Source organism: Streptomyces sp. NPDC008121, from assembly GCF_042957155.1.
In the GTDB taxonomy this organism is placed as follows: Bacteria; Actinomycetota; Actinomycetes; order Streptomycetales; family Streptomycetaceae; genus Streptomyces.
The window spans coordinates 427,870-483,424 of the sequence record NZ_JBIBHT010000001.1 but is presented as its reverse complement, the minus strand read 5'-3'; the positions used below and the strand labels follow the sequence as shown (position 1 = coordinate 483,424).

At 72.8% G+C, this 55,555-nt stretch carries 54 protein-coding genes and 1 pseudogene (2 of these 55 running past the window's edge); 38 read left to right on the top strand and 17 right to left on the bottom strand.

Annotation, left to right across the window (positions count from 1 at the left end; genetic code table 11):
- A protein-coding gene (locus tag ACFZBD_RS02200; RefSeq protein ID WP_391133860.1) for a molybdopterin-dependent oxidoreductase crosses the window boundary here: on the top strand, positions 1-23 show its final stretch. It extends 1,576 nt beyond the left edge of the window; 23 of the gene's 1,599 nt are visible here — the last part of the coding sequence; its start codon lies off the left edge, out of view; its stop codon occupies positions 21-23.
- 137 nt (positions 24-160) lie between these two features.
- Here ACFZBD_RS02200 and ACFZBD_RS02195 read toward each other — a convergent pair whose 3' ends face one another.
- Positions 161-898: a dienelactone hydrolase family protein gene (locus ACFZBD_RS02195; protein ID WP_391133857.1), complete on the bottom strand. Its 738-nt coding sequence runs from the start codon at positions 896-898 to the stop codon at positions 161-163.
- Between the two features lie 403 nt (positions 899-1,301).
- On the opposite strand from ACFZBD_RS02195, the gene nadE reads away from it, so the two are divergent.
- The 3 genes from nadE to ACFZBD_RS02180 all read left to right on the top strand — a co-directional run bounded on the left by nadE (position 1,302) and on the right by ACFZBD_RS02180 (position 3,186).
- A complete protein-coding gene (gene nadE, locus ACFZBD_RS02190; RefSeq protein WP_391133854.1) occupies positions 1,302-2,132 on the top strand; it encodes an ammonia-dependent NAD(+) synthetase in 831 nt (276 codons plus the stop codon).
- A 153-nt stretch (positions 2,133-2,285) separates the two neighbouring features.
- Positions 2,286-2,669: a VOC family protein gene (locus tag ACFZBD_RS02185; protein ID WP_391133836.1), complete on the top strand. Its 384-nt coding sequence runs from the start codon at positions 2,286-2,288 to the stop codon at positions 2,667-2,669.
- A 112-nt stretch (positions 2,670-2,781) separates the two neighbouring features.
- Complete coding sequence (locus ACFZBD_RS02180) at positions 2,782-3,186, top strand: nuclear transport factor 2 family protein (protein WP_391133833.1); 405 nt, start codon at positions 2,782-2,784, stop codon at positions 3,184-3,186.
- 79 nt (positions 3,187-3,265) lie between these two features.
- Here ACFZBD_RS02180 and ACFZBD_RS02175 read toward each other — a convergent pair whose 3' ends face one another.
- The gene (locus tag ACFZBD_RS02175) at positions 3,266-4,234 is read right to left on the bottom strand and encodes a TIGR03557 family F420-dependent LLM class oxidoreductase (RefSeq protein ID WP_391133830.1); all 969 of its coding nucleotides are present in this window, start codon (positions 4,232-4,234) and stop codon (positions 3,266-3,268) included.
- Positions 4,235-4,338: 104 nt separating this feature from the next.
- Between ACFZBD_RS02175 and ACFZBD_RS02170 the strand changes: the two genes are divergently transcribed.
- Positions 4,339-4,584 (top strand): DUF6381 family protein, encoded by a 246-nt coding sequence (locus tag ACFZBD_RS02170; protein ID WP_391133827.1) that lies wholly within the window; start codon positions 4,339-4,341, stop codon positions 4,582-4,584.
- 64 nt (positions 4,585-4,648) lie between these two features.
- Here ACFZBD_RS02170 and ACFZBD_RS02165 read toward each other — a convergent pair whose 3' ends face one another.
- The gene (locus ACFZBD_RS02165; RefSeq protein WP_391133824.1) at positions 4,649-5,548 is read right to left on the bottom strand and encodes an NAD(P)-binding domain-containing protein; all 900 of its coding nucleotides are present in this window, start codon (positions 5,546-5,548) and stop codon (positions 4,649-4,651) included.
- Positions 5,549-5,603: 55 nt separating this feature from the next.
- On the opposite strand from ACFZBD_RS02165, the gene ACFZBD_RS02160 reads away from it, so the two are divergent.
- The 5 genes from ACFZBD_RS02160 (at position 5,604) to ACFZBD_RS02140 (ending at position 9,983) form a co-directional block, all read left to right on the top strand.
- Positions 5,604-5,966, top strand: a complete 363-nt coding sequence (locus tag ACFZBD_RS02160; protein WP_391135887.1) for a winged helix-turn-helix transcriptional regulator — start codon at positions 5,604-5,606, stop codon at positions 5,964-5,966.
- Between the two features lie 265 nt (positions 5,967-6,231).
- Complete coding sequence (locus ACFZBD_RS02155) at positions 6,232-7,482, top strand: cytochrome P450 (RefSeq protein WP_391133821.1); 1,251 nt, start codon at positions 6,232-6,234, stop codon at positions 7,480-7,482.
- Between the two features lie 178 nt (positions 7,483-7,660).
- Positions 7,661-8,350: an ABC transporter permease subunit gene (locus tag ACFZBD_RS02150; protein ID WP_391133817.1), complete on the top strand. Its 690-nt coding sequence runs from the start codon at positions 7,661-7,663 to the stop codon at positions 8,348-8,350.
- Complete coding sequence (locus ACFZBD_RS02145) at positions 8,347-9,024, top strand: ABC transporter permease subunit (protein ID WP_391133814.1); 678 nt, start codon at positions 8,347-8,349, stop codon at positions 9,022-9,024. The genes ACFZBD_RS02150 and ACFZBD_RS02145 overlap by 4 nt, the downstream gene beginning before the upstream one ends.
- Positions 9,021-9,983, top strand: a complete 963-nt coding sequence (locus tag ACFZBD_RS02140; protein ID WP_391133811.1) for a glycine betaine ABC transporter substrate-binding protein — start codon at positions 9,021-9,023, stop codon at positions 9,981-9,983. Before ACFZBD_RS02145 ends, ACFZBD_RS02140 begins: the two co-directional genes overlap by 4 nt.
- A gap of 185 nt (positions 9,984-10,168) precedes the next feature.
- On the opposite strand, the gene ACFZBD_RS02135 is transcribed toward ACFZBD_RS02140, so the two are convergent.
- A complete protein-coding gene (locus tag ACFZBD_RS02135; RefSeq protein ID WP_391133808.1) occupies positions 10,169-11,332 on the bottom strand; it encodes a betaine/proline/choline family ABC transporter ATP-binding protein in 1,164 nt (387 codons plus the stop codon).
- A gap of 219 nt (positions 11,333-11,551) precedes the next feature.
- Between ACFZBD_RS02135 and ACFZBD_RS02130 the strand changes: the two genes are divergently transcribed.
- The 4 genes from ACFZBD_RS02130 to ACFZBD_RS02115 all read left to right on the top strand — a co-directional run bounded on the left by ACFZBD_RS02130 (position 11,552) and on the right by ACFZBD_RS02115 (position 15,853).
- Positions 11,552-12,658: a cellulase family glycosylhydrolase gene (locus ACFZBD_RS02130; RefSeq protein WP_391133805.1), complete on the top strand. Its 1,107-nt coding sequence runs from the start codon at positions 11,552-11,554 to the stop codon at positions 12,656-12,658.
- A 165-nt stretch (positions 12,659-12,823) separates the two neighbouring features.
- Entirely contained in the window at positions 12,824-14,122 is a 1,299-nt protein-coding gene (locus ACFZBD_RS02125) for an alpha/beta fold hydrolase (RefSeq protein ID WP_391133802.1), read from the top strand.
- A gap of 108 nt (positions 14,123-14,230) precedes the next feature.
- On the top strand, positions 14,231-14,983 hold the full coding sequence (locus ACFZBD_RS02120) for a PIG-L family deacetylase (RefSeq protein ID WP_391133799.1): 753 nt from the start codon (positions 14,231-14,233) through the stop codon (positions 14,981-14,983).
- A gap of 33 nt (positions 14,984-15,016) precedes the next feature.
- Positions 15,017-15,853, top strand: coding sequence for an enoyl-CoA hydratase-related protein (locus ACFZBD_RS02115; RefSeq protein WP_391133796.1), 837 nt, complete (start codon positions 15,017-15,019; stop codon positions 15,851-15,853).
- A gap of 92 nt (positions 15,854-15,945) precedes the next feature.
- Here ACFZBD_RS02115 and ACFZBD_RS02110 read toward each other — a convergent pair whose 3' ends face one another.
- From ACFZBD_RS02110 to ACFZBD_RS02100, 3 genes are all read right to left on the bottom strand, one after another.
- On the bottom strand, positions 15,946-16,725 hold the full coding sequence (locus ACFZBD_RS02110; protein ID WP_391133793.1) for a VOC family protein: 780 nt from the start codon (positions 16,723-16,725) through the stop codon (positions 15,946-15,948).
- Positions 16,726-16,907: 182 nt separating this feature from the next.
- Entirely contained in the window at positions 16,908-17,807 is a 900-nt protein-coding gene (locus tag ACFZBD_RS02105) for an SDR family oxidoreductase (RefSeq protein ID WP_391133790.1), read from the bottom strand.
- A gap of 213 nt (positions 17,808-18,020) precedes the next feature.
- A complete protein-coding gene (locus ACFZBD_RS02100) occupies positions 18,021-18,983 on the bottom strand; it encodes an FAD-dependent oxidoreductase (RefSeq protein WP_391133787.1) in 963 nt (320 codons plus the stop codon).
- A gap of 64 nt (positions 18,984-19,047) precedes the next feature.
- Between ACFZBD_RS02100 and ACFZBD_RS02095 the strand changes: the two genes are divergently transcribed.
- The 11 genes from ACFZBD_RS02095 to ACFZBD_RS02045 all read left to right on the top strand — a co-directional run bounded on the left by ACFZBD_RS02095 (position 19,048) and on the right by ACFZBD_RS02045 (position 30,565).
- Positions 19,048-19,635 (top strand): cupin domain-containing protein, encoded by a 588-nt coding sequence (locus tag ACFZBD_RS02095; RefSeq protein WP_391133784.1) that lies wholly within the window; start codon positions 19,048-19,050, stop codon positions 19,633-19,635.
- A gap of 221 nt (positions 19,636-19,856) precedes the next feature.
- Positions 19,857-20,825, top strand: a complete 969-nt coding sequence (locus ACFZBD_RS02090) for a zinc-binding dehydrogenase (protein ID WP_391133781.1) — start codon at positions 19,857-19,859, stop codon at positions 20,823-20,825.
- The gene (locus ACFZBD_RS02085) at positions 20,822-22,003 is read left to right on the top strand and encodes an acyl-CoA dehydrogenase family protein (RefSeq protein ID WP_391133778.1); all 1,182 of its coding nucleotides are present in this window, start codon (positions 20,822-20,824) and stop codon (positions 22,001-22,003) included. Before ACFZBD_RS02090 ends, ACFZBD_RS02085 begins: the two co-directional genes overlap by 4 nt.
- Positions 22,000-23,076, top strand: a complete 1,077-nt coding sequence (locus ACFZBD_RS02080) for an acyl-CoA dehydrogenase family protein (protein ID WP_391133775.1) — start codon at positions 22,000-22,002, stop codon at positions 23,074-23,076. The genes ACFZBD_RS02085 and ACFZBD_RS02080 overlap by 4 nt, the downstream gene beginning before the upstream one ends.
- A 111-nt stretch (positions 23,077-23,187) precedes the next feature.
- A complete protein-coding gene (locus ACFZBD_RS02075) occupies positions 23,188-24,795 on the top strand; it encodes an ABC transporter substrate-binding protein (RefSeq protein ID WP_391133772.1) in 1,608 nt (535 codons plus the stop codon).
- A 23-nt stretch (positions 24,796-24,818) separates the two neighbouring features.
- Complete coding sequence (locus ACFZBD_RS02070) at positions 24,819-25,784, top strand: ABC transporter permease subunit (RefSeq protein WP_391135884.1); 966 nt, start codon at positions 24,819-24,821, stop codon at positions 25,782-25,784.
- Positions 25,777-26,613 (top strand): ABC transporter permease subunit, encoded by an 837-nt coding sequence (locus tag ACFZBD_RS02065; RefSeq protein ID WP_391133769.1) that lies wholly within the window; start codon positions 25,777-25,779, stop codon positions 26,611-26,613. The genes ACFZBD_RS02070 and ACFZBD_RS02065 overlap by 8 nt, the downstream gene beginning before the upstream one ends.
- A 197-nt stretch (positions 26,614-26,810) precedes the next feature.
- Positions 26,811-27,713, top strand: a complete 903-nt coding sequence (locus tag ACFZBD_RS02060; protein ID WP_391135881.1) for an oligopeptide/dipeptide ABC transporter ATP-binding protein — start codon at positions 26,811-26,813, stop codon at positions 27,711-27,713.
- Positions 27,714-27,865: 152 nt separating this feature from the next.
- The gene (locus ACFZBD_RS02055; RefSeq protein ID WP_391133766.1) at positions 27,866-28,531 is read left to right on the top strand and encodes an ATP-binding cassette domain-containing protein; all 666 of its coding nucleotides are present in this window, start codon (positions 27,866-27,868) and stop codon (positions 28,529-28,531) included.
- 121 nt (positions 28,532-28,652) lie between these two features.
- Positions 28,653-28,847, top strand: a complete 195-nt coding sequence (locus ACFZBD_RS02050) for a hypothetical protein (protein ID WP_391133763.1) — start codon at positions 28,653-28,655, stop codon at positions 28,845-28,847.
- Between the two features lie 134 nt (positions 28,848-28,981).
- Positions 28,982-30,565 carry a hypothetical protein gene (locus ACFZBD_RS02045; RefSeq protein WP_391133760.1) on the top strand — a complete coding sequence of 528 codons (1,584 nt, stop codon included), beginning with the start codon at positions 28,982-28,984 and terminating at the stop codon, positions 30,563-30,565.
- A gap of 87 nt (positions 30,566-30,652) precedes the next feature.
- Here the strand turns inward: ACFZBD_RS02045 and ACFZBD_RS02040 are convergent, their stop codons facing one another.
- On the bottom strand, positions 30,653-31,453 hold the full coding sequence (locus ACFZBD_RS02040; RefSeq protein WP_391133757.1) for a VOC family protein: 801 nt from the start codon (positions 31,451-31,453) through the stop codon (positions 30,653-30,655).
- Positions 31,454-31,721: 268 nt separating this feature from the next.
- On the opposite strand from ACFZBD_RS02040, the gene ACFZBD_RS02035 reads away from it, so the two are divergent.
- Positions 31,722-32,801, top strand: a complete 1,080-nt coding sequence (locus ACFZBD_RS02035; protein ID WP_391133754.1) for a dihydrodipicolinate reductase — start codon at positions 31,722-31,724, stop codon at positions 32,799-32,801.
- The gene (locus ACFZBD_RS02030) at positions 32,798-33,277 is read left to right on the top strand and encodes a carboxymuconolactone decarboxylase family protein (protein ID WP_391133751.1); all 480 of its coding nucleotides are present in this window, start codon (positions 32,798-32,800) and stop codon (positions 33,275-33,277) included. Before ACFZBD_RS02035 ends, ACFZBD_RS02030 begins: the two co-directional genes overlap by 4 nt.
- A gap of 21 nt (positions 33,278-33,298) precedes the next feature.
- On the opposite strand, the pseudogene ACFZBD_RS02025 reads toward ACFZBD_RS02030, so the two are convergent.
- A pseudogene (locus tag ACFZBD_RS02025) lies at positions 33,299-34,816 on the bottom strand (GMC oxidoreductase).
- Between the two features lie 254 nt (positions 34,817-35,070).
- Between ACFZBD_RS02025 and ACFZBD_RS02020 the strand changes: the two are divergent.
- Positions 35,071-35,772 carry a hypothetical protein gene (locus ACFZBD_RS02020; protein WP_391133748.1) on the top strand — a complete coding sequence of 234 codons (702 nt, stop codon included), beginning with the start codon at positions 35,071-35,073 and terminating at the stop codon, positions 35,770-35,772.
- On the opposite strand, the gene ACFZBD_RS02015 is transcribed toward ACFZBD_RS02020, so the two are convergent.
- The 3 genes from ACFZBD_RS02015 to ACFZBD_RS02005 form a co-directional block, all read right to left on the bottom strand.
- Entirely contained in the window at positions 35,729-36,658 is a 930-nt protein-coding gene (locus ACFZBD_RS02015; RefSeq protein WP_391133745.1) for an oxygenase MpaB family protein, read from the bottom strand. The two genes, ACFZBD_RS02020 and ACFZBD_RS02015, sit on opposite strands and share 44 nt — an antisense overlap.
- 63 nt (positions 36,659-36,721) lie before the next feature.
- Complete coding sequence (locus tag ACFZBD_RS02010) at positions 36,722-37,597, bottom strand: VOC family protein (RefSeq protein ID WP_391133742.1); 876 nt, start codon at positions 37,595-37,597, stop codon at positions 36,722-36,724.
- A gap of 136 nt (positions 37,598-37,733) precedes the next feature.
- Positions 37,734-38,171, bottom strand: a complete 438-nt coding sequence (locus ACFZBD_RS02005) for a nitroreductase/quinone reductase family protein (protein ID WP_391133739.1) — start codon at positions 38,169-38,171, stop codon at positions 37,734-37,736.
- Between the two features lie 287 nt (positions 38,172-38,458).
- Here ACFZBD_RS02005 and ACFZBD_RS02000 point away from each other — a divergent pair, with 287 nt between their 5' ends.
- Positions 38,459-39,634, top strand: a complete 1,176-nt coding sequence (locus ACFZBD_RS02000) for an aromatic acid exporter family protein (RefSeq protein WP_391135878.1) — start codon at positions 38,459-38,461, stop codon at positions 39,632-39,634.
- Between the two features lie 15 nt (positions 39,635-39,649).
- Here the strand turns inward: ACFZBD_RS02000 and ACFZBD_RS01995 are convergent, their stop codons facing one another.
- Entirely contained in the window at positions 39,650-39,841 is a 192-nt protein-coding gene (locus ACFZBD_RS01995) for a hypothetical protein (protein WP_365715707.1), read from the bottom strand.
- A gap of 217 nt (positions 39,842-40,058) precedes the next feature.
- Here ACFZBD_RS01995 and ACFZBD_RS01990 point away from each other — a divergent pair, with 217 nt between their 5' ends.
- From ACFZBD_RS01990 to ACFZBD_RS01980, 3 genes are all read left to right on the top strand, one after another.
- Positions 40,059-40,337: a hypothetical protein gene (locus ACFZBD_RS01990; RefSeq protein WP_391133736.1), complete on the top strand. Its 279-nt coding sequence runs from the start codon at positions 40,059-40,061 to the stop codon at positions 40,335-40,337.
- 98 nt (positions 40,338-40,435) lie between these two features.
- The gene (locus tag ACFZBD_RS01985; protein ID WP_391133734.1) at positions 40,436-40,888 is read left to right on the top strand and encodes an SRPBCC family protein; all 453 of its coding nucleotides are present in this window, start codon (positions 40,436-40,438) and stop codon (positions 40,886-40,888) included.
- A 422-nt stretch (positions 40,889-41,310) separates the two neighbouring features.
- Positions 41,311-43,092 (top strand): S8 family serine peptidase, encoded by a 1,782-nt coding sequence (locus tag ACFZBD_RS01980; protein ID WP_391135875.1) that lies wholly within the window; start codon positions 41,311-41,313, stop codon positions 43,090-43,092.
- A 122-nt stretch (positions 43,093-43,214) separates the two neighbouring features.
- Here ACFZBD_RS01980 and ACFZBD_RS01975 read toward each other — a convergent pair whose 3' ends face one another.
- The 4 genes from ACFZBD_RS01975 to ACFZBD_RS01960 form a co-directional block, all read right to left on the bottom strand.
- The gene (locus tag ACFZBD_RS01975) at positions 43,215-44,792 is read right to left on the bottom strand and encodes a GMC family oxidoreductase N-terminal domain-containing protein (protein WP_391133731.1); all 1,578 of its coding nucleotides are present in this window, start codon (positions 44,790-44,792) and stop codon (positions 43,215-43,217) included.
- Positions 44,789-46,342 carry an amino acid permease gene (locus ACFZBD_RS01970; RefSeq protein WP_391133728.1) on the bottom strand — a complete coding sequence of 518 codons (1,554 nt, stop codon included), beginning with the start codon at positions 46,340-46,342 and terminating at the stop codon, positions 44,789-44,791. The genes ACFZBD_RS01975 and ACFZBD_RS01970 overlap by 4 nt, the downstream gene beginning before the upstream one ends.
- Positions 46,343-46,508: 166 nt before the next feature.
- Positions 46,509-47,981 (bottom strand): aldehyde dehydrogenase family protein, encoded by a 1,473-nt coding sequence (locus ACFZBD_RS01965; RefSeq protein WP_391133725.1) that lies wholly within the window; start codon positions 47,979-47,981, stop codon positions 46,509-46,511.
- Between the two features lie 169 nt (positions 47,982-48,150).
- The gene (locus ACFZBD_RS01960; RefSeq protein WP_391133721.1) at positions 48,151-48,897 is read right to left on the bottom strand and encodes a sortase domain-bontaining protein; all 747 of its coding nucleotides are present in this window, start codon (positions 48,895-48,897) and stop codon (positions 48,151-48,153) included.
- A gap of 274 nt (positions 48,898-49,171) precedes the next feature.
- On the opposite strand from ACFZBD_RS01960, the gene ACFZBD_RS01955 reads away from it, so the two are divergent.
- The 6 genes from ACFZBD_RS01955 to ACFZBD_RS01930 all read left to right on the top strand — a co-directional run.
- Positions 49,172-50,617, top strand: coding sequence for a glyceraldehyde-3-phosphate dehydrogenase (locus tag ACFZBD_RS01955; RefSeq protein ID WP_391133718.1), 1,446 nt, complete (start codon positions 49,172-49,174; stop codon positions 50,615-50,617).
- Between the two features lie 320 nt (positions 50,618-50,937).
- Positions 50,938-51,846 (top strand): methyltransferase domain-containing protein, encoded by a 909-nt coding sequence (locus ACFZBD_RS01950; RefSeq protein ID WP_391133715.1) that lies wholly within the window; start codon positions 50,938-50,940, stop codon positions 51,844-51,846.
- 310 nt (positions 51,847-52,156) lie between these two features.
- On the top strand, positions 52,157-52,795 hold the full coding sequence (locus ACFZBD_RS01945; protein WP_391133712.1) for an FxLYD domain-containing protein: 639 nt from the start codon (positions 52,157-52,159) through the stop codon (positions 52,793-52,795).
- A 448-nt stretch (positions 52,796-53,243) separates the two neighbouring features.
- Positions 53,244-54,335: a substrate-binding domain-containing protein gene (locus ACFZBD_RS01940; protein WP_391133710.1), complete on the top strand. Its 1,092-nt coding sequence runs from the start codon at positions 53,244-53,246 to the stop codon at positions 54,333-54,335.
- 127 nt (positions 54,336-54,462) lie between these two features.
- Positions 54,463-55,242, top strand: a complete 780-nt coding sequence (locus ACFZBD_RS01935; protein WP_391133707.1) for an ATP-binding cassette domain-containing protein — start codon at positions 54,463-54,465, stop codon at positions 55,240-55,242.
- A protein-coding gene (locus ACFZBD_RS01930; RefSeq protein WP_391133704.1) for a sugar ABC transporter permease crosses the window boundary here: on the top strand, positions 55,239-55,555 show its start. 961 nt of this gene lie beyond the right edge of the window; 317 of the gene's 1,278 nt are visible here — the first part of the coding sequence; its start codon is at positions 55,239-55,241; its stop codon lies beyond the right edge, outside the window. Before ACFZBD_RS01935 ends, ACFZBD_RS01930 begins: the two co-directional genes overlap by 4 nt.

The following is a 55,555-nucleotide window of genomic DNA, read 5'->3' as shown; positions in this document are numbered from 1 at the left end:
CGGTGGTGGTGACGGTCGACTGACCGTCCGCCACCCGCGCCCCGGCTACTCCAGTTACGGCCCGGCGGCCCCGATCCGTCCGGGGCCGTTCAGGACGTACACCCAGGGAGGGGCAGTGCCCGACGCCCGCCAGGCCGTGCGCCCGGCATGCTTGCCCGGGTCATCCGTCCAGATCCTCCGTCACGGGCAGGCACTCGGCGAGCAGGTCGACGATGTCGTGCCAGGCTCGCCGCGCGTGCCGTGGGTGGTAGCCGACGCCGGGAACCACGGGGTGGTCGACCGGCGGGTGGTGGAAGGCGTGCAAGGCGCCGCCGTAGACCATGAGCCGCCAGTCGACGCCCGTGGCCTGCATCTCGGCGGTGAACGCGTCCCGTTGCGCGGGCGGCATGATCGGATCTTCCGACCCGACCCCGGCCCACACCGGGCAGCGGATGCGCGCCGTCTCGCCCGGTCGGCCCGTGGTCAGGCCGTTGACTGTCCCGATGGCACGCAGGTCGACGCCGCCGCGCCCGAGTTCCAGCGCGATTGCGCCCCCGGTGCCGTAGCCGACGGCGGCGATCCGGTCGGGGTCGGTCCGCGGTTCGGCGTGCAACACGTCGAGCGCCGCACGGCCGATGCCCCGCATCCGGTCGGGGTCGGCGAGCAGCGGCATGCACCGGGCCAGCATCTCCTCGGGGTCACCCAGATAGCGCCCGCCGTGGAGGTCGAAGGCCAGCGCTACATATCCCAGCTCGGCGAGGGCATCGGCCCGACGGCGCTCGACGTCGCTGAGCCCCATGCCCTCCGGTCCGAGCAGCACCGCGGGCCGGCGGCCGACACCGGCCGGGAGTGCGAGGTGCCCGATCATCGTCAGACCGTCGGCCGGATAGCGGACCGTACGCGTCGTCATCGTCGTCATGCCACGGGACTGTAGAGATCGTCGAGCTCGGTCCGGTCGTGTTCTGCCGCCGGCGGAACAGCGCGGGTATGGCTCCGGAACACCGCGGCAGCCCGAGATCTCCGCCGGGTGCGGCGCGGAGGTCACGGACGCCGCCGAGAGGAGCCCGAGGGCAGCCGGCCGCGACGGCCGCGGTGGGGGCGCGTCCGGTCGGCCAGGAGGAGGCGGGAAGTCATCCGGCCATGGCAAGGGCGTCAAGGGTTCGCGCATGGTGGCGGGGGCCATGGGTACGGGCGGGGCGAGGGCGTGCGGGCATCCCCTGCCGCCCCGGGCGGCCGGGCGGCCATCGCCTAGAGTCGACCCTGGTCCTGGCCCCCGTCGCCCGGGCCCCACCGTGACCGTGACCCACCCCGAGGAGCACCCCGTGACCGACCCGGCGTCCATCGCCCTGCAGCAGCAGATCGCCCGGGAACTGGAGGTTTCCGAGACGTTCGACCCGAGCGCCGAGATCGAGCGCCGGGTGGCCTTCCTCGCCGAGCGCCTCACCTGCACGGGGTTGCGCTGCCTCGTGCTCGGGATCAGCGGCGGTGTGGACTCCACCACCGCGGGCCGGCTCTGCCAGCTGGCCGTGGAACGGGCGAGGGCCGCCGGTCACGACGCGACCTTCTACGCCATGCGGCTGCCGTACGGCGTGCAGGCCGACGAGAAGGACGCCCAGCTCGCGCTCGGTTTCATCGCCCCCGACCAGGTCCTCACCGTGGACATCAAGCCGGCGAGCGACGCCGCGCTGGAGGCGTGCGCCGCCGGGGGAGCGGTGTTCCGGGACGACCGCCACCAGGACTTCGTGCAGGGCAACATCAAGGCCCGGCAGCGGATGATCGTGCAGTACGCCGTCGCGGGCGCCCACGACGGCCTGGTCGTCGGCACCGACCACGCCGCCGAGGCGGTCTCCGGCTTCTTCACCAAGTACGGCGACGGCGCCGCCGACGTCGTCCCGCTGACGGGCCTGACCAAGCGCCGGGTCCGCACCGTCGCGGAGCTTCTGGGCGCCCCTTCCGAGCTGGTGTGGAAGGTTCCGACGGCCGACCTGGAGACCCTCGACCCGGGCAAGCCCGACGAGGACGCGCTGGGCGTGACGTACGACGACATCGACGACTTCCTGGAGGGCAAGCCGGTCGGCGAGGCCGCGTTCGCCTCGATCGTCCGCCGCTACGAACTCACCGACCACAAGCGCAAGCTGCCCCTCGCGCCCTGAGCGCGCCCCGGCCGCCGGGCGGGAAGGCGGTGCTGGTCGGGTGATGTGGCGCGACCATCCGGACGCCTCCGCGTGGCGCGCGTCCGGGTGGCCGGGCCCGTGGTGTGCCCTGGGGGGAGCGGAACACCGCCCCACCCCGGAAGGACGACCCCCATGCTCGGACAGTCGGCCGCGTTCAGCGGTTTCTCGGTCAACGACCTCGGCGCCGCCCGGCGTTTCTACGCCGACACGCTCGGCCTCCCCGTCGAGGAGAGCGGCGAGGGGGACATGCGGATGCTCACCCTCAGCCTCGGCAGCGGCGCCAAGGTGCTGGTGTACCCGAAGGACGACCACGCCCCGGCGAGCTTCACGATCCTCAACTTTCCCGTCGACGACGTCGACGCGACCGTCGAGGAGCTCACCCGTCGCGGGGTGACCTTCGAGAAGTACCCGCAGTTCGACGCGGACGAGAAGGGCGTCGTGCGGGGACAGGGTCCCACCATCGCGTGGTTCACCGACCCCGCGGGGAACGTCCTCTCCGTCCTCCAGGAGGACTGAGGCGACAGCTGAGGCCGCACGAGGTCGCCTCGGCGGATCCCCGCCGGGGGCGGGTACGGGCTGCTACTCTCCTACGCACCTATTCAACTAGTTGCTTATGGGGTGGGTCCGCGTGCATCCTTTCCGCAAGGCCGTCGAAGCCGACGACCACGCCGCCGTCGAGGCGCTCCTCGCGGAGGAGGTCGTCTTCACCAGCCCGGTCGCGTTCAAGCCGTACCGGGGCAAGGCGATCACCGCGGCGATCATCCGCGGGGTGAGCCGTGTCTTCACCGACTTCCGCTACGTCCGCGAGATCACCGGCGACGACGGCCGCGATCACGCTCTCGTCTTCACGGCGAAGGTCGGCGACAAGGAGATCAACGGCTGCGACTTCCTGCACATGGACGAGGAGGGCCGGATCGACGACTTCGTCGTCATGGTCCGGCCCCTCTCGGCGGCCATGGCCCTCTCCAAGGCGATGGGCGCGCAGTTCGACCGGATCGCACGCGAGGCGGCGGAGGCGGGGCAGGCCGGCTGACGCCCTGAGCTTGCGAGATGTCCCGGACCCGCAGGCCCCGAGCTTGTTCGACATGCTCCGGGACCCGCGGGCCCGGCCCTCAGAAGGCGGAGCGCAGCGCCGGCAGCAGTTCCCGTTCCGCCCACTCGATGTACGGCTCCTGGTGCTCGCCGCCGATCTGGACGAGGGCGATGTCGGTGAAGCCGGCGCCGGCGTACGGCCGGACCGCCTCCACGAAGGCGTCGACGTCCGGGCCGCAGGGGATCGACTCGGCGACGTCCTCGGGCCGGACGAACTGCGTGGCGCCCGCGAAACCCTCGGGTCCGGGCAGCTCGGAGTTCACCTTCCAGCCGCCGCCGAACCAGCGGAACTGGTCGTGGGCGCGCTTGATCGCCGCGTCCCGGTCGGTGTCGAAGCAGACCGGCAGCTGGCCGATCCGGGGCTTGCCCGCGCCGCCGTGCCGGTCGTAGGCGTCGAGCAGCTCGCTCTTCGGCTCGACGGCGATCACGAGGTCGGCGAGCCGCCCGGCGATCTCGCAGGAGCGCCCGCCCGAGACCGCGACGCCGATCGGCGGCGGCTCGTCGGGCAGGTCCCACAGTCGGGCGTTCTCCACGTCGAAGTGTGTGCCGTGGTGGTTCACGTTGCCGCCCTCGAAGAGCGACCGGATGATGCCGAGGGCCTCCTCCAGCATCTCCAGGCGGACATGGGCCGCGGGCCAGCCCCCGCCCACCACGTGCTCGTTGAGGTTCTCGCCCGAGCCCAGGCCCAGCCGGAAGCGCCCCTCGCTCAGCAGCTGCATCGTCGCGGCCTTCTGCGCCACGACCGCCGGGTGGTACCGGACCGTCGGGCACGTCACGTACGTCATGAGCGGGATCCGCGAGGTGGCCTGCGCGGCCGCCCCGAGCACGCTCCAGGCATACGGTGCGTGACCCTGGCTCTCCAGCCACGGGAAGTAGTGGTCCGAGGTCACGGAGAAGTCGAACCCCGCCTCCTCGGCCCGCACCACGTGTTCCACCAGGTCACGGGGGCCGGCCTGCTCGGTCATCATCGTGTATCCGAAGTTCGCCATGCCCCGCGCGTTGCCGGTCGTCGCGGGAGGGAAACATCCCGGGCCCCGGTCCGCCGGTTTCTCCCCCGAACGGCGGGGGAAGCCGCCGGACGAGGAGGTGCGACGTGACCGGACGTGACGACAGTGCGCACGACCCCGGCACGCGCGAGGGCGAAGGCGCCCACGCGCGCGCCGGCTACGAGCGCGACAAGGCCGAGAACCTGCTCCAGCAGGCCCGCCGGAGCACGGACCCCGCGGAGGCCGCCCGCCTGCGCGACCAGGGCGAACAGCTCAAGGAACGCAGCGAACGGGCCCTGCGCGAGGAACCGGCGCCCCCTGCCGACGACCTGCGTGAGGAGTACCCGGGCTAGGGCGTGTTTCGAAAGTCCCGTCTGGCCGGCGGCACCTCGGTCCGGTGGCGACGGGCGCGGGGCCTCAGCCGCGGCGCCCCAGGAGTTCCGCGAGGCGGGCGAGTTCGTCGCCGCCGTGGCCGAGGCCGATGGCGCGGCGGGTCAGGCCCTCCGCCGCGCGGATCACGCTCGCGTCGATGCCGTGGGCCTCCGAGGTGTGCACGATGTGGGCCATCGTCGACGCCGCCGAGGTGAGCGGGTTGACCGTGGCCGCGTACCGGCCGGCGTCCACGTCCCGCGCCGCCTCCTCGAACGCCGGTGGCAGGATCTCGCCGATGCCCTTGGCGAACGGGGCCAGCTCCCGCGCGCTGATGCCCTCGGCCCGAGCGAGGGCCAAGGCGTGCATGTAACCGGTCATCGCGGTCCACCAGATGTCGAGCAGCGCGATGTCGTACGCGGCCGCCCGGCCGATGTCCTCGCCGAGGTGGGTGTGGGTGCCGCCGAGCGTGTCGAGCACCGGCTTGTGCTCGGCGTAGAGCTCCTTCGGGCCGCTGTGGAGGAAGACGCCGTGCGGCGTGCCGATGGTCGTGGTCGGCGTCATGATCGCGCCGTCCAGGTACCGGACGCCGTGCTCGCCCGCCCACGCCCCGGCGTCCCGGGCGCGGCCGGGAGTGTCGGCGGAGAGGTTGACGACCGTGCGGCCCTTCAGCGCGGCGGTGACCTCAGGGCGTCGCAGTACGGCGTCCGAGGCGTCGTAGTTGACCACGCACACGACCGTCAACTCGCTCGCCAGGACGGCCTCTTCGGCCGATGCGGCGCTCACCGCGCCGCGTGCGACCAACTCCCGGTCTCGCCCCGGGGTGCGATTCCACACCGTGGTGGTCAGCCCGGCGTCCACGAAGGCGCCCGCGAGGGCTCGGCCCATCGGCCCGAGACCGATCACGGTGACGGCAGACTGGGGGGTGCGATCAGTATGCGCGGACATGATGCAACTCCTGTGTACGAGTGGAAAATTGCGGACGAAGGGGATGGGGGCGACGATGCGGAGCCGGGCGCAGGACCCGAACGTGTGTGGGGTGACGGCCGCGATCGCGGTGATCGACGGCAAATGGAAGACCTATCTGCTCTGGATGCTCGAATCCGGCCCGCGTCGGCCGGGCGAACTGCGCCGTCTGCTGCCGGGCTTGACCGAGAAGGTGTTGACTCAGGCGCTGCGGGAGATGGAGGCCGACGGCCTCGTCCACCGCGAGGTGCACGATGTGATGCCGCTGAAGACCGAGTACTCCTTGACGGAGTTCGGCCGCGACCTCTCCGAGGCGCTGGCCCCCCTCGCGCACTGGGGCCACCGCCGACTGGACATGCTCGCCGCGGAGCACTCCGTACCGGCGCGCCCGGGCTCCTGACGCATCTCACCTCTCCTGTACCGCCTGGATCATTCGGTTCTCGGACCGCGGCCGCGCACCACCAGATTCCCCCGCCCGCCTCCCGCCGCCAAGTACCCACAAAAAAGTGGCTACCGCTCAGGGGCGCCCGCGGCGTGCCGTCTCCCGGCCGGGTCGCGGCCGTCGCGGCCCGCCCGACCGGCGAACGGGTGAAAGCGGCTCGGCCTTCGGGTGGATCGGCGCCTCGTACGCGTGTCCACCGCCATGGAAAGGGCACCCGGGCCCCATGGCCCCCATGACACTCGACAGCACCGCCGCCCTGCTCCTCAAGGGGTACGCCTGGCTGCCCGACCGGCGCCGCCGCACCGGCGGAGCACCCGTGCGGACCCGGCTCCTCGGACAGCCCGCCATCGCATTGCACGGGCCGGACGCCGTGCGCTTCTTCTACGACGAGGAACACATCCGGCGCCACGACGCCCTGCCCGGGCCCGTCCTGGACACCCTCTTCGGACGCGGCGCCGTCCACACCCTGGACGGCGAGGACCACCGGGTGCGCAAGGCGCTGTTCATGACCGAGCTGACCGGCCCCGCCGCCGTCGCCGAACTCGTCGACATGGTCCGTGCGGAGTGGCAGCGCGTCTTCGCCCCGCCGCACGGCCGCGAGGTCGTCCTCTTCGACGAGGCCGCCCTGGTCCTTGCCCGCGCCGTCTGCGCCTGGACCGGGCTGCCGCTGACCGACGAGCAGATCCTGCGGATGGCCGAGGACTGCGTCGCCATGGTCGACGGCTTCGCCGCCCCGGGGCCGCGCCACCTCAAGGCCCGGCGCGCCCGCGCCCGGCAGGAGGCGGTCCTGGCGGACCTGGTGGAGGAGACCCGGGCCGGTGCCACCCTCGCCCCGGGGACGCCGTTCGACGCGGTCGTGCGCCACCACGACGTGGACGGCACGATCCTGGACCCGCACACCGCGGCCGTCGAGCTGCTCAACATCGTCCGCCCCACCGTCGCCATCGCCTGGTTCGTCACCTTCGCCGCGCACGCGATGCACCGGTGGCCCGACCAGCGCTACCTGCTGCGCGAGGACGACGGCTCGTACGCGGAGCCGTACACCGAGACGTACGCCGAACCCTTTGCCCACGAGGTGCGGCGCTTCTACCCCTTCGCGCCCTTCGTCGGCGGCCTGGCCACCACCGACCTCCGGCTGGACGGCACGGACATCCCCGCCGGCACCCTCGTCCTGCTCGACGTCTACGGCCAGAACCACGACCCCGACCTCTTCGAGGACCCCTACCGCTTCGACCCCGAGCGCTTCCTGAGCCGGCCGCCGCACCGCGACGAGCTGATCCCGCAAGGCGGGGGAGACGCCAAGAACGGCCACCGGTGCCCGGGCGAGGACATCACCGTCGCCGTCCTCGCCGCGCTCTCCACCGAACTCGCCCGGCTCGACTACGCCGTCCCGTGGCAGGACCTGCGGATCCCCCTCCACCGCGTACCCACCCGCCCCCGCAGCGGCTTCCTCCTCGTCCCCCACCCGGCCTGAGCCACCCCGCGACGCCAAGGCCCCCCAGGCCACTCCTCGCGACACCACCGCCCGCGACACCACTCCCCGCGACACCACTCCCCGCGACACCACGGCCCGCGATGCCGTGGCGCGCCGGCGGCCCCCGAACGGCCCGGTCCCGCGTGCGTCCGCGCGGGGCCCGGCCTGGAATGGGGTGATGACCGCGCCCCCCGACGACTGCCTCGCGCGCAACGAGTGGATCTGCGGCGCCTATCTCTCCTCGCGGCGGGAGATCCTCACCGACGCCGTCCTCCAGCACCTGCAGCTGGCCTCGGTCTCCCTCGCCCTCGCCGTGCTGCTGGCCGTGCCCCTCGCCGTCGCCGCGCGCCGCTGGCGCTGGACCGCAGGGCCCGTGCTCGGCGTGACCACGATCCTCTACACGATCCCGTCGCTCGCCATGTTCTCGCTGCTCCTGCCGCTCTACGGGCTGAGCGCCTCCCTCGTCGTCGCCGGGCTCGTCCTCTACTCCCTCACCCTGCTCGTACGGAACATCCTCGCCGGGCTCCGCGCGGTCCCCGAGGACACCCGCCAGGCCGCCCGCGGCATGGGGTACGGCCCCGTGCGCCTGCTGCTCACCGTCGAGCTGCCGCTCGCGCTGCCCGCCGCCATGGCGGGGCTGCGGATCGCGACCGTCTCCGCCGTCTCCCTGGTCACGATCGGCGCGATCGTCGGATACGGCGGTCTGGGCAACCTCATCTACTCCGGGATGAACACCTACTTCAAGGCGCAGGTCCTCACCGCCTCCGTCCTCTGCGTGATCATCGCGGTCGTCGCCGATCTGCTGCTCCTGGGCCTGCAACGGCTCCTCACCCCGTGGACCGCGCCGGGCCGGGGGCGGGCCGCGTGAACACCCTCGCCGCCACCTGGGACTGGCTCACCGACGCCGCCAACTGGTCCGGCGAGAACGGTGTCGACCGCCGCCTCGTCGAACACGTCCTCCTCACCGTGGTCTGCCTCGCGATCAGCTGCGTGATCGCCCTGCCGGTCGCCCTGGTCCTCGGCCACCTCGGCAAGGGCGGGGCTCTCGCCGTCAACCTGTCCAACGTCGGCCGGGCGGTGCCCACCTTCGCCGTCTTGGTCCTCCTGCTGCTCAGCCCGATCGGCGGATACGGCTGGTGGCCCACGATCATCGCCCTGGTGCTGTTCGCCGTGCCCCCTCTGCTCACCAACGCGTACGTCGGGATGCGCGGCGTCGACGCCGACGTGGTCCGGGCCGCCCGTGGGATGGGGATGACGGGGAGCCAGACGCTCTTCCGCGTCGAACTCCCGCTCGCGCTGCCCCTCGTCCTCACCGGCGTGCGCATCGCCGCCGTGCAGCTCGTCGCCACCGCGACCGTCGCCGCGCTCGCCGGCGGCGGCGGGCTCGGCCGCATCATCACCGCCGGCTTCAACCTCGCCTCCACCCCGATGGTCGTCGCCGGGGCCGTCCTCGTCGCCCTCCTCGCGCTCCTCGTGGAGGGCGTCTTCGAGGTGACGCAGCGCCTGCTCGCCCCCGCGGGGGCGCGGGAGAGCGCCGGATGAGCCGCCGGAGGCCCGGCGTCCTCGCCGTCCTGACGGTCCTCACGGCCGCCCTGGGCGGTTGTGCCACCGGACCTTCCCTGGAGGACCGGGGCGCCCTCACCGCCCCGCCCGGCGACAGCCGCCACCTCACCATCGGCTCGGCGGGCTTCACCGAGAGCGATCTGCTCGCCCGGATGTACGCGCTGCTCCTGGAGGACGCCGGCTACAGCGCCGAGATCCTCTCCGTCACCAACCGGGAGCTGTACGAACCCGCCCTGGAGAGCGGCCAGATCGACGTCGTACCGGAGTACGCGGCGACGTTCGCCGACTGGCTCAACGCCAAGGCCAACGGCCCCGACGCACCGCCCGTCGGCTCGCCCGACCCGGCCGCCACCATGGCCGGCCTGCGCCGGCTCGCCACCCCGCGCGGCCTGACCGTCCTCGACCCCGGACGGGCCGTCGACCAGAACGCCTTCGCCGTCACCTCCGCCTTCGCCGCCCGGCACCGGCTGAGGACGCTCAGCGACCTGGGGGCGGCGAAGGTGCCCGTACGGCTCGCGGCGGGCGACGAGTGCGTACGGCGGCCCTACTGCGCGCCCGGACTGAGGGAGACGTACGGGATCGACGTGACGGCCGTCGACCCGAAGGGGGTGGGCACCACCCAGGCCAAGCAGGCGGTGCAGAGCGGTCAGGACCAGATGGTCCTGACGACGACCACCGACGCCACCCTGGACGACTTCGGGCTCGTCCTGCTGGAGGACGACCGGCACCTGCAGAACGCCGACCTCATCGTGCCGGTCGTCAACCGCTCCCGGGCGGGCGGCGAGGGCGTCACCCGGGCCCTCGGCCGCCTCAACACGGTCCTCACCACCGCCGACCTGGCGCGCCTCAACGAAGAGGTGGACAGCTGGCGGCGGCTCCCGGAGGACGTGGCGAGGAACTACCTCCGGGAGAAGGGCCTCCTCCCGGCCGGCGACTGACAACGGGCGACGGCCCGGGTCCGTGTGGATGCCGGGACCTCACCCGCCCTCGCGCCTCCGCGCGGCCGGAGCCCGCTCACCCGCCGTCGCCCGCATGCTCCGGCGCCCTCACGCGCGCCGCGCGGTACCTGGCGAGCCCACGCTCGCCCGCACCACCTCTCCGCCCGCCCGCCCGCCCCGCCCCCTCATGCGTCCGCGATGGAGTCGAACTCGACCTCGTCGCGCCCGACGCCCCGGACGTCCGCGTCGACCGAGCGGCGCAGCGCCTCGTGGAGCTTGGCCGGGGTCAGGACGCCGAGGAAGCGCGGGCCGTCCAGGACGGCGACCCAGCCGGCGTCGTGTTGGAGCATCTCGCTGAAGGCCTGCTTCAGCGGCGCGCCGACCGGCACCCACGCCTCCATCCGGCGCGCCAGATCACCGACCGTTCCCTCCTCGCCGGCGAGCGCCAGCGCGTCGGCCGCCACCCATCCGTGCAGCTCCCCGTCGGTCCCGAGGACCACCGCCCAGCGCGCCCCCTCCGGCCGCAGCCGCGCCGCCGCGGCGGACGCGGCCTCGTCCAGGCGGGCGATCGGGGGCTGTTCGAGGTCGTCCGGTTCGATCGTGGTGACCGAGAGCCGTTTCAGGCCGCGGTCGGCGCCGACGAAGGTGGCGACGTACGGCGTGGCGGGTGCGCCGAGGACGGCCGCCGGGGTGTCGAGCTGCTCGATGCGCCCCTGGCCGTAGACGGCGATGCGGTCGCCCATCCGGACGGCCTCCTCGATGTCGTGGGTGACCAGGAGGACGGTCTTGCGGACGGTGGCCTGGAGGCTCAGGAACTCGTTCTGCAGGTGCTCGCGGACCACCGGGTCCACCGCGCCGAACGGTTCGTCCATCAGCAGGACCGGCGGGTCGGCGGCGAGCGCCCGGGCCACCCCGACCCGCTGGCGCTGCCCGCCCGAGAGCTGCGCCGGATACCGCCCGCCGTACGTCTTCGGGTCGAGACCGACGAGGTCGAGGAGTTCCGCCGCGCGGGCCCGGGCCCGGGCCCGCTTCCATCCGAGGAGCGCGGGGACGGTCGCGGTGTTCTCGAGGACCGTGCGGTGCGGGAAGAGCCCGACCTGCTGGATGACGAAGCCGATGCCCCGGCGCAGCGTGACCGGATCGACGGCCGAGATGTCGGCGCCGTTCACCAGGATGCGGCCGGAGGTGGGTTCGATGAGCCGGTTGACCATCATCATCGTGGTCGTCTTGCCGCAGCCGGACGGGCCGACGAGGGTGACCAGTTCACCCTCGGCGACCTCGAACGACAGGTCGTCGACGGCCGTGGTGCCGTCGGGGTACACCTTGCCGACCTGCTCGAACCGGATCATGGACCCACGCTAGGAGGGGCGCGGCCACCGCGCACGGGGGCCGGGGCCGTCCGGGAGGCCCTGGCCGCCCGCCCGCGAGGGCCGGCGCGGGGCGGGCGGGCGCCGGTGGACAGCCCGCTGAACAGCGTCTGTTGTCATGACCCTTGCGGGGCCGTCCGGTGGACTGCTATTCCTTCGTTAGGAAAGTTTCCTTCCAATCAATCGTTCCGTGGAGACCCCATGACATCGGCACGATCGGCACGTCCCCGCCCGCGCTCCCTCGGTGCCGCCGGCACCGCCGTCGCCGCCCTGCTCCTCGGCCTCGCCGCCGCGCCGCAGGCCGCGACCGCCACCCCCGCCCCGCCCCAGGCCCGCACCGCCGCCGCGTCGGCCGCGGCCGCCGCCGGCGACCCGGCCGTGGTGAACGGACAGCTCACGGTCTGCGGCACCAAGCTCTGCAACCGCCACGGCAAGCCCGTCCAGCTGCGCGGCATGTCCAGCCACGGCACGCAGTGGTACGGCCAGTGCCTCACCGGCGGCTCGCTCGACGCCCTCGCCAAGGACTGGAAGGCCGACGTCCTGCGCGTCTCCACCTACGTCCAGGAGGGCGGCTACGAGACCGACCCGCGGAAGTACACCGACCTCGCCCACTCGCTCATCGAGCAGGCCACGGCCCGCGGGATGTACGTGATCGTCGACTGGCACATGCTCGACCCCGGCGACCCCCACCACAACCTCGCCCGCGCCAAGACCTTCTTCACCGAGATCGCGCAGCGCCACGGCGCCAAGACCAACCTCCTGTACGAGATCGCCAACGAGCCCAGCGGCGTCGCCTGGTCCCGTATCAAGAGCTACGCCGAGCAGCTCGTCCCCGTCATCCGCGCCAAGGACGCCGAGGCCCCGGTCCTCGTCGGCACGCGCGCGTGGTCCTCGTTCGGCGTCTCGGAGGGCGCGAACGAGTCCGAGGTCGTCGCCAACCCGGTGCGGGCCTCCAACATCATGTACACCTTCCACTTCTACGCGTACTCCCACCGCGACGAGTACCTGAACACGCTCTCCCTCGCCGCCGACAAACTGCCCGTCTTCGTCACCGAGTTCGGCACCCAGAACTACGCCGGCGAAGGCGCCGACGACTTCGCCATGAGCCAGCGCTACCTCGACCTGATGGCCGCCAAGAAGATCAGCTGGGTCAACTGGAACTTCTCCGACGACCACCGCAGCGGCGCCGTCTTCCGCACCGGCACCTGCGCGAACAACGGCCCGTGGACCGGCACGAGCGCCCTCAAGCCCGCGGGGAAGTGGATACGGGACCGGATCAGGACCGCCGACGACTTCCCGACCTCCTGACACCGGCCTCCTGACGCCGACCCATGGCGCCGGCCCCATGACCTCGTGACGCCGGCCTCGTGACGCCGACCTCTGACGGGGCGTCCCTGACGCCCCTCGGCGCGCCCCCGCCCCACGCCCTGTGATCCACTGGGCGGGCGGGGGCGCATCGGAAGAGGAGCAGCGTTGACCAGTTACCGCCAGCCCGGCCTCGTCCTCACCGACCACCGCTTCAGCGTGCCGCTCGACCACGCCGATCCCGAGGGCGAGCGGATCGAGGTCTACGGCCGCGAGGCCGTCGCGAGCGACCAGGCCGGAGCGGACCTCCCCTGGCTGGTGTACCTGGAGGGCGGGCCGGGCTTCGGCGCCCGCCGTTTCGTCGGCCGGCAGGCCTGGCTCGGCCGGGCCGTCCAGGAGTTCCGCGTCCTCCTCCTCGACCAGCGCGGCACCGGCCACTCCACCCCCGCCAACCGCCAGACCCTGCCCCTGCGCGGCGGCCCGAGCCGCCAGGCCGACTACCTCGCCCACTTCCGCGCCGACTCCATCGTCAAGGACTGCGAGCTGATCCGGAAACGGCTCACCGGCGGTGCTCCCTGGACCGTCCTCGGCCAGAGCTTCGGCGGCTTCTGCGCCACCCACTACCTCTCGGCCGCCCCCGAGGGCCTGGCGGCCGTCCTCATCACCGGCGGCCTGCCCTCCCTGCACCACACCGCCGACGACGTCTACCGCGCCGCCTTCCCCCGCATGCGGCGGAAGAGCGAGGCCCACTACGCCCGCTACCCCCAGGACGTCGAGCGCGCCCGCCGGATCGCCGCCCACCTCGTCGAACGCCCGGTCGCCCTGCCCCACGGCGGGCCGCTCACCGCCGCCGCCTTCCAGTCCCTCGGCACCCTCCTCGGCGGCGGCGAGGGCACCCACCAGCTCCACCTCCTCCTGGAGGACGCGTTCGTCCCGACCGCCGAAGGCCCCGCCCTTTCGGACGGCTTCCTGGAGACCGTCCGGAGCCTCCTCTCGTACGCGGGGCACCCGCTGTACGCCGTGCTCCACGAGGCGATCTACGCCCAGGGCCAGGGCCCCACCGCCTGGGCCGCCGACCGGGTCCGCGCCGAGTTCCCCGCCTTCGACGCGGAGAAGGCCCTCGCCGGTGACGGGCCGCTCCTGCTCACCGGCGAGACCGTCCACCCCTGGCACTTCGACACCGACCCGGCGTTGCGCCCGCTGCGCGAGACCGCCCACCTCCTCGCCGAGCGCGCCGACTGGGCGCCCCTCTACGACCCGGCGCGGCTGGCGGCCAACGAGGTGCCCGTCGCCGCGGCCGTCTACCACGACGACCTGTACGTGGACACGGCCCACTCCCTGGAGACCGCCCGCGCCGTCCGGGGCCTGCGGACCTGGGTCACCGACGAGTTCGAGCACGACGGCGTGCGCGCGGGCGGCCCCCGCGTCCTCGACCGGCTCCTCGCCCTGGCGCGGGGCGAGCACTGACCGCCTAGGCCGCCCCCGGGCGGGCCGGTTCGGGGGCGGGCCGGCCGGGCCCGGCGGCGCCGTGGCCGCTCACGCCCACGGACTCCCCGCCCCCTCTATCCTGCGCTCATGATCGACACCAACGCCCCGCTGCTCGAAGAGATGCCGGACGACTGGACGCGCGCCCTGGCCGTCGTCGCCCACCCCGACGACCTCGAATACGGCTGCGCCGCAGCGGTCGCCGGGTGGACGGACGCCGGCAAGGAGGTCACGTACGTCCTCGCCACCCGCGGCGAGGCCGGGATCGACGCGCTCGCCCCCGGGGTCTGCGGCCCGCTGCGCGAGCAGGAGCAGCGGGACAGCGCGGCCGTCGTCGGCGTGACGACGGTGGAGTTCCTGAACCACCGCGACGGGGTGATCGAGTACGGACCCGGCCTGCGCCGCGACATCGCGGCCGCCGTCCGCCGCCACCGCCCCGAGCTGGTCGTCACCCTCAACCACCGGGACACCTGGGGCCCGGCGGTGGGCGGTGCGTGGAACACCCCCGACCACGTCGCGGTCGGGCGGGCCGCGCTCGACGCCGCCGGGGACGCGGGCAACCGCTGGGTCTTCCCCGAGCTGGTCGAGCAGGGACTGGAGCCCTGGGACGGCGTCCGCTGGGTCGCGGTCGCCGGTACGGACACCCCGACCCACGCCGTCGACGCCACCCCCGGCCGCGAACGCGCCGTCCGGTCCCTGCTCGCCCACCGCGCCTATATCGAGGGGCTGACGGACGAGGACCCGGAGGCGTACGTCCGCGGCTTCCTCGCCGGCAACGACGAGCGCTTCGCCGCCCGGTTCGGCGGCCGTCCGGCCGTCGCGTTCGAGGTCTTCCCGCGCTAACCTGACGCTCCGTCAAATGAGCGGAGGCGCACGGTGATCGACACGCTCGACACGCGGATCCCGGAGGGCGGGGAGCGGCTCTCGCTGCACGTCGGGGAGGACGGGATCGGCGTGCTGACCTTGTGCCGGCCCGAGAAGCTGAACGGCTGGAGCTGGGAGGCGAGCCGGCAGCTCGGGATCCTGGCCGACCGGATCCGCTTCGACGAACGGATACGGGTCGTGCTGCTGCGGGCCGAAGGGCGGGCGTTCTGCGCCGGGATCGACGTCACCGCCCCCGGCGGCGCGATCACGGGCCGCTCGGCCGCCGAGCGGACCCAGCGCTACGCCGAGGGCATCCGCTGGGTCCACGAGCGTTTCGCGGTCTTCGCCGGGCTCCCGCAGCCCGTCGTGGCCGCCGTCCAGGGCTACTGCCTGGGCTTCGGCTTCGAACTGGCGCTGATGGCCGATGTCCGCATCGCCGCCGACGACGCCGTCTTCGCCCTCCCCGAGGCGGGCATCGGCGTCGCCGTCGACGCCGGCGGGGACCTGCGGATCGCCCGCGAGGCGGGCGCGGGCTGGGCGAAGTACCTCGCCCTCACCGGCGCGCGCCTCGACGCGGCCACCGCCGAACGCCTCGGCCTCGTCCAGCGCGTCACACCGCCCGGTGAACTGGACGCGGCGGCACGCGCGACGGCCGCCGTCATCGCCGCGGCCGCGCCCCTCGCCGTCCGCGCCGTCAAGCGGAACATCGACGCCTACGCCGACCAGGGCCTGGCGGCCGCCCTCGACCGGGCGGCCCTCGCCTCGGCGCTCACCCTCACCTCCGAGGACGCCCGCGAGGGCTACGCGGCGAAGGCGGCGCGCAGGCCCCCGCGGTTCGAAGGCCGCTGACCACCCGGCCTCCCCGGCTCTCCCGCGCGGGCAGAGCCCCGGCCGCGTCCCGTCCGGGCGTAAGCGGCCGGGGTGCGGGTCGGCCCGTGGGGCTACATCCCGGGTGCGGGCTTGAGGACGGCGAAGGCGGCGCCGAAGGGGTCCGCCAGCCACGCGATCCGCCCCACGTCCGGCACGTCCGCCGCCGGCATCAGGACCGATCCGCCGCTGCCCTGGGCCCGGGCGACCGTCTCGTCCGCGTCCGCCACGGCGAAGTACGGGATCCAGCGGGCCTTCTCCCCGCCGTCCTGGAGCGCGGCGACCCCGCCGAAGGAGGTGTCCTGCTGGTCGCCCTCGGCCGTGGACAGCACGCGGTAGGTCATGCCCGGCGCCTCCATGTCCTGCGAGCGCCAGCCGAACAGCGCGCCGTAGAAGTCCACGGCGGCCGCCGCGTCGGGAGCGTGCAGCTCGGCCCAGCACAGGGTGTTGTCCTCGGAGGTCTTCTCCAGACCTCCGAGCCCGGCCGCCTGCCGCACGGCGAACTCGGCGCCGCCCGGGTCGGTCAGCTGGGCGATCCGTCCCCCGTCCGGGAGGTCGAAGGGCTCGGCGCGCACCCGCCCGCCGCGCTGCCGGGTCGTCTTCGCCGCACCGTCCGCGTCGGGGGTCAGGAAGTAGAGGATCCAGGCGGAGTCCGCCCCCTCCTCGGTGAGCGCCCCGAGGGCCGCGACCGTCTTGCCGCCCAGCTGGAAGAAGCCGTAGTCGGCTCCGTCGGGGCCGGCCGGGGTGTGCTCCCAGCCGAAGACGCCGGAGTAGAAGGCGGCGGCGGCCGCCGTGTCGGGGCTGCCCAGGTCGAGCCAGATGGGGGAGCCCGTGGTGAAGTCCGTACCGAGCATGGGGGGTGCCCTGCCTTTCAGCTTCTGGAGGTCGTCCGGCCACCACAGCCGATCCTCGCCGCGCCGCCGGGGTGCCGCAGCCCCGATGCCCCCGGTTTCATCCGCACGGCCCAGCGCGCGGCGGGCCGGTTCCGCGGGGGTCGGAACTGCCACCGCTCTCCCCGGCCGCCGAACCGCCCGCGTCAGCCCGCGAACGGCCCCCGACCCAGTTGTTCGCGCACGGGGACCACCGGGGCGTTGACCACGGTCCTGCGCTGCCAGTTGGCCCCGTCGACCACGAGCGTGTGCCCGCTGACGAACCGGGCGTAGGGGGAGGCGAGGAAGGTGGCCGCCCAGCCCAGCTCGCGCGGCAGGCCGACCCGCAGCGCCGGCTGACGCCCGGCGGGATCACCGGCCCGGTCGAGGCCGCCGCGGAGGTCGGCGGTCATCTCCTCGTGCGGCATCAGGCCCGGCACCAGGCCGTTGACCTGGATGCCGTACGGGCCCCACTCCACCGCCAGCGTCTCCACCAGGTTCTTCACCCCGGCCTTGGCCGCCGCCGAGTGGGCGAAGCCCGGGCCGCCGGTCCACGCGTACGAGGCGCCGACGTTGACGACGGAACCCGGGGTCCCGGCGGCGAGATGGCGGCGGGCGAACTCCCGGGTCGTGAACCAGGTCCCGGTCAGTGTGATGTCGACGACGGCGCGCCAGCCGTTCGGCGACAACTCCTCGGCCGGTACGGGGAAGTTGGCGGCCGCGTTGTTCACCAGGACGTGCGGCCGGGAGCCGAGCGCCGCCTCGCAGGCGTCGAAGGCGGCCGTGACGGCGTCGGGATCGCGGATGTCGCAGACGGCGGCCGCCACCCGGGTCCGGCCCGCGCGCCGCAGTTCCTCGCGGGCCGTCTCCAGGCGGGCGGCGGTCCGGCCGAGGAGCATCAGCTCCGCCCCGAGGCGGGCGAACTCGGCGGCGATCGCCTTGCCCAGCCCCGAGCCACCGCCGGTCACCAGGACGATCCGTCCGTCGTACGTCCCCGCCGGCAGCGCGCTCGCGCCGAGCGGGGGAGGGGCGGGGAGTCCGGGCGGGTCCGTCGTGTCGTCCGTCATGCCGCATCGATAGCGCGGAACCCCCGAGAACGGAACCCCGCGCCCACCGGGACGTCCCCGAGCCCCGCCGGGGGCTTCGCGCCGCGGAAGGCCCGCGCCCACCCGGATTCCGGGCACCCGGCCCGGTTCCGGCCCCCGGCCCGGAGCCGTACCCCGCCGCGCCCGGCCCCCGGCCTCACTCCCGGCCCCCGGCCTCACTCCCGGCCCCCGGCCTCACCCCCGGACCAGGGCGGCGGCCTTCCGGTCCAGGTCGGTGAGGATCAGCTCCCCGTTGACCGCCGCACCGGCGCGGTATCCACCGCTCGCCGCGTTGATCACCTGCTCCGCGGGTCCGACCGCGTTGCCCGCCGCCCAGACGCCCGGGACGCTGGTGCGCCCGGTCGCGTCCACCGTCACGAACGGGCCGAACGGCGTGTCCTGGGTCGCGGCGCCGAGCGCCGTCAGCAGGCCGTCCCGGGGCGAGAGGAGCGTCCCGGCGAGAAGCACCGCCCGCTCCACCACCCGCCCGTCGGCCATGCGTACCCCGGTCAGCCGGTCCTCCTCGACGACCAGGCCGGCCACCTCTCCGGTCACCACCGTGATGCCGGCCGCCGCCACCCGCGCGCGGTCCTCGGGGGACAGCGGCGCGGCCGTGTGGAGGAAGAGCGTCACGTCGTCGGACCACTGGGAGACCATCAGCGCCTGGTGCGCGCCCATCACCGGGTGCGCGAGCACCCCGAACGCCTGGTCGCGGACCTCCCAGCCGTGGCAGTACGGGCAGTGGAGGACGTCCTTCCCCCACCGTCGCGCCAGCCCCTCGACCGGGGGGAGCTCGTCCACCAGGCCCGTGGTCACGACCAGGCGGCGCGCGTGGACCGTGCGGCCGTCGTCCACGGTCACCACGAAGCCGTCGGCGCCGTCCGGGACCGCCTCCGTCACCCGGCCCGCCGTCCACTCCACGCCGTACGCGGCGATCTCGCGCCGCCCCGCCTCCAGGAACTCCGCCGGGGGCATCCCGTCCCGGGTGAGGTAGCCCTGCATGTGGGCGGCCGGGGTGTTGCGCGGCTCGCCGGCGTCGACGACCAGGGTCCGCCGTCTCGACCTGCCGAGGACCAGGGCCGCGCTGAGCCCGGCCGCGCCGCCCCCGACGACCACGACGTCGTACCGCTGCTCCAGGGTCCTGCTGTGTTCGCTCATGCCACGACCTTGGCTCCGACCCGACGGGCTTGACAAATCTTCTTGCCGTTTCTGCAATGAACCCATGACCGACGAGGACGCACGCATCGACGAGGTACTGAACGAGGTCGGCCCGCGGCTGCGCCGCATCCGGCGCGAGCGCGGAGCCACCTTGGGAGATCTCTCTGCCTCCACCGGCATCTCCGTGAGCACGCTGTCCCGGCTGGAGTCGGGGCAGCGCAAGCCGAGTCTGGAGCTGCTGCTGCCCATCGCCCGCGCTCACCAGGTGGCGCTCGACGAGCTGGTCGGCGCGCCGCCCGTCGGCGATCCGCGGGTGCGCGCCAAGCCTATCGAGCGCCACGGCCGCACGATGTACCCCCTCACCCGTCAGCCCGGCGGCCTGCAGGCGTACAAGGTCGTGCAGAAGAAGCCGTACGAGAACCCCGACCCGCGCGTCCACGAGGGGTATGAATGGCTCTACGTCCTCTCGGGCAGGCTGCGGCTCGTCCTGGGCGAGCACGACGTCGTGCTGGGGACGGGGGAGGCGGCCGAGTTCGACACGCGCGTACCGCACTGGTTCGGACCGGCCGACGACGGACCGGTGGAGTTCCTGAGCCTGTTCGGGCCGCAGGGCGAGCGCATGCACGTACGCGCCCGCCCCAAGAACGCCTGACGAACCGCGCCCGCCCCGAGAACGCCTGACCAACTACGCCCGCCCCGAGGTCGCCTGGCCGACCGCGCCCGGTCTCGGGAACGCCCCAGCAACCCCGGGCGGTCGCGCGCCGACGTGCGGACACCCGCGAGAAAGTCCCGGCAGACGGTTCCTCCACGACAAGCGACCGCTTAGTATGCGACCGACCGGGCAGTACGGACGACGGCTGGTGGAGGAGCTCCATGCAGGCATGGCGAGTGCACGAGAACGGCGAACCGGGCGAGGTGATGCAGCGCGACGAGGTGGACCTGCCCACCCCGGGCGAGGGGCAGCTCCTCCTCAAGGTCCGCGCCGCGAACATCAACTTCCCCGACGCCCTGCTCTGCCGCGGGCAGTACCAGGTGCGGCCGCCCCTGCCCTTCACCCCGGGCGTGGAGATCTGCGGCGAGACCGAGGACGGCCGCCGGGTGATCGCCACCCCCGTCCTTCCCCACGGCGGCCTCGCGGAGTACGCCGTGGCGGACGCCGCCGCCGTACTCCCGGCCCCCGAGGCGCTGGACGACGCCGAGGCCGCCGCGCTCCACATCGGCTACCAGACGGGCTGGTTCGGCCTGCACCGCCGCGCCGCCCTGAAGGAGGGCGAGACGCTGCTCGTCCACGCCGCCGCCGGCGGGGTCGGCAGCGCGGCCGTCCAGCTCGGCAAGGCCGCGGGAGCCACGGTCATCGGTGTCGTCGGAGGCGCCGACAAGGCCGAGGTCGCCCGCGGGCTCGGCTGCGACGTCGTCGTCGACCGCCGCTCCGAGGACGTCGTCGCCGCCGTCAAGGAGGCCACCGGCGGCCGCGGCGCGGACGTGATCTACGACCCGGTCGGCGGCGACGCCTACGCCCAGTCCGCCAAGCTCGTCGCCTTCGAGGGCCGGATCGTCGTCGTCGGCTTCGCGAGCGGCTCCATCCCCTCGCCCGCCCTCAACCACGCCCTGGTGAAGAACTACGCGATCCTCGGGCTGCACTGGGGCCTGTACAACCTCAAGGACCCGGCCGCGATCCCGCGCTGCCACGAGACGCTCACCCAGTACGCCGCCAAGGGCCTGATCAAGCCGCTGGTCAGCGAGCGCGTCCCGTTCGCCGGCGCGGCGGACGCCGTGCAGCGGGTCGCCGAAGGCGTCACCACCGGCCGCCTCGTCGTCCTCCCGGAAGGAGTCCCGGCATGACGGACGCCGCCGAACTGCTCGACCGCACCAAGCGGTTGCTCGCCGAGCACCCGCCGGCCGCCACCGCGCGCGAGGACTTCCTCCGGGCCCGCTTCGACGCCGGACTGGCCTGGGTGCACTACCCCGTCGGCCTCGGCGGACTCGACGCGCCCCGCTCGCTCCAGGCCGTGGTCGACGCCGAACTCGCCGCCGCCGGAGCGCCCGACAACGACCCGCGCCGGATCGGCATCGGCCTCGGCATGGCCGCGCCGACCCTCCTCGCCTACGGCTCCGAAGAGGTCAAGCAGCGCTTCCTCAAGCCCCTCTGGGTGGGCGACGAGGTGTGGTGCCAGCTCTTCAGCGAACCGGGAGCCGGCTCCGACCTCGCCGCGCTCGGCACCCGGGCGGTCCGGGACGGCGACACCTGGGTCGTCAACGGACAGAAGGTGTGGACCTCCAGCGCCCATGTCGCGCGCTGGGCCATCCTCATCGCCCGCACCGACCCCGACCTGCCCAAGCACCGCGGGATCACCTACTTCGTCTGCGACATGTCGGACCCCGGCGTGGAGGTCCGGCCGCTGCGCCAGATCACCGGCGAGGCGGAGTTCAACGAGGTCTTCCTCACCGACGTCCGCATCCCCGACGCCCACCGCCTCGGTGACGTCGGCGACGGCTGGCGGGTCGCCCAGACCACCCTGATGAACGAACGCGTCTCCATCGGCGGGGCCCGCATCCCCCGCGAGGGCGGCATGATCGGCCCGGTCGCCGCGGCCTGGCGCGCACGCCCCGAGCTGCGCACCCACGCCCTGCACCGCCGACTGCTCGACCTCTGGGTGGACGCCGAGGTGGCCAGGCTCACCGGCGAGCGGCTGCGCCAGCAGCTCGTCGCCGGCCAGCCCGGCCCCGAGGGTAGCGCGATGAAGCTCGGCTTCGCCCGCCTCAACCAGGCCATCAGCGGCCTGGAGGTCGAACTCCTCGCCGACGAGGGGCTGTTGTACGGGGACTGGACCATGCGCCGCCCCGACCTCGTCGACTTCACCGGACGGGACGCCGGCTACCGCTATCTGCGCTCCAAGGGCAACTCGATCGAGGGCGGCACGACCGAGGTCCTGCTCAACATCGTCGCCGAACGCGTCCTCGGTCTGCCCGCCGAACCGCGCAACGACAAGGACGTCGCCTGGAAGGACCTCGCGCGATGACTGACCTCCTCTACTCCGACACGGAAGACGACCTGCGGTCCGCGGTCCGCTCCCTGCTCGCCGCCCGGGCCGGGACGCGGACCCTGCTCGACCGGGTCGAGAGCGGCGATCCGTACGTTCCCGGCCTGTGGAACTCCCTCGCGGGCGACATCGGCGCGGCCGGGCTGCTCGTGCCCGAGAAACTGGGCGGCCAGGGCGCGAGCCACCGCGAGGCGGCCGTGGTCCTGGAGGAGCTGGGGCGAGCGGTGACCCCGGCGCCGTACCTCACCAGCGCGGTGATCGCGACCGAGACCCTGCTGGCCCTGGACACCGGCAACGCCCCCGTCGCCGAGCTGCTGTCGGGCCTGGCGAGCGGCCGTACGGTCGCCGTTCTCGCGCTGCCCCTGTCCACCGCCCCCGACGGGGAGCAGATCGTCACCGGCACCGCGAACGGCGTCGCCGACGCCGTCCTCGCCGACGTCCTCCTCGTGCCACGCCCCGACGGGCTGTACGCCGTCCCAGCGGCCGACGCCGCCGTCGAGCCGCAGACCCCGCTCGACCTGACCCGGCCGCTCGCGCGGGTCACCTCCGGCTCCGCCTCCGGTACCCGCCTCGCGGACGCCGGCCCGTCCCGCGCGGCGGTCCGGCGCGGACTGCTCACCGGCGCCGGACTGCTCGCCTCCGAGCAGCTCGGCCTCGCGGAGTGGTGCCTGGAGGAGACCGTCCGGCACACCCGCGAGCGGTACCAGTTCAACCGCCCGGTGGGCTCCTTCCAGGCGCTCAAGCACCGCATGGCGCAGCTCTGGCTGGAGATCGTGAACGCCCGCGCGGCGGCCCGGGCCGCCGCCGACGCCCTGGCCACCGAGAGCCCCGACACCGCGCTGACCGTCGCCGTCGCCCAGGCCTACTGCTCCAAGGTGGCCGTGCGCGCGGCCGAGGAGTGTGTCCAACTCCACGGCGGCATCGGAATGACCTGGGAGCACCCGGCGCACCTGGCGCTCAAGCGGGCCAAGTCCGACCAGATCGCGCTCGGTTCGGCCGGTTCGCACCAGGACGCGATCGCGGAGCTGATGGACCTGCCGGCTCCGGCGTGACCCGGCGGTTCCGGCCACAGTAAGGGGCCCATGTGCCCGCACCCCTTTACATACTGTTTAATTGCGTGCTGTTCGCAACAACGGTTGATCTTCAAGAGGGGTGTGGGCACCATGACCGCCCGATCCATACGCGGCGCGGCCGCCGTGACGCTGGCCGGCTCCCTGGCCCTCACCGCGGCGGCCTGCTCGAACCCCGGCGGCTCCGCCCAGGGCTCCGGCGGCCCCAAGGATTCCGCGGTCGTCGGCATCGCCTACGAGCCCGACACCCTCAGCCCGCTCCTCGGCTACGGCAAGGACGGCAACTCCAAGATCTTCGACGGGCTCCTCGCCTTCGACGACACCATGAAGCTGCGGCCCGCCCTCGCCGAGGCCCTTCCCCAGGTGAGCGCCGACGGACTGACGTACACCTACAAGCTCCGCAAGGGCGTGACCTTCAGCGACGGCCGGCCCTTCTCGGCCAAGGACGTCGTCTTCACCTACCGGACGATCCTCGACCCGAAGACGAACAACCCCTCCCGGACCGAACTTGACGCCCTCGAGGACGTCAAGGCCGTCGGCACGGACACCGTCGTCTTCACCCTGAAGTACCCCTACGCGCCCTTCGCCGAGCGGACCGTCCTCGCCGTCGCCCCGGAGCACGTCGCCGGCCGCCAGGACGTCAACACCGGCCCCTTCACCACCCGGCCCGTCGGCACCGGCCCCTACGTCCTCACCGGCTGGTCCAAGGGCGAGAAGCTCAGCTTCAAGGCCAACCCCACCTACTGGGGCGGCGCCCCGCAGGTCAAGAAGTTCACCATGGCGATCATCAAGGACGACGACGTCCGCGCCACCCGGCTGCGCTCCGGCGACCTCGACGGCGCCATCCTGCCGCCCAACCTCGCCGCCGGCTTCAAGAACGACACCGGCAAGAAGACGTACGCCGCCACGACCTACGACTACCGCACGGTCACCCTGCCGACCCACCACAAGGTCACCGGCGACGTCGCCGTCCGGCGCGCCCTCGACATCGCCGTCGACCGCCAGACCATGGTCGACAAGATCCTCGAAGGCGCCGGGAAACCCGCCTACGGCCCCGTCCCCACCGACAGCGAGTGGTTCGCCAAGGGCACCGAGCGCCGCCACGACCTCGCCGGCGCCGTGAAGATCCTCGACGAGGCCGGCTGGAAGCCCGGCCCCGACGGCATCCGCGTCAAGAACGGCGTACGCGCCCAGTTCCCGCTCTGGTACCTCTCCGGCGACAAGCTCCGCCAGGACCACGCCCTCGCCTACGCCTCCGACGCCAAGAAGGCCGGCATCGACATCAGGACCCAGGGCGGCACCTGGGAGGTCATCGAGCCGCGGATGAAGACCGACGCCGTCCTCGCCGGCGGCGGCTCGCCCGGCGACCCCGACTTCGACCAGTACCTCCTCCTGAAGTCCACCCTCGGCGGCGACGGCTTCAACAACATGGCCTGGTACGACAACAAGGTCGTCGACCAGGCCCTGGAGAACGGCCGCCGCACCGACGACCTCACCAAGCGCCGGGCCGCGTACGACACCGTGCAGCGCGAACTGGTGAAGAACCCCGGCTACACCTTCCTCACCCACATCGACCACCTCTACGTCGTCGAGGACCGCTGGGACGGGCTCACCACCCAGACCGAACCGCACGACCACGGCCTCGCCGCCGGCCCCTGGTGGAACATCGAGGCCTGGAAGCCGAAGGACACCGCGAAGTGAGCCGTCGCCTCCCCTGGGGGGCCATGGCCCGGATGACGGGACGGCGGGCCCTGTTCGCCGTCCCCGTCCTCCTCGCGGTCACCTTCGCGGTCTTCGCCGTCGCAGCCGCCTCCCCCTTCGACCCGGTCAAGGCGTACGCCGGCACCGCCGGACTCACCGCCTCGCAGGAGAACCTCGACCAGCTGCGCGCCAACCTCGGCGTCGACCGGCCTCTCGCCACCCGGTGGTGGGACTGGCTGACCGCTGCCCTCCGCGGCGACCTCGGCGACTCCAGCGTCATGCGGCAGCCCGTCGCCGACGTCATCGCCGAGCGGATCGGCTGGTCCGCGCTCCTCGCCGTCACCGCCTTCCTCCTCGCCATCGCCCTCGGCACCGCCCTCGGCGTCCTCGCCGGGCGCCGCCGCGGCGGCTGGCTCGACCGGATCGTCAGCTCCGCCGCGTACACCCTCGAAGCCGCCCCCGCCTTCTGGCTCGGTCTGCTCGCCATCTGGTTCTTCGCGCTGAAGCTCGGCGCGCTGCCGGCCGGCGGCCTCACCGACACCGCCAGCGACACGGTCACCTTCGACCAGGTCGCCGGCCACCTCGTGCTGCCCGCCGCCGTCCTCGGCATCGCCCAACTGCCGTGGTTCTTCCTGTACGTCAGGCAGGGCGTCGGCGACGCCCTGGAGGAGGACCCCGTCCGCGGTGCCCGCGCGCGCGGACTGCGGGAACGCACCGTCCTGCTCGGCCACGCCCTGCGCTCCGGCATGCTCCCCATGCTCACCCTCGTCGGCTCCCGCGTCCCCGAACTCATCACCGGAGCCCTGCTCGTGGAGACGGTCTTCAGCTGGCCCGGCATCGCCGCCGCCACCGTCCAGGCCGCCACCTCCGTGGACTTCCCGCTGCTCGCCGCGCTCACCGTGCTCGCCACCGCGGCGGTCCTCCTCGGCAACCTCCTGTCCGACCTGCTGTACGGCCTCGCCGACCCGAGGGTGGGCTTCGATGGCTGACCCCCGCACCCGGCGCGTCCGCTTCTGGTCCTCCGCCGTGATCGTCGGCGCGGTCGTCCTCGCCGTCCTCGTCGTGCCGCCCCTCGTCCAGCTCGACGAACAGGCCGTCGAGCTGTCGCGCAAGCTGCTGCCGCCCTCCTGGGAGCACCCCTTCGGCACCGACGACGTCGGCCGCGACCTGCTGCTGCGCAGCGTCTACGGCCTGCGGATCTCACTCCTCGTCGGCCTGGTCGCAGCCCTCGTCGCCACCGTCATCGGCACGGCGGTCGGCGCCGCCGCCGGAGCGCTGGGCGGCTGGACCGACCGGCTCGTGATGCGGATCGTCGACGCCTTCTCCTCCGTGCCGCACCTGCTGCTCGGCATCTTCATCGTGGCGATGTTCCGGCCGGGCGTCTGGCCGGTCATCGTCTCGGTCGCCCTCACCCACTGGCTGTCGACGGCCCGGATCGTCCGCTCCGAGGTCCTCTCGCTGCGCTCGCGCCCCTACATCGACGCGGCGATCTCCGGCGGGGCCTCCCGGTGGCGCGTCGCCGCACGCCATCTGCTGCCGGCGGTCCTCCCGCAGGCCGGACTCGCCGCCGTGCTGATGGTGCCGCACGCGATGTGGCACGAGTCGGCGCTGTCCTTCCTCGGCCTCGGCCTCCCCAGCCACCAGGCCAGCCTGGGCAACCTGGTGCAGAGCGCCCGCTCCTCGCTGCTCGCAGGCGACTGGTGGCCGACGCTCTTCCCCGGCCTCTTCCTGATCGTGCCGACACTGGCGGTCGCGGGGCTCGCCGGGGTGTGGCGCGACCGCCTCAATCCGCGCCGCCGATCGGAGCTGATGCTGTGAACCCGCGCGCTGTGAACCCGCGAGCGGGCGACGACCGAGCGGGCGACACCCGGGCCGCCGACACCGGCACGGCGGACCCCGGGACAGAGGAGGCTTCCGCCGTGAACGTACGTGTCGTCCGAGCCCTGGAGGCGGTCGCCGCCGGGCGCGCCGACGACGCCGTGCTCAGCGTCAGGGGCCTGTCCGTGCGCTTCCGGATGCGCGGGGGACGACAGGTCGCCGCCGTCACCGACGCCGACTTCGACCTGGCCGCGGGGGAGTGCCTCGCGCTGGTCGGGGAGAGCGGCTGCGGCAAGTCCGTCCTCGCCTCCGCGCTCCTCGGCCTGCTCCCCGGCAACGCCGAGACCACCGGCACGGCCCACCTCGCCGGCGTCGACCTGCTCGCCGCCGACGAACGGACCCTGGCCCGCACGGTACGAGGACGGCGCGTCGGACTCGTACCGCAGAGCCCGGCCGCCCATCTGACCCCCGTCAGGACCGTGCGCTCCCAGCTGGAGGAGACGGTGCGCGAACTGACCGGGGCGGCGAGGCGGGAGCGGCGCGCGGCGGCCGAGGCGGCCGCCGAACGGGCCGCCTTCCCGGCCGGCCACCTGGACCGTCACCCCCACGAACTCTCCGGCGGCCTCGCCCAGCGCGCGGCGACCGCCCTCGCGCTCATCGGCGACGCACCGCTGCTCCTCGCCGACGAGCCGACCACCGGCCTCGACCGCGACCTCGTCGAGCGGACCGTCGACGAACTGCGCCGCCACGCCGACGAGGGCCGGGCCCTGCTGCTGATCACCCACGACCTGGAGGCGGCGCGGCGGATCGCCGACCGGGTGGCCGTGATGTACGCGGGCCGCATCGTCGAGACCACCCCGGCGCACCGCTTCTTCGGCGAACCCGGACCCCGCCACCCGTACGCCCGCGGCCTCCTCGACGCGCTGCCGGATCGCGCCTTCACCCCCATTCCGGGCATGCCGCCCGAACTGACCGACCTCCCGCCCGGCTGCGCGTTCGCGCCCCGGTGCACGCGGGCCACCGAGGTCTGCGCCACCCTCCCGACGCCGGTGGCGGGCGTCGCCTGCCATCACCCGGTCCGAGGCGATGCCGATGCGTGACGACGACACCGCGCGCCCGGCGGGACGTTCCGGACACGACCTGGCGCCGACGGCCGGTTCCGCGCCCCGCCCCGGCGCCGTACCCGCCGCCACCCGTGGCCCCGCTCCCAGCCCTGCCCCCGCCTCCGCTTCCGTCCCGCCCGGAGGGCCCCGTGCTTGAACTCGACGCCATCACCGCCGGTTACGACCGCCGCGCGCCGGTCTTCCGAGGGGCGTCGCTGGCCCTCGCGGCCGGTGCGTCCGTCGGGCTGCTCGGGCCCAGCGGCTGCGGAAAGTCGACGCTCGCCCGGGTCGCCGCCCTGCTCCACCGGCCCGACGCGGGCTGTCTGGTGATCGACGGGACACCGGTGCGCGGCTGGCGGCACGGCGCTCCGCGGGCGCTGCGGACCTCGGTCGGGGTGGTCTTCCAGCAGCCCCGCCTCTCCGCCGACCCGAGGCTCCGCCTCGCCGATCTGATCATCGAACCCCTCCGCGCCACCGGCAGGCGGTCCGACGCCGAGGACCGGCTCGCCGAACTCGCCCCGGACGTCGGCCTCACCGCCGACCTCCTCGCCCGCCGCCCGCACGAGGTCAGCGACGGCCAGCTCCAACGCGCTTGCCTGGCCAGGGCACTGGTGCTGCGCCCGCGCTGGCTGATCTGCGACGAGATGACGGCCATGCTCGACGCGTCGACCACGGCCGCCCTGGTCGCGGCGGTCGAGGCCTACCGCGCCCGCACCGGCGCGGGGCTGCTGGCCGTGGGGCACGACCGCGTCCTGCTGGAGCGCTGGTGCGAGCGCACGGTCGACTGGCAGGACTGCCTGAACGAGAAGGGCTGACGACCCCGGGCCCCAACGTCACCCGTTCGGCAGGCATGCCGTACCGCCGGACGGCGCTCCCGCTGCGCCACACTGGCCGCCGGACGCCGCAATTCCGGTGCGGCGCAAGGAGGGTATGGCGATGGCCGTTTCCATTTCCGTGGTGCTGCTTCTGCTGGTGCTGGCCGTGATCTTCCTCCGCAGCGGCGGTCTGAAGCTCTCCCACGCCCTGGTCTGCGCCCTGCTCGGCTTCTTCCTCGCCGGTACGAGCATGGCACCCACCATCGCCAACGGCGTCGCCGCCACCGCCAACGTGGTGAGCAGCCTCAAGCCCTAGGGATGATCCTGCGGCGTCACGTTGCACGCACATGAAGTGCCCGTGAAACACAGGGCAGTTGCATGTACAAGTCGACAACTCGGGCCTAACGTCGGCCGCCGGCGCGACCGACGCAACGCATCCGAGGAGCCGCCTTGACCACGCCCCCCAGACGAGCCCGCGCGCTCGCGCTGATCGCCGCGGTGTGCGCGACCGCGCTCGCGTTCGCCACCCCCGTCGCCCTCGCCGACGAGATACCGCTCGCGCCCGGCCACCGGCTGGTGGACCACTACCAGGGCGCGCCCGCCACCCCCCGGCCCGTCCCGGGCGAGGCGCCGGAGCGGCACCCGTACCTCGCGCCCAACGGACGCAGCGGGATGCACGCCGACGGGGCCGGCAGCGGGACCCACCCCTTCCCCGGGCCGCTCGGCCGCGACCCCGAGGTCACCAGCGAGAAGATCGCGCCGCTCGGCGGCGAGTGCGCCACCGTCACCTTCGACTCGGCGGGCCGCCTGCTCACCGTCTGCGGCACGTTCTCCGGCTTCCTGCTCAAGCTGCTCGACCCGCGCACCCTGGACACCCTCGCGGAGTACCGCCTCCCGCAGCGCTCCTCGACCGTCGAGGCCATCACCCGCCTCGACTTCGAGAGGATCTTCAAGGACACCTCCGGGGGCGCCTACTTCTATCTCGACGACCGGGACAGGGTCGTCCTCGCCGACTCCCGCCAGCACATCCTGCGCATCGCCCACACGCAAGGCACCAACGGCGCGTGGAAGTTCACCGTCGAGGACGACTGGGACCTGACCTCCCTCGTCCCGCACGACTGCGTGAGCTGGACGAATCTCTTCCCCAGCGGCGTGTGCGACCCCGTGACCTCCGTGATGCCCGACTGGGACGGCCGCATCTGGTGGGTCACCCGCCTCGGCCGGGTCGGCACCGTCGACCCCGCCACCGGCGCGCTCCGCTCCGTCCGCCTGGACGGCGAGGAGATCCAGAACTCCTTCTCGGTGGCCGAGGACGGCGTCTCCATCGTCTCCGACCACGCGCTCTACAGCTTCCGCGCCGACGCCGACGGGACTCCCCGAATCCAGTGGCGGCAGACGTACGACCGCGGCACGGGCACCAAGCCGGGCTCGGTGAACCAGGGTTCGGGCACCACACCCGACCTCTTCGGCTCCCGCGAGGAGTACGTCGCCATCACCGACAACGCCGACGACCGGATGAACGTCCTGGTCTACCGGCGCGGCGCCGACGTGCCGGCGGCCGAGCGCCTGGTCTGCCGGGTGCCGGTCTTCCGCTCCGGCGCCTCCACCACGGACAACTCCCTGATCAGCTGGGGTGACAGCCTGATCGTGGAGAACAACTACGGCTACGAGAACCCGACGTCGCTGACCTTCGGCCGCAGCGTCACGGGTGGTGTGACCCGCATCGACGTCCGCCCCGACGGCAGCGGCTGCGACACGGTCTGGGAGAGCGCTGTCCGCTCCCCCTCCACCGTGCCGAAGCTCTCCACGGTCAACGGGCTGCTCTACTCCTACGAGAAGCAGCCGAACGCCCTGGGCATCGACGCCTGGTACCTCACCGCCGTCGACTTCCGCACCGGTCGGCGGGCGTTCCAACGCCTGACCGGCACCGGCGTCGCCTACGACAACAACTGGGCGCCGATCACCCTCGGCCCCGACGGCACCGCCTACGTCGGAGTCTTCAACGGGATCGTCGCCGTCCGCGACGGAGCCTGACCTGCCCCGACGCGGCGACGCCCGGGACCGGCCACGGCCCCGGGCGTCACCGCGTGTCCGGCGGGCCCTGACCCGGGCCCGGCGGCGTCAGGTCATCTCGGGCATCTCGCCCTCCGTGGTCGACACGTCGATCACGGCGAAGGCCGCCCCCTGCGGGTCCACGATGCTCGCGAAGCGGCCGAACGGGCTGGTCATCGGCCCGAAGACGTTCCGCCCGCCCAGCCTCTCCGCCGTCGCGACCGCCGCGTCGCAGTCGTCCACGGCGAAGTAGACCTGGACGTACGACGGCACCTCGGCGGGGAAGTCCTCGGGGGTCATGGTCATCCTGCCGAGGACCGGTTCCTCGCCGCCCAGGTCGAAGACCTTGTAGTCGACCTTCTCGTCGGCCATCTTCTTTCCGTTGTAGCCGAAGACGGAGGTCAGGAAGGTGTCGGACTTCTCCGGCTCGCGGGTGAACACCTCGGCCCAGATGTAGGCCCCGGGCTCGCCCTCCAGCTCGAAGCCCTCGTGGGTGCCGGGCTGCCAGATGCCGAAGACGACGCCCGCCGGGTCCTGCGCCAGGCACATGGAGCCGAAGTCGCTCACGGCCATCGGCTCCATGAGGACGGTGCCGCCGTTGCTCTTGATCTTCTCCGCCGTGGCGGCCGCGTCGGGCGAGGCGTAGTAAAGACACCACGCCGACTGCGGGTCGGCGTCCTGGCCGGGCATCGGAGGGACGACCGCCGCGACGGCCTTGCCGTTCCTGAGAGCCTGGGTGTAGTTGCCGAATTCCGGGGAGGACTCGCCGAAGGTCCAGCCCAGCACCTCGCCGTAGAACGCCTTGGCGCCCTCGAGGTCGGTGAAACTCGCGTCGGCCCAGATCGGCGTGCCTTCAGGTCGTGCGGCCATGACGGTGACTCTTTTCCGATCGACGGTGGATCCGTGGTGGTGCCCCAGGGGGTGTCTCACCGGTCTCGCATGGGTCGCCAAGACACCCCCTACGGGGTCTCGAAAACCACGCTAGCCACGCCCGCCCCACCGCGCGCGGTGACGCACCGTGACGGACGGCCGCGCCCCGGGCCCACCCGGCGCCACGCCGCCTCCGCCCCGGCCCCGGACGGCGATCGCGTACGTCACGCCTCTAGGAACTGATGGTCCGTCAGGCTAGTCTCCGCGCATGATTCCGACAGTCGTCTGGGGAACCGGAAACGTCGGCCGGGCCGCCATCCGTGCCGTGGACGCCCACCCGGCCCTGAAGCTGGACGCCGTACTCGTCCACACACCCGCCAAGGTCGGCCGCGACGCGGGCGACCTCGCCGGCCTCGGCCGAACCCTGGGCGTGGCCGCGACCGACGACGTCGAGGGCGTGCTCGCCGCCCGCCCCCGAGCCGTGGTCTACGCCGCCTCCGGCGACATCCGGCCCGACGGGGCGCTCGACGACATCGGCGCGGCGATCCGCGCCGGGGCCGTGGTCGTCACGCCCTCGCTCTATCCGCTCTACGACGCGGCGGGCGCCCCCGAGGAGCTGCGCGCCCCGGTCCTGGCCGCCATCACCGAGGGCGGGGGATCGCTCTTCGTCTCCGGCGTCGACCCGGGCTGGGGCAACGACGTGCTTCCCCTGCTGATCAGCGGCCTCGGCACCACCATCGACGCGATCCGCTGCCAGGAGATCTTCGACTACTCCACGTACGAGCAGGAGGACTCCGTCCGCCACCTGGTCGGCATGGGCCATCCCCTGGAGTACGAACCCCTGATGCTCGCCCCGTCCGTCCCCACCATGGTGTGGGGCGGCCAGCTACGGCTCATGGCGCGCGCCCTCGGCGTCGAGCTCGACGACATCACCGAGACCCTGGAGCGCCGCCCGCTCGACACCACCGTGACCACCCGGACGATGGGCACCTTCGAGGCCGGCACCCAGGGCGCCGTGCGCTTCGAGGTGCGCGGGATCGTCGACGGCGAACCGCGCCTCGTCATCGAGCACGTCACCCGGATCCACCCCTCGTGCGCCCCCGACTGGCCCACGCCGCCCGACGGCGCCGGCGCCCACCGGGTGATCGTCGAGGGCCGCCCCCGCATCCAGGTCACCGTCGAGGCCACCGACGAGGGCGAGAACCGGTCCGCGGGAGGCAACGCCACCGCCGTCGGCAGGCTGGTCAACGCCGTCGACTGGCTCGTGGACGCCAAGCCCGGACTCTACGACGCGCTGGACGTGCCCCTGCGCCCCGCGGTGGGCAGGCTCGGAAGGAGACAGCGATGATCATCGACATCCCCGAGGGGCAGGAACCGATCGGTTACGTCTGGGGCGACATGGTCCCCGGGATCGGGATGGCGGCCGCGAACTTCTCGCTGTCGGTGTACGAGCACACCACCCTCGGCCTGCGCGAGTTCGAGGCCGCGCGGCTGCGGATCGCGCAGATCAACGGCTGCGGCTTCTGCCTCGACTGGCGCACCGAACGGGACGGACGGAAGGTCGAGGAGGGCTTCGCGGAGGCCGTGACGGAGTGGCGCACGACCGACGCGTTCGACGACCGGACGCGGCTGGCCGCCGAGTACGCCGAGCGGTACGCCGTCGACCACCACGGTCTCGACGAGGAGTTCTGGTCCCGGATGACCGGGCACTACACCCAGGCGGAGATCGTGGAGCTGAGCATGAGCATCGGCTCCTGGCTGGCGTTCGGCCGGCTCAACCACGTGCTGGGCCTGGACAGCGTGTGCGTCCTTCCCCAGGGCTGAGCCGGCCCACGGCCGCCGCCGTCACAGATCGGTGGCGATGATCTTCTCGATGTTCCGCTCGGCGAGCGCCGTGATGGTGACGAACGGATTGACGCTGGCGTTGCCCGGGATCAGCGCGCCGTCGATGACGTACAGGCCCGGGTGGCCGTGGAGACGGCCGTAATTGTCGGTGGCCCTGTTCAGCACCGCGCCGCCGAGCGGGTGGTACGTGAGGTGGTCGCCCCAGATCTTGGAGCCCCCGAAGAGGTCGGTGCGGTAGATCGTCCCCTCCTTCGCGTTGATCTTGTCGAAGATGGTCTTCGCCATGTCGATGGACGGCTGCTTCCAGGCGGTCTGCCAGTTCAGCTCGACCCTTCCGGTCGCGGGGTTGTAGGAGAACTCGGCCCGGTGCGGGTTCTTGGTGATGGAGAGGTAGAACGAGGCGTACGTCTCGATGCCGGTCGGCAGCGGCGCCACCTCGGCGAAGGCCCCGCCCGCGTCCCAGTTGTCGATGCCGGCCGTGGGCATGGAGGCCTGGAGCTTGCCGGTGGCGTCCCACATGTGGTTGGCGCGCCCGCACATGACGTTGCCGTTGTCGCCCCAGCCCTTGCCGACCTCGCCGTTCAGTCCGGGCAGCGCGCCGGTGGCCCGGAGCCGGGTCAGCAGCTTGCTGGTGCCGACGCTGCCGGCGGCGAAGAACACCTTGCCGGCGGTGACCGTCTTGGTCGCCCGGGTGGCTCCGGAGGTGTCGAGCTCGTCGATGACGACCGTGTAGCCACCGCCGGCCGCCGGGGTGACCGAGACGACCTTGTGCAGGGGTGAGACGGTGACCCGGCCGGTCGCCTCGGCCTGGGCGAGATAGGTCTTGCGCAGGGTCTTCTTGCCGTGGTTGTTGCCGTAGAGGACCTCCCCGGCCAGCGCCGACTTGGGGACCGCCCCGGCCGCCTCCTGCTTCATGTACTCCCAGTCGTAGACGTTGGGCACGAAGACGAAGGGGAAGCCGGAACGCTGGGCGTGCTTGCGGCCCACGCGCGCGTACTGGTAGCAGGCGGCGCTCTCCTACCAGGCCGGGTCCACCTGGTTGACGCCGAGCCCGGCGTTGGCCCGCGGGTAGTAGACGGAGTACATCTCGTCGGCGTTCACGGACGGGAGGATCGCCCCGAAGTTCTCGCGGCGGGGTGTGACCGCCATGCCGCCGTTCACCAGCGAGCCGCCGCCCACCCCGCGGCCCTGGTAGACGGTGATGCCGGCGAACTCCTCGGCGTCCAGGACGCCGGTGTGGCGGGGGACGTCCTTGTCGAGCGGGAAGCCGAGGAAGGTGTGCAGGGGCTGCTTGGTACGGGTGCGCAGCCAGAAGGAGCGGTAGTCGGGCTTGGTGGTGTTGGCGAAGATCTTTCCGTCCGCCCCCGGGGTGTCCCAGGACATCCCCATCTCGACCATGTGGACGGCGATGCCGGCCTGGGCGAGGCGCAGCGCCGCGACCGAGCCGCCGTACCCGGTCCCGATCACCAGAACCGGGAGATGGGCTCCCGGCGGGACACGGGTGGCGGCGTGTGCCATGCCGGGGAGGGTCAGGGCGCCGAGAAGAGAACCTGTTCCAGTGATGAATCTTCGGCGTGATACCACGTGACGTTCCTCTCTGTCGATGGGAAGAGGAACGAGTTCTACTGCCGCTGGCGTAGGAAGTCACGGTAAACCGAAAGGTAACTTATGGGTGGGTCGCGCACCTTGTGCGAGGTGACATTCAAGATAAACCGGTAGATGGCCGACATTCTGCTGAGAGAGCGGACCGATCGAGCCAGGAGCGTGCCCACATGCCGACCACCGCCGACGACCCCACCCTCGGCCGCACCCTCGACCCGGCGCTCGACATCGGCCGTGATCCGTCCGGGGTCCTCGCTCCCGACCCGGCGCTCGACACCGTCGACCGCGCCGCCGCCGAGCTGTACGAGACCGCCGCCTGGCAGGGGATCGTCAGCCACTGGGACGTCTCCGCGGAGCCGGCCGAGGCGACCTCGGCCCCCACCGGCCCGGCCCCCGAGGGGGACTGGCGCGCCCTGCTCTCGGTGCCCGTCGACCGGCTCGTCGCCACCGCCCTGGATGCCCTGCCCGCCCCGCCGCCCCCCGAGCGGCCGCTCCCCGGCCGGCTCGGCGCGATCCTCCCCGACCGCCTGCACAGCTGGCGCCGCATCGGCCGCCCCGACCTGCGGCCCTCCACCCACCTCGCCCACGCCCGCCGCGTCCTCGTGGAGTGGGGCTGGCAGAACCGGCCGTACCGCCTCCGCGACGCCAGGGGCGCCCGCTGCGTCTGCGGCGCCCTGCTCACCGCCCACCGCCTCGGCTACGGCAGCGCCGACACCATGAACCGCTCCGCCGCCTGGCTGGTCACCGAGCTGCGCGTGCAGGGCTGGACGGACCTCATCGGCCCCTGGAACCGCGCCCCAGGACGCACCGCCGACCAGGCACTCGCCCTTATCGACGCGACGATCCGCCGGGCCGCGCTCGCGGGAGAGTGACCGCCTCGCCCTCGTCGTACGTACGCGGCCGGGGCGCCATCGCCCACCGGATCGACCCCGTCACCAGCCGTCCGCCCACCCGCGCCCCGTCCCACACCGGGCCGGGCAGGCGCGGCAGCCCCAGAGGCTCCCGGGCCCAGGGCGGCAGCAGCTCCACCGAGGCCGCGGCGAGCAGCGCGTACGGCGGGCGGGCCTGCCAGGGAATCGGGGGCCGCAGCAACAGGAAGCGGGCGGTCTCCCGGGAGTCCGGCGTGGCCCGCAGCTCGGCGCGGTACGCGTCCATCCGCTCCGCCAGTTCGGCGAGGCTGCGCGGGGGATCCGGCACGCCGAGTTCCCGCGCGATCCGGGCCGTGTCCGCCACGTACCCGTCGTAGCCGGCGTCGTCGAGCGGGGCCGCCCCGTACGTGCGGTGCGCCCGGAGGAAGCTGTCCACCTCCGCCACGTGCACCCAGCACAGCAGGTGCGGATCGGAGGCGTGGTACGGGACACCGTCCGGCGTGGTCCCGCTGACCCGCTCGTGCACGGCCCGGACCCGCTCCACGGCGTGCCGGGCGTCCTCGTCCGCACCGAACGTCGTCACGGCGAGGAACGCGCTGGTCCGGTGCAGCCGGCCCCAGGGATCGCCCCGGAACCCGGAGTGGGCCGAGACCGCCGCCATCGCGAGGGGGTGGAGCGACTGCAGGAGCAGCGCCGTCAGCCCTCCGACGAACATGGAGGCGTCGCCGTGGACCGCGCGGATCGGCCGGTCGGGGCCGAACCAGCGGGGACCCGGCGCGCCGTGGACGCGGGCGCGCGTCCGGGCGCCCGAGGGGCCTGCCACCCGGCGGAAGAGCGTGGCGCCGAGCCGTTCCCTCAGATCGTCGACGGTAGGGGGCTGCCATCCCATGCGTTCAGTATGCGTCCGGAGGGGCGGACTCCGGCCGGGCGTGACGCGGAAGGCTCCCGCGCCTCAGACGCCACCGGCGTCCGAGCGGTCGGTGTCCGGGCTTCCGCTGTCCGGACGTCCCCTGTCCGGGCCGCCGGTGCCCGTGCCGTCCGCGAGGGCGCCGTCCGCGACCGTGAAGAGGCCGCCGTCCGGATCCCGCAGGATGATCTCGCGCCCCCGCGCCGTGGTCACCACCTCGGAGGCCTTGCCGCCCCCCAGGCTCAGGGCGGTCTCGACGGTCTTGTCCACGTCCTCCACACGGAAGTGGACGTGCCAGCGGGGCCGGACCTGCGGGTCGGGCGCGGCCTCCACAGCCCCGCCGGAGATCCGGGCGACGGTGACGTCCCGATGGCTCAGCACGACGTGGTCGTCCTCGTACGAGACCTGGCAGCAGTCCGGCCGCTCGCTCGCCCAGTCCAGCACCTCGGCGTAGAAGATCGCCGCGTCGAACGCGTTCCTGGTCCGCAGCTCCAGCCAGGCGGGGGCGCCGCCCCGGCCCACGCTCCAGTCGGGGATGAGCTCGCCCTCCCAGATGCCGAAGACGGCCCCCTCCCGGTCCGCCGCGAGCGCCGCGCGGCCCGTCCCGAAACGCAGCGGGCCGACCGCGACGGTGGCGCTGCGCTCCCGGATGCGGGCCGCCGTCAGATCGGCGTCCTCCACGGCGAAGTACGGCGTCCAGGCGACCGCCACCGCCAGCCGGGGCGCGAGGGCCCCGACGCCGGCCACCGGGGCGCCGTCGCGGAAGGCCACGGAGAACTCCTCGCCCAGGGGCGTGGGACGGAACTCCCAGCCGAACAGGGCACCGTAGAAGGTCTCGGCGGCCCGCAGGTCGCGGGCGAGGAGGCTGACCCAGCAAGGGGCGCCGGGCACCGTGTGGCTCGAGGTCGACACAGACTTCATCCATCCGTCCTGGACGCCTGACAGCTTCACATCCCACCCCACCCCACCTCACCCCCGGCAAGATCGCCATTCCGAGGGGGGACGGAGCGCCCGCACGGCGGCCGGCCGCGCGACCCGCCCCGTACCCGCACCGGGGTCAGCCCAGCGGTTCCACCACGAAGACGGGGATCTCACGCTCGGCCTTGCGCTGGTAGCCGGCGTAGTCCGGGAAGGCGGCCACCGCCCGCTCCCACCAGACGCGCCGCTCCTCGCCGGTCACCAGCCGCGCCCGCATGTCCCGGACCTTCGGCCCGTCCCGCAGTTCGACCACGGGGGAGGCGACGAGATTGTGGTACCAGACGGGGTGCTTCACCGCTCCGCCGTTCGAGGCCACCAGGGCGTAGACGCCCTCGTGCTCCACCCGCATCAACGGCGTCTTGCGGATCTTCCCGCTCCGGGCGCCGACGTTCGTGACCAGGACGACGGGCAGGCCGCGGATCGTGGTGCCCTTCGTGCCGCCGGAGGACTCGTACAGCTCGACCTGCTCGCGCACCCACGTCGACGGGCTCGGCTCGTACTCTCCTTCGAGCGGCATCCTGACTCGTCTCCTTCGCCTGGTCCGACGCGTCCCACGCGTCTGTCGGGTCCGGCCCTGACCCCGCGGGCCCGGCCGGCGTCGCGCGACCGCCCCGGTCCGGGGACGGCGCCGGCGCGATCCGCCGCCCCGACGCTATCCGACCCCCCGCCGGCGCGCACGTGTGCCCCGCACGGCGTGCGAAGCGGCCCGAGTTGCGAAAACCTGGGGGAGCCAGGAGACCGCAGCGCACACGGAAGGACCGGGGAAACCACGTGGCGGACGTCCGCACCGCGCTCCGACGACCGATGGCCCAACTGCTCGCACGGCGCAGAGAACCGGCCGTCGTCCAGACCCTTCGCTCGACCGCGGCGGCGACCATCGCCTACGTCGTCGCCCTCCAGCTCAGCAGTGAGGCGGCGCCCCTGACAGCGCCCCTGACGGCGCTGCTCGTCGTCCAGGTCACCCTCTACTCCACGCTCACCACCGGCATCCGCCGGGTCAACGCGGTCGTCGTCGGCGTGCTCATCGCCATCGCGTTCAGCGTCCTCGTCGGCCTCACCTGGTGGAGTCTCGGCCTCGTCATCCTCGCGGCGCTGGTGGTGGGGCGGTTCGTGCGGGTCGACGAGTTCGTCCCCGAGGTCGCCATCAGCGCGATGCTCGTGCTCGGCGTCACCCAGGTCGCGAACACCGCCTGGGACCGCGTCCTGGAGACCCTGATCGGCGCCGTCGTCGGTCTGCTGTTCAACGTGCTGCTCGTGCCACCCGTCTGGGTGGGGACCGCGGGGGAGTCCATCGAGGAACTCTCCCGCCGCATGCGGCAACTGCTGCTGGGCATCGGCGAGGAACTCACCGCGCCCACCCCGGTGGAACAGGCCGCCGCCCGGCTGCACGAGGCGCGCCGCCTCGACAACGACATCGCGGACGTCGACGCCGCCCTCCGCCAGGCCGAGGACAGCCTGCGCCTCAACCCGCGCGTCAAGGAAGGGCTCCTGCACCGCATCGTGCTCCGCACCGGCCTGGACACCCTGGAGATCTGCGCCGTCGTGCTGCGCGTGCTCGCCCGCACCCTCACGGACCTCGCCAAGGCCCGGCAGGACGAGGACCTGGTCCCCGTGGAGGTGGGGCCCGCCATCGAGGAGCTGCTCTCCCACCTCGCCGACACCCTGGTCAGCTTCGGCGTCCTCGTCACCACAAGGGTCAGCGAGAGCGCCGACGCCGCCGAGGAACGCCTCACCGGCGAACTCCTCGCCGCCCGAGCCGTCCGGGACAACGCGGCGGAGCTGCTGCTCGGGGTCGTCCAGCGCGAGCCGCGGCAGTGGCAGCTGTACGGCGCGCTGCTGGCCGAAGTGGACCGCATCCTGGACGAACTCGACCTGGACCACCGGTCACGCCGTCTGATGGAGGAGCTGGACCGCCACTCGCGCGAGCGCAAGGAGAAGCGGCCGCGGCTGACGGCGCTCCGGGAACGCATGGGTTTCTGAGCCCGCGGGCCGTCGTCATCGCCGGTCGTTCATCAGCTCCTGGAACGAGTGCATGCAGGAGGCGCAGTGCCGGTCGGTCTTGTCGCGCTCTTCGGTGGGCACGCCGTGCAGGGACTGGCCGCACAGGGCCGTCCGGTTGCCCACGGGGGCGACGTGCCACACGAAGACCCCGTCCGGGGTCGCGATGCCGACGTGCATTTCGTACATGGTCGTCTCCATGCTCGGCGGGCGGTTGCCCCTCCAGTGCACCGGAGACCGGGCCGGTTGCACGCCCGGAGCGCCGCTGTTCGGGTGACGGGCCGGTGACCGCACCCGCGGTGACCTGGACGGATACGGAGCGCTACCGTCCCGCCCGCGGGCCGGGGGAGAGATGGCTACGCTGGATGCGGAGCCGCGGACGGCGCGGCCCGGCGGGAGGCGACCCATGCGACGACGCCACCACTTCCACATCGACCACGCGGGGCATTCCGTGAGCGCGACCGTGCGGATGGGGCACGGCGGCGCGGTGGAGGTGCTCGTCGACGGCAAGGAGACGGGGTACGCCAAGCTCTCCGGCGACCGTCCGGTGGCCGTGACCGTCGAGCTCCCCACCGACCCGCCGTCCCAGGCGGTCGTCCACGCGAGCCCCGGCCCGGGCGAGCCCCACTGCGCCCTCGAAGTGGCGGGAGCCGAACCGAAGCCGATGTCTCCGCGGTCCTATTAGGCCGTGTTCCGAAACTCCCCGCCCTCGAAGAGGTGTGAGTCCTCCGGTCGAGGTTAGGCGGATCTCCGTAACAGTCCCCAACCGATAAGGGTGTTCCCATGTCGAAGGTCGAGGAGTCCGTCGAGGTCGAGGTTCCGGTGCGCGCGGCGTACGACCAGTGGACGCAGTTCGAGACGTTCCCGAACTTCATGGACGGTGTGGAGCGGATCGAGCAGCGCACGGACACGCTCACCCACTGGGTGACGGAGATCGGCGGAGTCCGCCGCGAGTTCGACGCCGTCGTCACCGAACAGATCCCGGACGAGCGCGTCGCCTGGACGACCGTGGAGGGCGAAGCGCGGCAGGCCGGCGTCGTCACGTTCCACCGTCTCGACGACACCCGCACGAAGGTCATGCTCCAGATGGACTTCGCCCCCGAAGGGCTGACGGAGCAGGTCGGCGACAAGCTCGGGTTCGTCAAGCGGAAGGTCACGGGCGATCTCAAGCGGTTCAAGTCGTTCATCGAGGAGCGCGGCGGCCACGAGACGGGCGCCTGGCGCGGCTCGGTGTGACGCCCCGTCGCGTGAAGCGACCCGGCGCCCCCGCCTGATCGGGAGCGCCCCCAGGCCCGACGGCCTGGCCCGGACGATCCGACCGTCCGGGCCAGGCCGTCGGGCCTTGTCGTCGGACGTGTCACCTTCCGCCGCGGGCGGACGGCGTCGGCGGTCCCGGCATGAGCACCGCTCCCGAGAGGACACGACCAGGGAACGAAGCGGTGCATCCCGTTCGAAGACCACCCCGATCGCCACCCCGCCAGGTCAACACTGGGTAACGCAGACGGTCTTGTCGGACAGAATCCTTCCTTCCGCCCGGATCGTCTGGGATCTTGCGTCCACCCCACACATCACAGGGCCCGGCCGGCGCCACCAGCGCCACCGGGCCATCGGAGGACGCATTGTTTTCCCACATATCCAGCCGGCTGAGACACTCCGCCCTGGCGGCCGTCGCCCTCGGGGCGACCGTGGCCCTCGCCGCGCCCGCGGGAGCGGCGCACGCGGCGCCGATCGCCATCCCGGAGCCCTCGTCCCCCTCGGCGCGCACCGCGACGGCGCCGACGGCCACGACGGCGGCCTCCACGGCCTGGGCGGCCGGCACCCGCGCCTATCTGGTGATCACCGCCCCCGGTGACACCTCGGCCGCGCGCACCGCCGTCGCGAACAACGGCGGCTCCGTCTTCGCCTCGTACGACGCCATCGGCGTGATCGTGGCGCACTCGGCCTCGGCGGCCTTCGCCTCCTCGATGCGCGCCGTGAGCGGCGTCCAGCAGGTCGGCGCGACCCGGACGTCCGACGTCCCGGCCGACGCCTACAACCCGGCGATCCCGCCCAACCCGACACAGTCGGCCACGACGCTCACCGAGTCCAACCGCTGGGACATGACCCAGATCAAGGCGGACCAGGCCTGGGCCGTCACGACCGGATCGGCCACCGTCAAGGTCGGCGTCCTCGACACCGGCGTGGACGACCAGCACCAGGACATCGCGCCCAACTTCAACGCCGCCGACTCGGTCTCCTGCGCCTACGGCAAGGCGGACACGCGCGCCGGCGCCTGGCGCGACGTCGACACCCACGGCACGCACGTGGCCGGCACGATCGCGGCCGCCAAGAACGGCAAGGGCGTCATCGGCGTCGCACCGGGCGTGAAGATCTCCTCGGTCCGCATCGCCGAGAAGCCGAGCGGACTCTTCTTCGCGGAGAACACCGTCTGCGGCTTCATGTGGGCCGGTGACCACGGCTTCAAGGTCACCAACAACAGCTACTACACCGACCCGTGGCAGTTCAACTGCCCGGACAACGCCGACCAGGCCGCCATCATCGAGGGCGTGCGCCGGGCGCAGGCGTACGCCGAGAGCAAGGGCTCCCTCCAGATCGCGGCGGCGGGCAACTCCAACTACGACCTGGCGAACAAGACGACCGACTCGGAGAGCCCCAACGACTCCACCCCGGTCAGCCGCACGATCACCAACGCCTGCATCGACATCCCGACCGAGCTGCCGGGCGTCGTGACGGTCGCCGCCATGGGCAACGGCAACGTCAAGGCGTCGTACTCCAACTTCGGCAACGCCGTCATCGACGTCGCGGCCCCCGGCGGCGACGGCGCCTCCGGTGTCTACTCGACGCTTCCGGGCGGCAAGTACGGCAACAAGAACGGCACCTCGATGGCCTCCCCGCACGTCGCGGGCGTCGCCGCGCTCATCGCGAGCGTCAACCCGGCCCTGACCCCGGCGCAGATCCGCGACCGGCTGGCCACGCAGGCCGGCGACATCGCCTGCCCCTCGGACAGCCGCTGCACGGGCACCACGTCCAAGAACGGCTTCTTCGGCGACGGACAGGTCGACGCGCTCAAGGCCGTCGGCGGCAGCACCCCGCCGCCCGGGAAGTACTTCGAGAACCCGACCGACGTCACCGTCGCCGACAACGCCACCGTCGAGAGCCCGATCACGGTCAGCGGCGTCAGCGGCAACGCCCCGGCCACCCTCAAGGTGGGCGTCGACATCAAGCACACCTACATCGGTGACCTGAAGGTCGACCTGGTCGCCCCCGACGGCACCGTCTACACCCTCCACAACCGGGCCGGCGGCGGTACGGACAACCTCGTCCAGACCTTCACCGTCAACGCCTCCGCCGAGGTCGCGAACGGCGTCTGGAAGCTCCGCGTGAACGACAACGCCAGCCAGGACACCGGCCGCGTCGACGTCTGGAACCTGACCTTCTGACAGGTCCGGGAGGGCCCGCCCCGCGAGCCCCGACCCGCCCCCGGGTGACAGCACACGGAGCCCGCCCCGGCCATGTCGGCCGGGGCGGGCTCTCGCAGCTCACGATCCGAGGGAGGCCTCGGTCAGGCGTCCTCACGCAGCAGATCGGCGCACTTCTCGCCGATCATCATCGTCGTAATGCACGGATTGACGGTGACGAGGTCCGGCATGACCGACCCGTCCGCCACCCGCAGACCCTCGACTCCCTTGACCCGAAGACGCGCGTCGAGCGGCGCCAGCGGATCTTCGTCCGCGCCCATCTTCACCGTGCACGCGGGGTGGTAGACGGTGTTGTGGGTCTTGTGGATGTAGTCGAGCAGCTCGTCGTCCGTGTGCACGTCCGGCCCGGGCGCCAGTTCGGCCCCCGCCCAGCCGGCGAGCGCGGGCTGCCCGGCGATCCGGCGGGCGAGCCGGAGACCGTACGTCATCACCCGTACGTCGTGCTCGTGGGTGAAGTACCGCGGGTCGACCTTCGGCTTGTCGCGGTAGTCCCGGGTCCGCAGCCGGACCGTGCCGCGCGACTTGGCCCGGGTGACATTCGGCGTCAGGCAGAAGGCGTTCTCGGACGTCGGATAGCCGTGCCGCGCGGTGTTCATGTCGAACGGCACGGAGCCGTAGTGGAACATCAGGTCCGGCCGGTCCAGGCCCGGCTCGGTGTCGTAGAAGATGCCCGCCTCCCACCACTGGCTCGACACCGTCGGCATGGGCTGCTTCGCCTCCCACATGATGACGCCCTCGGGATGGTCCTGGAGGTTCTCGCCGACCCCGGCGGAGTCCACCACGACCTCCACGCCCACCTCCCGCAGATGCTCGGCGGGGCCGATGCCGGAGAGCATCAGCAGCTTCGGCGTGTCGATGGAGCCGCACGACACCACGACCTCGCGCCGCGCCCGGACCCGCCGGGTGTGGACGAGATCCGGGTCCAGGTACTCGGCGCCCACGCAGCGGCGCCCTTCGAGGAGCAGCTTCTTGGCCCGCACCCCGGTCCGGATCTCCAGGTTGGGGCGCTTGCCCATGATTGGGTGCAGATACGCCACCGAGGAGGACTGGCGGACGTTGTTCTCGTCGGAGTTGATCTGGAACCAGTTGGCGCCGCGCGTCACCGTACGGCCGGTGTTGAAGGGCGTCGTCGGGATGCCGGCCTGGTCACACGCCTTCAGCAGCGCCTCCCCGCACGGGTCCCCGCCCTTGAGCGTGCGGAGCTTCACCGGACCGGTCCGCCCGTGGTGGTCCCCGGGGGCGTCGTTGTTCTCCAGGCGCCGGTACAGCGGGAACAGGTCCGCCGCGCTCCAGCCCGTACAGCCGCCCCGCTCCCAGTCGTCCAGATCCTCCGCCGGCGCCCAGAAGGCGATGCAGGAGTTGTGGGAGGAGCAGCCGCCGAGCACCTTGGCGCGGGCGTGCCGCATGAAGCTGTTGCCGCTGGCCTGCGGCTCGACCGGATAGTCCCAGTCGTAGCCGGAGTCCAGCAGGCCCATCCACCGGTCCAGCTTGAGGACGTTGTCGTCGCCGACGTCGCTGGGGCCCGCTTCGAGGACGCAGACCGTCACGGACGGGTCCTCGCTGAGCCGGGCGGCCACGACGTTGCCCGCCGTGCCGCCGCCGACCACGACGTAGTCGAAGACCTCGTCGGCCGCCTCGGTCGCTGTGCGTGCTTCGGTCATGAGGGGATGGTCTCCTTCGCTGCGGCGGCCGCGGGGGCCGCTTCGGCGGCGTGCTCGGCGAGGACGCCGGTACGGTGCCGCTGTACGAACCAGTAGTAGGCGAAGCCGCCCAGCGCGATCGCGCCGACGAACAGCACCGCGCCCCAGCGCAGGTACCAGTGGAACGGGGCGGCGGCGTTGTAGACGGCCGCGCGCGGCCAGATGAGGTTCAGGGTCATCGCGCCGCCCCACAGCACGGCGAGGATGTTCACCGGGACGCCCCAGCGGCCCAGCGAGAACCGGCCCTCGGCCGGCTTCCACCGGCCGCGCAGCCGGGCCACCAGCATCGGCACGGTCACCAGCAGGTAGGCCACGTAGATCATCACGATGCCGATGCTGGTGACGACGGTGAAGATCTGCGGCTGACGGATGTTGACCAGCAGGATCGCCAGCGCGAGCACGCCGATGATGACGGTCGGCAGGATCGGGGTGCCGAACCGCGGGCTGACCTTCGCCAGTCGCGAGGACGCGGGCAGGTTGTTGTCCCGCGCCATGGCGAAGGCGAGCCGGACCGCCGCCGTGTGCACCGCGAGCGCGCAGACGGTGACCGCGATCAGGACGCACCACAGCATGGCCTTGCCGGCCGTCGGGCCGAGGACGTCGAGGACGACGTACTGCAGTCCGTCGGAGGACAGCTTCTCGCCCCGCAGGTTCGACACGCTCATCAGCGCGAGGATGAGGATCAGTCCGCCGAGGACGAAGGAGGCGACGATCGCCCGGATGATGGCGCGCGGGGCGTTGCGCGACGGGTCGAGCGACTCCTCGCCGAGCGAGGCAGCGGTGTCGAAGCCGTACATCACGTACGCCGAGGCGAGCGAGGCGATCAGGAACGCCCCGAGATAGCCGAACGGCTGGCCGGAGCCGGTGCCGGCGGTCTCGGTGACGACCTGCGGGCCGCGGACGACGTTGATGGCAAGCAGCACGATCAGCACGACCGTGGCGATCAGTTCGAGGAAGACCCCGGCGGTGTTGATCCTCGCCATCAGCTTCACGCCGAAGGCGTTGACGACCGTGGTGAAGAGGATGAGCACGGCGGCGAGGAGCACCGCGTTGGTCGCCACGTCGTACGTCCCGGTGCCGTCTCCCACGAACTGGAAGAAGGAGGAGATCTGCGGGAGCGTCAGTTGGTAGGCGAGGGCGACGGCGGCGATCGAGACGACCGAGGCGATGAGCATCATCCAGCCGGCCAGCCAGCCGACGTGCCCGTTCCCCACCTTCTTCGCCCAGTTGTAGATGGAGCCGGCCACGGGATAGCGCGCGGCCAGCTCCGCGAAGCAGAGCGCGACCATGAACTGCCCGGCGAAGACCATCGGCCAGGACCACCAGTAGGCGGGCCCGCCGCTGGCGAAGCCGAAGTAGAAGAGCTGGAAGGTGCCGGTGAGGATCGAGATGTACGAGATCCCGGCGGCGAAGGTGTGGAAGTTGCCGAGCGTCCGCTTGAGTTCGGGGCGGTACCCGAACTCGGTCAGCTCGGCGTCGTCACCCGGCGGGGACGGCGGGGCAGTGGCCATGGGTCGACTCCTGGGCAGTAGCGATGCGGTCAGGCGAGGGACTGGCGAAGGACTGACGAAGGACTGGCGACGAAGGGGCGGGGGACCGGCGAGAGCGCGGCGCGGGCCGGTCGAGGTGAGGCGAACCAGCCCTGTGGTTCACGAACCGGCCCCGCGTCTCACGGGGTCAGGCGAACCAGCCCTGCGGCTCGGGTGCGGTGTTGCGCCAGATGTGCTTGGTCTCGCGGTACTCCGCCAGGCCGGCCGGACCGAGCTCCCGCCCGGTGCCGGACTGCTTGAAACCGCCCCACTCGGCCTGCGGCACATAGGGGTGGTAGTCGTTGATCCATACGGTTCCCAGGCGCAGACGTGCCGCCATGCGCCGGGCCTTGCCCTCGTCGCTCGTCCAGACCGCGCCCGCGAGACCGTAGATCGTGTCGTTCGCGAGCCGTACGGCCGCGTCCTCGTCACCGTCGGCGAACCGCTCCACGGTCAGCACCGGCCCGAAGGACTCCTCCCGCACCACCGACATCTCGCTCCGGCAGGCGTCGAGGACGGTCGGCAGGTAGTAGTACCCCTCGTCGTACGCGGGGCCTTCCGGCCGGGCCCCGCCGCAGCGCAGCACCGCGCCCTCGGCGATGCCCCGCTCGACGTACGCCTCGACCTTGGCGCGGTGGGCGGCCGAGATCAGCGGCCCCGTCCGCGCGTCCTCGTCGAACGGGCCGCCGAGCCTGATCTCCTGTGCCCTGCGGACGAGTTCGTCGACGAACCGGTCGTGCAGTGAGTCCTCGACGAGCAGCCGGGCGCCCGCCGAGCAGACCTGGCCCGAGTGCAGGAAGACCGCCGTCAGCGCCATGTCCACGGCCGCCTCGAAATCGGCGTCGGCGAACACGATGTTCGGGTTCTTGCCGCCCAGCTCCAGGGCCACCTTCTTGACCGTCCCGGCGGCCGCCGCCATCAGCCGGCGGCCGGTCTGCAGACCGCCGGTGAAGGAGACCAGGTCGACGTCGGGATGGTCGGCGAGCGGCGCTCCCGCCTCCGGGCCGGCGCCGAGGACCAGGTTGGCGACCCCGTCCGGCAGTCCCGCCTCGGCGAGCAGCCGCATCAGGTGGATCGCGGTGTGCGGGGTGAGTTCGCTCGGCTTCAGCACGAAGGTGTTGCCCGCGGCGAGCGCCGGCGCCACCTTCCACGCGGTCTGGAGCAGCGGATAGTTCCACGGCGTGATCAGCCCGCAGACCCCGACCGGCTCGTGCACGACCCGGCTGTCGGCACCCGCCGTACCCGTGTCGATCACGCGTCCCGCCTCGGCGGCGGCGAGCCGCCCGAAGTAGCGGAAGCAGTTGACGATGTCGTCGATGTCGTACGCGCTCTCCACCAGTCGCTTGCCGGTGTCGAGGGACTCGGCGCGGGCCAGCGCCTCCTTGTCCCGGGCGAGGAGGTCCGCCACGCGCAGCAGCAGGTCACCGCGGTCCGCGGCGGGGGTGGTGGGCCACGGGCCCTCGTCGAAGGCGCGGCGCGCGGCCGCGATGGCCTCGACGGTGTCCTTGCCGCCGGCCTCGTCGACGACGGCGACCAGCCCGCCGTCGGCGGGACACCGGATCTCACGGGTGCGCCCGTCGAGCGCGGACCGCCAGCTTCCGTCGATGAAGAGTTCGGGCATGTTCTCGTTCCTCCAGGTCAGCGCCGTCGGGAGGCGCCTTCGCGGCTGGGCACCTATCCGGCGGGCCGTCTTCTATGCCGAATGTGACGGTCGCCACGTCGGCGGGAGGAACTTCGGAGGAGGGTGGGAGGCCAGGAGACCGTGGCCGGGAGGAGAGGGGGGAAGGGGCTCAGGACGCGGCCGGCCGGGTGGAGGTCAGAACGCCGATCTTGTCGATGCGGTGCTCGGGGTTGCCGTTCTCGTCGCGCCAGAAGTTGCCCGCCGCGTCGTCCTCCGGCGTCGCGCAGGTGGATATCGTGATCATGGCCTTGGTGGGCTTCACGCCCGGCTCGCCCGGAACCGCCGCCCGTTGCTCGGCGAGGGAGCGCTCGGACCGGAAGGACGTCTGCCGGGTCTCGACGATCTCGTACGTGTACACCGTGCCGTCCGCCGCCCTGACGGAGACCGAGTCGCCCTTCTTCACCTCGGGGAGGTCCCGCAGCGGCCCTCCCGCCGAGAGCCGGTGGGCCGTCACCAGGAAGTTGCCGACCTCCCCGGGGCCGACCCCGCCGCCCTTGCCGTACGGGCTGGCGGCGACGCCGCGGTCCTGAATCCGGGTGCCCGGCGTGTCGTCGGTCGTCCCCTCGTACGGCACGACCCGCAGGTCCTCGATGCCGATCGCGGGCAGGGAGAGCCGGGACGGCCGTGTCCGCTCGGCGGGATCCGGGGTCGGCGCCGTCGCGACGGGGGCCGCGGGCGGGGCACCGGGCGGTGTGCCCGTCGACGGAAGGGAGGGGCTGGGAGCCGCCGGGGCCGGAGACGTCGTCCCCGGCGCGGGGGAGGGCGCCGTCGCACGGCTGCCGAGGACGGAGCATCCCATCAGCGCGGCGAGGGCCGCGGCGAGGAGGGCGAGGGTGAGGGCTCTGGCACGGATCATGGCGATTCCCGAAGGGCAGCCGAGAAAGCTCGGGTCACCGACGGCGGCGATGACCGCACAACGCCGTAACGACGTCTTTCGATCGCCTATTCCCCTGACGATCGTGCGTACCGCGGGAGGTGCCGCGAGCGACCGGTCTCCGGCCGGGAGGCTCTGGCGCGGCGCCGGTAGAGGCCCGAGTGGGGTCCCGAGGGGCCGTTCCCCAGGCCCCCTTGAAAGATCAAACGACAGCCGGGTTAGCATATGAGCGCCGCCTAGCTCGAAAGATAAGCCTGTGACTGTCAATGACGACTCGTTCACCAACTGGAAGCACCGCGAGGAGATCGCGGAGTCGATGATCCCCATCATCGGGAAGCTGCACCGCGAGCAGGACGTGACCGTCCTCCTCCACAGCCGCTCCCTGGTGAACAAGTCGGTGGTCAGCATTCTCAAGACCCACCGATTCGCTCGGCAGATCGCCGGTGAGGAACTCTCGGTCACCGAGACCCTGCCGTTCCTCCAGGCCCTCACCGCGCTGGACCTCGGCCCCTCCCAGATCGACATCGGCATGCTCGCCGCGACGTACAAGACCGACGACCGCGGTCTGACGGTCGCCGAGTTCACCGCCGAGGCCGTCGCCGGTGCCACGGGCGCCAACAAGATCGAGCGCCGCGACGGACGCGACGTCGTCCTCTACGGCTTCGGTCGCATCGGCCGCCTCGTCGCCCGCCTCCTCATCGAGAAGGCCGGCTCGGGCAACGGTCTGCGCCTGCGCGCCATCGTCGTCCGCCAGGGCGGCGACCAGGACATCGTCAAGCGGGCCTCGCTGCTGCGCCGTGACTCCATCCACGGCCAGTTCCAGGGCACCATCACCGTCGACGAGGCGACCAGCACGATCGTCGCCAACGGCAACGCGATCAAGGTGATCTACGCCAACGACCCCTCCGAGGTCGACTACACGGCGTACGGCATCAAGGACGCCATCCTCATCGACAACACGGGCAAGTGGCGCGACCGCGCGGGCCTCTCCAAGCACCTGCGCCCCGGCGTGGACAAGGTCGTCCTGACGGCCCCCGGCAAGGGCGACGTGCCCAACATCGTCCACGGCGTCAACCACGACACCATCAAGCCGGACGAGCGGGTCCTGTCCTGCGCCTCGTGCACCACGAACGCGATCGTCCCGCCGCTGAAGGCCATGGACGACGAGTACGGCGTCCTGCGCGGTCACGTGGAGACCGTCCACTCGTTCACGAACGACCAGAACCTGCTGGACAACTACCACAAGGCCGACCGTCGCGGCCGCTCGGCGCCGCTGAACATGGTGATCACCGAGACCGGTGCCGCCTCCGCCGTCGCCAAGGCGCTGCCCGACCTGAAGGCGCCCATCACCGGCAGCTCGATCCGCGTCCCCGTCCCGGACGTCTCGATCGCCATCCTGAGCCTGCGCCTGGGCCGTGAGACCACCCGCGACGAGGTCCTGGAGTACCTCCGCGACGTCTCGCTGCACTCGCCGCTCAAGCGTCAGATCGACTTCACCACGGCCCCCGACGCGGTCTCCATGGACTTCGTCGGCTCGCGGCACGCCTCGATCGTCGACGCGGGCGCCACCAAGGTGGACGGCGACAACGCCATCCTCTACCTCTGGTACGACAACGAGTTCGGCTACTCCTGCCAGGTCATCCGGGTCGTGCAGCACGTCTCCGGAGTCGAGTACCCGACCTTCCCGGCCCCGGCGGTCTGATCCCGACGGAGATCTGACACCGGACACCGGCTCGGCCGAAAGGGGCGTCCGACTACCCGCACGGGTCGTCGGACGCCCCTTTCGGCCGCACGGCGCGCTCTCAGCCTCAGGCACGGCGCGCCTGAAGCGGGCGGGCGATGCAGGATGGGCGGACGGCGGCCGCGGGACGGGCCGCCCGGCACCGCCGCCCCCGCCTGGAGAGGTCCGGCCATGAGACTGTCCGACGACCCGCAGTCCGACGACCCGCTGTTCCGGTCCCGTGCCGCCCGGCGACGGCGGCCCGTCACGGCCGGCGCCCCCGGCGTCACGACGGCGACGCCGTGACCGCCGCACCGCACGGGGCAGCGCCCCACGGCGCCGGGCCCGGCGGGGGCGCTCCCGAGGACGCGGCCGGCCCGGACACCCCGGACGGCGGGCGCTACGGCGAGGCCGTCTTCCGCCCCGGACAGGCGGGCGAGGCCGAGCGCATCGACTTCGGCGCCCTCGCCTACGACGACCTCACCCGGGCACGCCTCCGCGCCCTCGGCGTCGGCCCGGGCTGGCGCTGCCTCGACGTCGGCGCCGGCACGGGGACGGTCTCCCGCTGGCTGCTGGAGGAGGCCGGGGCCGCGCACGTGCTCGCCGTCGACCGCGACGTACGCTTCCTCGGCGCGCGGCCCGCACCCGGGCTCGACGTGCTGGAGGCCGACATCACCGCCCCGGACTTCGCGCCGGGCCGGTTCCGCCTGGTCCACGCGCGGTTCGTGCTGATGCACCTGCCCGAGCGGGAGCGGCTGATCACCCGCCTCGCCGAACTCGTCGAGCCCGGCGGTGTGCTGGTGCTCAGCGACGCGGTGGACCTGACGAGCGACCGTACGGGTGACCCGCCGGGCGGCAGGCCGGCCGGCACGCCGTACGCCGCGATGATGCGGGCGATGTGGCGGGGGCTGCGGGACACCATCGGCACGGACGTCACCTGGGTTCCGTCCTACCCGGACCTGCTGCGGGCGGCGGGGCTCGGGTCCGTCGCCGCCGAGATCCATGTGCCGCCGCTGGTGCCGGGCAGCCCCATCAGCCGCTTCTGGGCGGACACCTGGGAGCGGAGCAGAACGGCGATGGTCGCCACCGGCCTGGTCGACGACGCCGTCGTCGACGAGGCGATCCGCTACCTGGACTCCGAGGAGTGCGCCGCGCTGTCGGCCGGCATGCTCACCGCCTGGGGCCGAAAGCCCGCGGAGGGCGCCCGCTGAGAGGCGCGGATGCCCGTGGGGGGCGCCCGCTGACCGGCCCGGGGGCGGAAGGCCGTGGGCATCCCCTGGCCGCGTGGGGGCGGAAGGCCGTGGGGGAGCACCCCCTGCCCACGCGGGGCGGAGCGCCTGTCATGTCTCGGTGTGTACGGGGCTCCTGCGCCCCGCTCCCACGGTCGTACCCGCTCGTCTCGCGGCCGGCGGGACTCCGGGAGAGCATGACCGGGACGGTGTCGGGCCGCCCGGCGGCGCCCGGCCCGCTCCCGCGCCGGCCCCCGATCGCCCTCCGCCCCCCGACAGAAGGACGAGCCGCGTGACCCCCTCATTCCGCAGGAAGCATCCCGTCCGCGCCCGCGCGGCGAGCGCCGCGTCGGCGGTCGTCCTGGCGGCCCTCTCCGCCACCGCCCTCGTCTCGTGCGGCTCGGACGACGACTCGGGCGGCAGCTCGTCGGTCAGCGACGGAGCCACACCCCCCGACCAGGAGTCCTTCGCCGGCGAGCCGCCCTCCGCGCTCGCCTCCGCGGCCGAGTCCGCCGCCGCCGAGGCCCGGGAGTCGGCCTCCTCCGCCGCGGCGTCGGCATCGGCCCGCGAGGCCTCCCGCAAGGCCTCCATCGGGACGGACATCGAGCAGTCCCGGCAGGCGGCCCAGAACGCCTTGAAGGACGTCGACGGCCGCGGCAACGCCCTGAACGAGGTCGGGATGACGGGCAAGCCGCGCGCCGAGACGGGCGGACGCCTCGCCGTCCTCGTCTCGGTCACCAACAAGACGGGGGCGGAGGCCTCCTACGCCGCCCAGGTCGACTTCCTCGACGCCTCCGGCAAGGTCGTCGAGACCCAGTTCGTCGGCACCGAGGACCTCGCCCCCGGGGGACGCGCCCAACTCCTGGTCACCAGCCGCGAGCCCGCCTCACCCCCGCTCACCCCCCGGCTGACCAAGGCACAGCGCTACTGACACCGCCTACCCCCGAAGGCCCGCGACGGCTGGCCGGGCCCTGCCCTCCCGGCCTCATACCCGAAGGCCCGCGACGGCCGGGCCCGAGCCGCCCGGCCCCACATGCGGCTGCTCCGCCATACCCGGCCGCCGCACCCGGCCCACCCCGCGCCTGGCGTCGCCGCCGAAGCCCGGGTGCGCGCCGACCTCCGTCGCCGCCCGGCCTCGCGAGGCCTTCCGTCGCCCGCCGGGAAGGGGGCGTCTCCTCCGTGCCCTGACCTTCTCGTCCCGTATCGACGGGCGTATGCCCGGACGGCCCCCGGGGCCGCCCGGCGGCGTCCGGCCGCCGCGCCCCGGCGGTTCACCCGCTTGCCGGTCCCCGGCTTGCCGCTAATGTCGATATAGGCGATATGTGCAACCTCGTTCCCGCGCTCGTCCGAGGGAAGGGGGCGTACGAGAGGAGCCTCCCATGACCCGTACATTGCGCGGGGCGATAGCCCTCGCCGGAGCCGTGGCCCTGTCCCTGGGCGCGGTCGCGACCACCGGCGCATCCTCGTCGGCGGCGGACAGCGCGGCGCAGGGCGAGGTGAAGATCGGGCTGCTGCTGCCGGAGAGCAAGACGACGCGGTACGAGAAGTTCGACCGGCCGTACATCGAGCAGAAGATCAAGGAACTGGCCCCCGACGCGCAGATCGACTACTACAACGCGGCCGAGAGCGCCACGACCCAGCAACAGCAGGTCAACACCGCGCTCGCCAAGGGCGACAAGGTGCTGATCCTGGACGCCGTCGACGCCAAGTCGATCCAGTCCTCCGTGCAGAAGGCCCACGACGCGGGCGTGAAGGTCGTGGCGTACGACCGCCTCGCCCAGGGCCCCGTCGACGCCTACGTCTCGTACGACAACCGCAAGGTGGGCGAGCTGCAGGGCCAGGCCCTGCTCGACGCGCTCGGCGACAAGGCCGGGAGCGGCCAGATCGTGATGCACAACGGCTCGCCGACCGACCCGAACGCCGCCGAGTTCAAGGCCGGCGCCCACTCGGTCCTCGACGGCAAGGTGAAGATCGGCAAGGAGTACGACACGCCGAACTGGGACCCGAACAACGCCAACCAGCAGATGTCGGGCGCCATCAGCTCGCTGGGCAAGGAGAACATCGTCGGCGTCTACTCGGCCAACGACGGTCTCGCCGCCGGCATCGCCACCGCCCTCAAGGCGGCCGGCATGAACGTGCCGCTGACCGGCCAGGACGCCCAGCTCGACGCCGTCCAGCGGATCCTCCTCGGCACCCAGACGATCACGGTCGAGAAGCCGTACAAGCCGGAGGCCGACATCGCCGCGACGATGGCCGTCAACCTCGCGGAGGGCAAGCCGATCCCCGCCGACCTGACGCCCACCACCGTCACCAGCGGCAGCGGACAGAAGGTCCCGGCCAACCTCCTGACACCGATCGTGGTCGACAAGGACAACATCAAGGACACGGTCGTCAAGGACGGCATGTACACCGTCCAGGAGATCTGCACCCCGGCCTACGCCGCGGCCTGCAAGGAAGCCGGTCTCCAGTAGCCACGAGACACCGCCCGCCCCGACCGGCGGTACGCCGCCGGCAGGACGCCCGTGCGGCGTCCCGCCCGGGCAGCGGAACGCCGGTCCGGCGGGCGGTGACGGGGGCGAACGGGAGGAGGCGGTTCCGATGCCGGAGCCACCCGTGCTCACCCTCCGGGGCATCTCCAAGCGGTTCGGCGCGGTGCAGGCGCTGTCCGGCTTCGACCTGGAGGTCCACCCCGGCGAGGTCGTCGCGCTCGTCGGCGACAACGGCGCCGGCAAATCGACCGCCGTCAAGGCGATCGCCGGCGTGAACCCGCCCGACGAGGGCGTCATCACCTGGGAGGGCCGCCCGGTCGCCATCAACAGGCCGCACGACGCCCAGCACCTCGGCATCGCGACCGTCTACCAGGACCTGGCGCTCTGCGACAACCTGGACGTGGTGGGCAACCTCTACCTCGGCCGTGAACTGCGCCGCTTCGGCGTACTGGACGAGGTGAGCATGGACAAGCGCTCCCGCGAACTGCTCGCCACGCTCTCCATCCGCATCCCCAGCGTCCGCATCCCCGTCGCCTCCCTCTCCGGCGGCCAGCGCCAGACCGTGGCCATCGCCCGCTCCCTCATCGGCGAGCCCAAGGTCGTCATCCTGGACGAGCCCACCGCCGCCCTCGGCGTGGAACAGACCGCGGAGGTCCTCGACCTGGTCGAGCGACTGCGCGACCGCGGCCTCGGCACCATCCTGATCAGCCACAACATGGTCGACGTCATGGCCGTCGCCGACCGGATCGCGGTCATGCGCCTCGGCCGCAACAACGGCTTCTTCGACAAGCGCTCCACCACCACCGAGGAGATCATCTCCGCCATCACCGGTGCCTCCGACAGCGCCGTCACCCGCCGCCAGGCGCGGAAGCGGGAGGAGGACCGATGAGCCGCGACCGAGGCCCCGACGACGTCTCCGCCCAGGAGCCGGCGCGCGACGCGATGCCCGCCGTCGACAGCCGGCTGCTCGTCCGCGAGGAGGGAGTGCGGGGCTACCTCGGGGAGTTCCGCCGCAAGCTGCGCAGCGGTGAACTCGGGTCCCTCCCCGTGGTCATCGCGGTCATCGTCATCTGGACGGTCTTCGGCAGCCTGAACAGCGCCTTCCTCTCCGCCCAGAACCTCTCCGACCTCAGCCAGCAGATCGTCGGCACCGGCATGATCGCCGTCGGGATCGTCTTCGTGCTGCTGCTCGGCGAGATCGA

Coding starts and splice junctions, on each gene's coding strand:
- ACFZBD_RS02195 (WP_391133857.1), bottom strand. CDS start 898: ATGACGACGATGACGACGCGTACGGTCCGCTATCCGGCCGACGGTCTG.
- ACFZBD_RS02185 (WP_391133836.1), top strand. CDS start 2,286: ATGCTCGGACAGTCGGCCGCGTTCAGCGGTTTCTCGGTCAACGACCTC.
- ACFZBD_RS02175 (WP_391133830.1), bottom strand. CDS start 4,234: ATGGCGAACTTCGGATACACGATGATGACCGAGCAGGCCGGCCCCCGT.
- ACFZBD_RS02165 (WP_391133824.1), bottom strand. CDS start 5,548: ATGTCCGCGCATACTGATCGCACCCCCCAGTCTGCCGTCACCGTGATC.
- ACFZBD_RS02160 (WP_391135887.1), top strand. CDS start 5,604: ATGCGGAGCCGGGCGCAGGACCCGAACGTGTGTGGGGTGACGGCCGCG.
- ACFZBD_RS02155 (WP_391133821.1), top strand. CDS start 6,232: ATGGCCCCCATGACACTCGACAGCACCGCCGCCCTGCTCCTCAAGGGG.
- ACFZBD_RS02150 (WP_391133817.1), top strand. CDS start 7,661: ATGACCGCGCCCCCCGACGACTGCCTCGCGCGCAACGAGTGGATCTGC.
- ACFZBD_RS02140 (WP_391133811.1), top strand. CDS start 9,021: ATGAGCCGCCGGAGGCCCGGCGTCCTCGCCGTCCTGACGGTCCTCACG.
- ACFZBD_RS02135 (WP_391133808.1), bottom strand. CDS start 11,332: ATGATCCGGTTCGAGCAGGTCGGCAAGGTGTACCCCGACGGCACCACG.
- ACFZBD_RS02130 (WP_391133805.1), top strand. CDS start 11,552: ATGACATCGGCACGATCGGCACGTCCCCGCCCGCGCTCCCTCGGTGCC.
- ACFZBD_RS02120 (WP_391133799.1), top strand. CDS start 14,231: ATGATCGACACCAACGCCCCGCTGCTCGAAGAGATGCCGGACGACTGG.
- ACFZBD_RS02110 (WP_391133793.1), bottom strand. CDS start 16,725: ATGCTCGGTACGGACTTCACCACGGGCTCCCCCATCTGGCTCGACCTG.
- ACFZBD_RS02105 (WP_391133790.1), bottom strand. CDS start 17,807: ATGACGGACGACACGACGGACCCGCCCGGACTCCCCGCCCCTCCCCCG.
- ACFZBD_RS02100 (WP_391133787.1), bottom strand. CDS start 18,983: ATGAGCGAACACAGCAGGACCCTGGAGCAGCGGTACGACGTCGTGGTC.
- ACFZBD_RS02095 (WP_391133784.1), top strand. CDS start 19,048: ATGACCGACGAGGACGCACGCATCGACGAGGTACTGAACGAGGTCGGC.
- ACFZBD_RS02090 (WP_391133781.1), top strand. CDS start 19,857: ATGCAGGCATGGCGAGTGCACGAGAACGGCGAACCGGGCGAGGTGATG.
- ACFZBD_RS02085 (WP_391133778.1), top strand. CDS start 20,822: ATGACGGACGCCGCCGAACTGCTCGACCGCACCAAGCGGTTGCTCGCC.
- ACFZBD_RS02080 (WP_391133775.1), top strand. CDS start 22,000: ATGACTGACCTCCTCTACTCCGACACGGAAGACGACCTGCGGTCCGCG.
- ACFZBD_RS02075 (WP_391133772.1), top strand. CDS start 23,188: ATGACCGCCCGATCCATACGCGGCGCGGCCGCCGTGACGCTGGCCGGC.
- ACFZBD_RS02070 (WP_391135884.1), top strand. CDS start 24,819: ATGGCCCGGATGACGGGACGGCGGGCCCTGTTCGCCGTCCCCGTCCTC.
- ACFZBD_RS02065 (WP_391133769.1), top strand. CDS start 25,777: ATGGCTGACCCCCGCACCCGGCGCGTCCGCTTCTGGTCCTCCGCCGTG.
- ACFZBD_RS02060 (WP_391135881.1), top strand. CDS start 26,811: ATGCGCGGGGGACGACAGGTCGCCGCCGTCACCGACGCCGACTTCGAC.
- ACFZBD_RS02050 (WP_391133763.1), top strand. CDS start 28,653: ATGGCCGTTTCCATTTCCGTGGTGCTGCTTCTGCTGGTGCTGGCCGTG.
- ACFZBD_RS02040 (WP_391133757.1), bottom strand. CDS start 31,453: ATGGCCGCACGACCTGAAGGCACGCCGATCTGGGCCGACGCGAGTTTC.
- ACFZBD_RS02035 (WP_391133754.1), top strand. CDS start 31,722: ATGATTCCGACAGTCGTCTGGGGAACCGGAAACGTCGGCCGGGCCGCC.
- ACFZBD_RS02030 (WP_391133751.1), top strand. CDS start 32,798: ATGATCATCGACATCCCCGAGGGGCAGGAACCGATCGGTTACGTCTGG.
- ACFZBD_RS02020 (WP_391133748.1), top strand. CDS start 35,071: ATGCCGACCACCGCCGACGACCCCACCCTCGGCCGCACCCTCGACCCG.
- ACFZBD_RS02015 (WP_391133745.1), bottom strand. CDS start 36,658: ATGGGATGGCAGCCCCCTACCGTCGACGATCTGAGGGAACGGCTCGGC.
- ACFZBD_RS02010 (WP_391133742.1), bottom strand. CDS start 37,597: ATGAAGTCTGTGTCGACCTCGAGCCACACGGTGCCCGGCGCCCCTTGC.
- ACFZBD_RS02005 (WP_391133739.1), bottom strand. CDS start 38,171: ATGCCGCTCGAAGGAGAGTACGAGCCGAGCCCGTCGACGTGGGTGCGC.
- ACFZBD_RS02000 (WP_391135878.1), top strand. CDS start 38,459: ATGGCCCAACTGCTCGCACGGCGCAGAGAACCGGCCGTCGTCCAGACC.
- ACFZBD_RS01995 (WP_365715707.1), bottom strand. CDS start 39,841: ATGTACGAAATGCACGTCGGCATCGCGACCCCGGACGGGGTCTTCGTG.
- ACFZBD_RS01990 (WP_391133736.1), top strand. CDS start 40,059: ATGCGACGACGCCACCACTTCCACATCGACCACGCGGGGCATTCCGTG.
- ACFZBD_RS01985 (WP_391133734.1), top strand. CDS start 40,436: ATGTCGAAGGTCGAGGAGTCCGTCGAGGTCGAGGTTCCGGTGCGCGCG.
- ACFZBD_RS01975 (WP_391133731.1), bottom strand. CDS start 44,792: ATGACCGAAGCACGCACAGCGACCGAGGCGGCCGACGAGGTCTTCGAC.
- ACFZBD_RS01970 (WP_391133728.1), bottom strand. CDS start 46,342: ATGGCCACTGCCCCGCCGTCCCCGCCGGGTGACGACGCCGAGCTGACC.
- ACFZBD_RS01965 (WP_391133725.1), bottom strand. CDS start 47,981: ATGCCCGAACTCTTCATCGACGGAAGCTGGCGGTCCGCGCTCGACGGG.
- ACFZBD_RS01960 (WP_391133721.1), bottom strand. CDS start 48,897: ATGATCCGTGCCAGAGCCCTCACCCTCGCCCTCCTCGCCGCGGCCCTC.
- ACFZBD_RS01940 (WP_391133710.1), top strand. CDS start 53,244: ATGACCCGTACATTGCGCGGGGCGATAGCCCTCGCCGGAGCCGTGGCC.
- ACFZBD_RS01935 (WP_391133707.1), top strand. CDS start 54,463: ATGCCGGAGCCACCCGTGCTCACCCTCCGGGGCATCTCCAAGCGGTTC.